This is a genomic window from Nocardioides sp., from assembly GCF_004803405.1.
GTDB lineage: Bacteria > Actinomycetota > Actinomycetes > Propionibacteriales > Nocardioidaceae > Nocardioides > Nocardioides vastitatis.
Window position 1 is genome coordinate 57,672 of the sequence record NZ_SSXI01000089.1, and the last position, 45,927, is coordinate 103,598.

Below are 45,927 nucleotides of genomic sequence, written 5' to 3' on the forward strand. Positions count from 1 at the left end.
GTGCGGATCGGAGAACTCGCCCAGGCAACGGGCACCACCACCAAGACCCTGCGCTTCTACGAGAATCAAGGTCTCCTACCCCCGGCCGAGCGCACCCCGGCCGGCTACCGGGACTACACCGACGACATCGTGGCCCGGCTCGACTTCATCCACCGCGGCCAGGCCGCGGGCCTGTCGCTGGCGCAGATCCGCCAGATCGTCGACATCCGCGGCGCCGGCGAGGCGCCCTGCGAGCACGTCCGAACGCTCCTCGACACCCGGCTCAGCGACCTCGAGCAACAGATCAACCAACTCATCGCGCTCCGCGAGACCATCACCCAGCTCCGCGACCAAGCCGCCCAGGTGGAACCCGACACTTGCAGTGCTGACCAGGTCTGCCGCTACCTCTAGTCCAGGCCGCAGGTTCCTGCTGCGGCCCGGCCATCACCGCCGCCGCCGCGGCGGCAATCGGCGGTGAGCCCGGTTGATGCGCAGGTGTTGCCGACGGAAGGTAGCTCGACGATCGGCGACGAACCACCTGGGTGCGGGGGCGGGGACGGCAACGCGCACCCGACGTGGCTACATATGACGGACGGCCACTGACCAGACAACCCATGGTTGAGGATCTGATTCGGACGGAGGATGGTCAACATGCTGGGAATGGTTTGGGACTCGATAATCACTGGCGCTGGGCTGTTCTGGCGCGCCGCTTGGGCGCTGGCGCTGGGATATGCCATCAGCGCCGCCATCCAGGTCTTCGTATCCCGCCGGGCAGCGGCGGAACGACTAGGCGACGGGAGCCCTGCCCAACTCGGCCTCGCGGCACTGCTGGGCTTCGTCTCCTCGTCGTGCTCGTTCGCCGCGCTCTCGGCTACCCGCAGCCTGTGGACCAAGGGCGCCGCATTGACGTCGGCGCTGGCGTTCATGTTCGCGTCTACCAACCTGGCGATCGAGGTTGCCGCACTGGCCTTCATCTTCCTGGGCTGGCAATATTCGCTCGCCCTCTTCGCCGGAGCACCGATTCTCATCCTGGTGATGGCGGTCTTGGTCAGGCTTACCAGGCCGGACCAGCTGGCGGCGCGCGCGCTGGAGCAGGCGGAGCAGGCCTCCGGAATGGACATGGATGCGGCCGAGGGACTGCCACAGCGGTTCAGCGACCGGGTCCGAGACGAGCGGTCGTACGAGAATCTTGGTCGCGCCTACTTCGGTGAGTGGCGAATGGTCTACAAGGAGCTCATCGCCGGCTTCCTTGTCGCCGGAGCTGTGGCGGCGCTGGTGCCGGCTTCGTTCTTTCAGGCACTCTTTCCCCAGGGTGATGCCTGGTACGTGCTGCCGCTCCAGGTCCTGCTCGCTCCTGTACTGGCTGTGCTCACCGTCATCGGCTCCATGGGCAATGGGCCCCTGGCCGCCATCCTCGCCGAGCACGGAATCATGTTCGGCGCCATCATGGCGTTCCTGTACTCCGACTTCGTCGTGCCGCCCGCGCTCAAGATCAACGCCCGCTACTACGGCTGGAAGTTCGCGGTCTATCTGGGCTTAATCTTTGCGGCGGCGGCGGTCGTGACAGGCATCGTTATCCACGTCCTCTTCGCGCTGCTGGGTCTGATCCCCGGGGGCGCCCGCAGTGTCGAGGAGATGGCCACGTTCTCTATCGACTACACCTTCTGGCTCAATCTGGTCTCCGTCATCGTGGTGGCGGTCATGTTCGTCTTGGGCCGACGTGCCAAATCGCGGGCCCGTGCCGGCGTCGGCGGCTGACCATCGCGGGACCGAGGTTTCTCGGGCTCACAGCTGGTGTCGCGGCTGAACGTTGGGGACTTGGAATCGGGAGAGTCGTCCGGCGTTCGCGACCACCGAGATGGAGCTGGCTGCCATGGCCACCGCCTTTGACCTGCTACTTCTCCTGGTAGCGGGGGCAGGATTTGAACCTGCGACCTCTGGACGTGATCAGGTGCGTCGCGACGACTACGGTCTCGGGCCGAGAAACTACCGATTCACTCGGTGTGGTGAGGGATTCGCACTCGCTTCCGATCCCAGGATGCCCCTCTCGTACCGAGTAGGACGGGCCCAATCTGGACCCTAAGTGGACACAAACTGAATCCTCAGGCCCGTGTCGTTCGAACGCCTGTCATTCAGGCCAAGGAAAGGAAGAGCTTCTCCATCTTCTTCACGTCCACGCTGTCGATGTCGTCGCCATTCGTCAGGCACTGCTGCAGGCCGGTGGCGACGATCGCGAAACCGGCCCGGTCGAGCGCACGGGAGACTGCCGCGAGCTGGGTGACGACGTCTTCGCAGTCGCGTCCGTCCGCGAGCATCCTCAGCACCCCGTCGAGCTGCCCGCGGGCGCGCTTGATGCGGTTGATGACCGGGGTCATCTCCTTCGGGTCCAGTTCCATCAGTTGTCTCCCTTGAGTGAGTCCAGTGACGTCAACGTGGCGGTGATCCGCTGCTTGGCGTCGGCGGCGACGGCGCTCAGTGCGTCGTTGTCGGCTAGTCCCATCATCGCGTCCGGGTCGAACGCCTCCACGATCGTGGTGTCCTCGTCCAGGGCGCGGACCACGACGTTGCAGGGCAGGACCGCGGCGATGGACGGTTCGGCGGTCAGTGCCTCGTAGGCCAGTGCGGGCCTGCAGGCCCCCAGGATCACCTGGGGGGCCACATCGACGTCGAGCTTGGTCTTGAGCGTGGCCTTGAGGTCGATCTCGGTGAGGATCCCGAACCCCTGCTCCCCCAGGGCCTCGCGGACCATCTCGACGGCGACGTCGTACGGGCGGGCCAGCGTGGTGGTGATGGTGTAGCTGTTCATCAGGCGCTCCTCTTCTGCTCGGCAAGGGCGGCCTCGATGTCGAGGTCCCGGACGGCGGTGATGAGCCGTTCCAGCGCGGCGGCCGGCAGGGCGCCGGGCTGGGAGAACACTGGTGTGCCGCCCTTGAAGGCCATCAGGGTGGGGATGGAGGTGATCTGGGCCGCGGAGGCGAGCTCGCGCTCCGCCTCGGTGTCGACCTTGCCGAACACGATGTCGGAATGTGCGGCCGCAGCTTTCTCATACACGGGGGCGAACATGCGGCACGGGCCGCACCAGGATGCCCAGAAGTCGACGAAGACGATGTCGCTGCTGTTCACGGTGCTCTCGAAGTTCGCTGCGTTCAACTCGACGGTGGCCATCGACGAACCCTTCTCTGTTTCGTTTGAGTTCCCCAGTCGGGGCGGCACTCATGTCAACGAGCATACCCCCCACGGTATTCCGGGCGCATCGTTTGCCGTGGACCCGGAAGCCACAGCGGAACTTTTGAAATACCCCCGGGGGTGTGTAAGTTTGAGCCGGGGCGAATACCCCGCCCCGTATCGGGTACGACCTAAGTGAAGGGATGCCAAGGATGAGTCAGACCACTCCGGAGATCGACGTCGAGCGCCTCGCGCGTGCCCGATCGGACGGCGCCACCGTGGTGGACGTCCGCGAACCGGGCGAGTACGTCGCCGGCCACGTGCCGGGCTCGACCCTGGTGCCGATGGGGCAACTGGCCTCCCGGTTGGACGAGCTGGACAAGACCCGGCCGGTGCACGTCGTGTGCGCGTCGGGCAACCGCAGCGCCGCGATGACAGACCTGCTGCGCGCATCCGGGTTCGACGCCTACTCAGTCGCCGGCGGCACGACCGCCTGGGCGCGATCCGGGCGTCCGGTCGAGACCGGCACGTCCCGTCCCAACTGATCCGCACCGTGCGACCCGCAACCCCCGAAACGACAGGAGCCTCCCTGATGAGCACCGACCTGACGATCATTCCGATCGAGACGCCCTCGCTCGGCGACCGCAGCTACGTGGTTCACGACGGCGAGGTGGCCTTCGTGGTCGACCCGCAGCGCGACATCGACCGTGTCCTGGACGTACTGGATGAGCATCGGGTGCGGCTGACCGACGTCTTCGAGACCCACATCCACAACGACTACGTCACCGGCGGCCTGGCCTTGGCCATGCACACCGGCGCGGCGTATTACGTCAACGCCGAGGACGAGGTGTCGTTCGACCGGACTCCCATCCGTGACGGCCAGACCGTGGAGGTGGGCCCCCGGATGCGGATGACCGCACTGTCAACCCCGGGCCACACCTTCACCCACCTCTCCTACGCGCTGGTCGACACGCAGGCCGGCGCTGGCGTCGACGGCTCGGTCGGGGTCTTCTCGGGCGGTTCGCTGCTGTACGGCGCCACCGGCCGGCCCGACCTGCTCGGCGAGGAGCACACCGACGCCCTGGTCCGTCACCAGCACGCCTCGGCCCACAAGTTGGCCGACCTCCTGCCCGACGCGGCGGAGGTCTTCCCCACCCACGGGTTCGGATCGTTCTGCGCCGCGACCCAGTCCGATGCGACCGAGTCCACGATCGGGCAGGAGAAGCAGTCCAACCCGGTGCTGACCCAGGACGAGGAGACCTACGTCCGCGAGCTCCTCGACGGTCTCGGCGCCTTCCCCGCCTACTACGCCCACATGAGTCCCGCCAACGTGGCTGGCCCCTCCGAGCCGGACCTCACACCCCCCGCGGAGGCCGACCCCGGCGAGCTCCGCCGGCGCATCGAGGCCGGTGAGTGGGTCGTCGACCTGCGCAACCGGACCGCGTTCGCCGCCGGCCACGCACCCGGCACACTCAACTTCGGCCTCGACGGCGCGTTCGCCACCTACCTGGGCTGGCTGATCACCTGGGGCACCCCGGTCACCCTGCTCGGCGCGACTCCCGAGGACGTCGCCGAGGCCCAACGCGAGCTCGTCCGGATCGGCATCGACCGCCCGGCGGCGCAGGCCACCGGCGGCCCCGAGGACTGGACCGACCGTGAGCTCGCGTCGTTCCCGACCGGCACCTTCGCCGACCTCGAACAGGTCCGCCGACACCGCCCGGTGGTCGTCCTCGACGTCCGCCGTGCCGACGAGTACGACTCGACCCGGATCAACGGTGCGGTCAACATTCCGATCCACGAGCTGCCCCGGCGCGTCGACGAGGTCCCCGAGGGTGAGCTGTGGGTGCACTGCGCCAGCGGCTACCGCGCCAGCGTCGCGGCCTCGGTCCTCGACGCTGCCGGTCGTCGCCTGGTGGCGATCGACGACAGCTTCGAGAACGCCGAGAAGGTCGGCCTGCACCTGGTCGGCCCCGACGCGTGACCCTGCTGCTCGCCCTCGTCGCCGGCGCGCTCATCGGGCTCAGCCTGGGTGCGCTCGGCGGCGGCGGCTCCATCCTCGCCGTCCCGGTGCTGGTCTACCTGCTGGGCCAGGACGCCGGGCAGGCGACCACCGGCTCCCTGGTCGTCGTCGGGGTCACCTCACTGATCGGCGCGGTGACCGCGCACCGGGCAGGCAACGTGATGCTTGCCAGGGGCGTCACCTTCGGCGTCGTCGCGATCGGCGGAGCGGCGGCCGGGGCGAACGCCTCGGCCCACGTGGCCGATCCGGTACTTCTCGCGGCATTCGCCGCCCTGATGTTGCTCGTCGGCGGCGGGATGGCGTTCCGGCAGGTCCGCCACGCGCGTCAGTTCTCCTGCGGTCACCAAAGCGAGGCGGGCTCACGGCCGCGGCGACCGACCCTGGACGACCCGATCATCGCCTTCCGCGAGGGGTTCATGTGTGACTGTCCCCGTGCGGTCAAGGTGTTGGTCACCGCCACCGTCGTCGGTCTGCTCACCGGGTTCTTCGGTGTCGGCGGCGGCTTTCTCGTCGTGCCGGCCCTCGTCCTCGCGCTGGCGCTTCCGATGACCTACGCAGCGGGCACCTCTCTGGTGGTCATCACCTTGACCAGCGCGGCGGCTCTCGCGGTTCGCGCCGGCGTCGGCACCACCCCTGCCTGGACCCTGGTCGCCACCCTCACCGCCGCCTCAGCGGCCGGTGGCTTCGCGGGTGTCCGGCTTGCCGACCGTATCGACACCACCAAGCTCTCCGCCGCATTCACCGTCCTGGTGCTCGGCGTCGCCGTGTACACCGCCAGCCAAGCTCTCCCCGCACTCGTCTGAACCCAATCTCGCCCCTAGACGAACACCCTCGACACGAAACGGATCACGCCATGACGTCGACGGCCACCCGCCGCCTCGCCCGCAAGCACGACACGGACCCCGGGCTCTCGCCCGGCTTCAAGACCGGCCCACTGGGTCGGCTCGGCATCTGGGTCACCGATCACGCCAAGCTCGTCACCGGAGTGTGGCTGCTGCTCATCATCGGCCTCGGCGCCTTCGCCCCGCAGGTCGAGCACAACCTCTCCGGTGCCGGCTGGCAGGCTGACGGTTCCGAGTCCGTCGCTGCCCGCGAACTGGCCCGGGAGCACTTCGGCGGCAACGCCAGCTCCGCCATCCAGGTCGTCGTCCAGTCCTCGGACGGCCCCGTCACCGAGGGCGAAGGCGCGAAGGTTCTCGCCGAGGTGACCCAGATGCTCCAAGAAGAGCACCGGATCGCTGACGTCGTTGCCCCGATGCCCGGCGCCACCCTCAGCCAGGACGGCAGCACCGCCATCGTTCTCGCCGGTGCCGGCGGCGACACCAACGAGATGGTCAGGGTCGCCACCGACCTCAAGCAGCCGCTCCAGGACCTCTCGGTCGAAGGAGTGCAGGTCAACCCCACGGGCTCCTCGCTGCTCTGGTCGGACTTCAACGAGGCCAACCTCGACGCGATGCTCAAGTCCGAGATGGTCTCCTGGCCGGTCACGATGGCCATCCTCGTGCTCGCCTTCGGCGCCCTGGTCGCCGCCGGCCTGCCGCTGATCCTCACCCTGGCCGGGTTGGTCGCCTCCGCCGGCTCCCTGGTGCTGATCAACGAGCTCGTCCCGGTCTCGATCTGGGCGATGAACTTCGCGATGATGTTCGCCCTCGCTCTCGGCATCGACTACGCGCTCTTCCTCGTCGTCCGCTACCGCGCCGCCCGCATGGGGGCACACGAGTCCAGGAAGCAGGCGATCGCCGAGACCATGGGCACCGCCGGCAAGGCCGTACTCCTCTCCGGCCTCACCGTGCTGGTCTCGCTCTCCGCGGTGATGCTCGTGCCCTCACCATCGTTCCGATCGATGGCCGGCGGCATCATGCTCTCGGTGGTCTTCGTCCTCGGCGCGACCCTGACCCTGCTCCCGCTGGTGCTGTTCAAGCTGGACAACAAAATCAACAAGTTCGCCCTGCCCTGGGTCCACACCGGGGAACACCGCTCGCCGAGGTTCGCCGCCTGGGCCGAGCGACTCTGGAAAGGCCCCATTGCCTGGGGCATGGCCTCCCTGGTCATCCTGCTCGTCCTGGCCGCGCCCATCCTGGGGCTGAAGACCGCGATGCCGTCCATCAAGGTGCTTCCCGAGGACGCCTCCGCCCGGATCGGGTACGACATCGTCCAGGACAAGTTCGGCGAAGGCGGCCCCGGCACCCTGCAGATCGTGATCGACCGGGCCGACGCGGACGCTGCGGCCGAGGTGCTCGCGGGCGACGAGGGCATCACCGCAGCAATGCCACCCATGCCCGCCGGGGACGACTCCGGCTACGCGATGATCCAAGCGGTCCCCACCGTCGACCCCTCCGACCCCGAGCTCGCCCAGACTGTCGACCGGCTTCGCGCAGACCTTCCCGAGTCCGCGCTCGTCGGCGGGGCCGCGGTGGAGAACCTCGATCTCAAGGCCCAGCTCGACGAGTCCACCCCCCTGGTGATCGGCGTGGTGCTGGCACTCGGCTTCCTGCTCCTGCTCCTCGCGCTCCAGGCGCCACTGATCGCCCTGCTCGGCACCCTGGCCAGCCTGCTCTCCACCGCAGCCGCCTTCGGTGTCGCCCGACTGGTCTTCCAGGAGGGGTACGGCGCTGACCTCCTCGGCTTCGAGTCCCAAGGGTTCCTCAACGCGTGGGCGCCGATGTTTTTCTTCGCGATGATCTTCGCCATCGCCATGGACTACACCGTCTTCCTCCTCGCCTCCGCCAAGGAGCACTACGAACGCTCCGGAGACCCGAAGGAGGCGATGGTCGGATCACTGGCCCACTCCGGCCGCGTCATCTTCGCCGCCGGCGCCGTCATGGTCGCCGTCTTCTTCACCTTCGCCCTCTCCGGGCCGCTGCCGCCCAAGGAGATGGGCATCGTGCTCGGCGTCGCCGTCCTGCTCGACGCAGCCCTGGTCCGCCTCGTGCTCTTGCCCGTAATGCTGCGCCTGACCGGCAAGGCCGCCTGGTACACCCCCGCCTGGCTCAAGAAGGTGCTGCCCAACATCACCTTCGCCCACGACTGATTCACCTACCCACTCGAAGGAGAACGACCATGTGCCGAGCAACCCGATGCAAGACCTGCGGCAAGACAACCTGGGCCGGATGCGGCCAACACGTCACCCAGGTCAAGACCGGCGTGCCCGCCGGACACTGGTGCCCCGGCCACCCCAAGGCTGAGCGCACCGGCGGCGGACTCCTCAGCAGACTCTTCGGCCGTCGCTGAGCCGTCACGTCACGAGCGCCCGCAACTCACCGGATCAGAGGTCTCCGAGGTTGAGACGGCGGGCCTCGATGGCAGCGCGTTCGCCGGCGTTGGCTCGGGTGTAGCGGATGAGCATCTCGACGCGGGTCCAGCCGGCCAGGGCCATCAGGCCGGATTCGAATCCGCCGGCGGCCAGCCAGCGGTGGGGGCGGTGTGGCGGAGTCGATGCGGACGGAACCCGTCGATGCCGGCTCGTTCGGCGCGTCGGCGCAAGGAGCGGTAGAGCGCGTCGGCGGCGAGTCCGCGCCCGCGTTCGCCGAGCCAGAGCTCGGGCCGGTCGGCGTGGCGCTGTGCCTTTCGGTCCGCGAGGTAGCTGCAGATCGCGGCGTCCGTGGCGGGGCCGATGGGGATGACACGACCGCGGCCGCCCTTCCCGTGCCGGATGGTGACGAGGCCGGCGTCCAGGTCGAGGTCGCCGGCGGTGAGGGCGATGACCTCGTTGAGCCGGATTCCAATTTGAGACCGCTGATCCAGAGATTCGGCGCTCGGTCACGGCCAGTGTGTGGCCTCTCAGACTCCTTCTAGACGATGTCTGCGTTACAACGGATCTCTAAGAATCTACTCGCCGCGTGCTCAGCGGCCTAGCCGGTCACACTCTCGATGAGCCCGCGCACGGTCGAGGGGTCGGGTCCAAGCACGACAATGACCTGATCGCAGGATGCGCACGTGATGGCGTCGACGACGCGAGAACTCATCTCCATCAACGGCCCCGATGAAAGTCGGCTGAGTTGGTGTCCACCAAACACCCGCCACGGCGTCGTCACCTCGTCCCACTCGGCCCCGAACAGTGCACTGCCCTCATAGGGGGCGACGAGAACTGTCGTCGAGGACCGCGGCGCCTTGGTGATGCAAGTGTCGTCCAAACTTTCGAGTTGAACGACAGAGTCGTCGCCCGTCGGGGCCCATGCCGCGCAGTTGAGAACCGGCAGATGAGGCCAGGATGCCGCTCCCTCAAGTCTCATCGGAACCTCCTCCGTTGTTCCGGATGACGGGTCGTTCGAAGAACTGGCAGGAGCACTTGGCGACGTGGCGCTTGGGACGTCCCTAGAGTCGCCCCGTGACGACAGAATACCGAGGGCGACCGTGATCGCGACAACGCAGGTGCTGGCGAGGAGTGGCGTCAGATACCTGCTCCTCCTCGGGCTCGGCGTGGCTCCAGAGAATCCGCCGTAACGCGGCGCGTGTTGCGCCAACTTGCCGAGGCTGCGAATAATCAGTTGGTCGTCTTTGATGGTCATTGGTCACCTTCTGTGCTGGAAGCCGGCGTGGAGGCGGCCTCCGATTGCTCGAGGGCAGCGCGGAGACGCGGCAGGGCACGGGACACCAGACTGCGCACGGTGGCAGGTGCACTGCCGATGGCCGCGGCGATCGATGCGTCGTCCCAGTCGCCGTAGTAGCGCAGGACAATGCAGGCGCGTTCTCGGGTCTTGAGTACTGCAAACGCCCGCAACAGAGCGTCTCGTTCTGCGATTGGCGTATCGACCGAGCCAATGGTCGCCGGCTCGCTTCGGAGGATGACTAGCGCCCGAGCGCGTCGTTGAAGCCGTCTTCTTCGGTCCAGGAACTCGTTCGTCACTGCGCGCTTTGCGTACGCGAAGGGGTTCGTAGCGCGAGCGATGGATGACGATCCGAGAAGTCGCGCGAGGACCGCTTGGACGATGTCTTCCGCCTCATCGCCGTCGCCGGTGAGCAGGTAGGCGAGCGTGATGAGGTCTTGCCCACGCGTGGACGCAAGTTCGGCGACGATCTCGCTGACCCGCTCCGAGGAAGTCATGATCACGTCTACTTAGACGTCGGGGCATGCGATGTTGTGGCGACGCCGCGCCGAAAGTTCGCGAGGACCCGGAAGTGCACCGACTGTCAGGACGTGGACGCGGGCAGTTCGCTCTGAATGCTTTGTGCCGTTCCGCCCAGCGCAGACGATGCGCCTAGCGTGCCCAGCAGCCATTCCTCGGTCGTCACGTCTGGACTTTGCGCGGCGGTCGCCGTGCCCACCGAGCCGAGTCCGACTGTGAAGGCGCCGAGACCCCCGATGCCGGCGAGCATTGACCTGCGACTGATTTCGGACATCATCCACCTAGATCCTGGCTGGTAGGGCTTCGGTTAGCGGACCGTGCGAGAGCGGACGCCATTGCTGAACACGTGACCACCACCCCAAGTCGTGTAGGGCCCCCTGTCACAGTTCTCCGGGTTCGTGATGTAGTTCCCGGAGTTGTCTCTGTTCCTCGCATTAGTCCGTCCGGGCTTGTGACACCACCGACTGCCGCCGGCATCGTTGAGGTTCTTTCGATAGAAGTGATAGTCGACGCCAGGCCAGATCACCAAGGCAACCCGCAGGTTACCGGTGTCGCAGGAGAGCACCCAGCCGTCGCGCTGCATTGCGGCCTTGATTGCCGAGACAGTCAGCGCAGTGAAGACCTGCCCGCCCTGTTTGCCAGGCTGAGCGAACGTGTTGCTCGCGTAGTTCGCGGCGTAGTTGTAGCAATTGTTGTCAGGCTTTCGGGTTCCGTTCCAAAACGAGAAGTCATCCCAACTGGTGTAGTACAGACTGCACACACCAGCTGCGGCCAGGTCAGCTTGGTCAAGGCTGCCGGTCTGCGCCATGTCCCACTGCACCTGCTCGGACACTGCCGATGCCTCAGCATCCGTCAGGCCGCCGGGTCCCGCCACACCCTGCAGAAGAAACTGCTCGGCGCTCGGGTCGGTACTGGCGCCGGGAACGCCGGACCGCACTCGGAAGGCGATCGCGTGCCCAGTGCCTCCAAGCGACTCAGCCTCGGTCCCTGAGGCGCGTACGATGAACCCGCGATATCCGAGGATGCCCTCGCTCGCGTCGACTGGGACCGTCGGGGTCGAGCCGTCGCGCACCCGCTGGGTGAATTCCGCAGCTTCCTTTGGTGCTAGAACCCATCGGGGGTTGGGCCGCCCGGAAAACACATCTAGTTCGATCTCGTACACGTGCGAACCCCCGAGCTCAGGAATGTGACTGCGAACACCATCGCGGGGCTGTCACATGTTGTCAAGGGCTTGCAATTCTTCGGTCTCGCGCGGCTTCGAGGGCTCGATGCCGAGGGCGTGGCGGACCCCGTCCGGTATTCGCGCAGCGCCCGGCCCGGGACGTCTCGGGCACTTGAACGAGGTGGCGTTCTCGTCCGTCATTCGCCGGGGAAGATGCCTATGGCCGATGTCGACGTCGGTGTCGGCGTCGGATGCGTGGCCCATCACTTCAGCGATAGCGAGCTCGCCATCGCCGAAGTCACCTCGTTCTTCGATCCAGTGGCCCTTCTGGAGTCGGCAGCGGAACGAAGGGCCTTCCGCCGCGTAGGAGCACGTCATGCGCGGCCCACGATGCTTCGCAACCGGTGGCACTCCCCCACGCGGTCATCTCGGCCGGTCGCCTAGAAAGCCGCCCGCAATCTAACTGAATCCAGGCGGCAGGGCCTCGCGCCCGACCGTCCACCGCTGCGCATGCGGAAGCTCCTCACGCCAAGCACCCAGAGGGGTTTCTGGGTCACAGAGCGCGACACAAGCCGGAATGGCTTAAATGGCGAGTGGCCCCTGATCTGCGTTTCCGCAGGTCACGGGCTACTTTCTTGTAGCGGGGGCAGTGTGATGGTTCAGGACATAGGAAAGGCTTGTCTCGCCACATAGGAAAGGGGTCTGCTGCACGGATAGGTGACATCTTGATCTGCGTGACGCGGGCCAGTTTGTCGGCGTCGTTGACCTCGGCGCTCGGGACGCTCATTCCTACCCCTTCCACAGCGGGTCGAGGTCGGGTTCGTGGATGATGTCCAGGCGCTTGTCGGGGGCGTAGGCCGCGGGCTCGGGCGCGACCAGGCGGCGCAGCTGCCGCTCGGTGGCGCTGTGCTGCACCGGGGTGTCTTTGTCGTGGTTCATCGCGGGTCCCTTCTCAGCGGCCCGGGGCCGGGCGGTCGGTCACGGGCTGCGTGCCCGGGATGTCGCGCTGTTGGCCGGGCGACTTAGGAACGAAGGACTCGTCCAGCTCGGCGGCGAGATCCCGCATCTGGGTCTGGTATCGGTCCCACTCGCGGGGGTGGATGCCGTCCTGCAAGGCCGAGGCGACGATGGCGGCCATGGAGTAGGGCCGGTCGGCGGGTACCTGGTCCAGAGCGCACCAGGCCTTGGCGCCGTCGCCGTGCAGCCAGCTGGCGAAGCCAAGCATGGAGGCCGGCGCCGCGCGGACCTCGTCAGGGCCGCGGCGGGTGAGGTCGGTCCAGATGGCCATGTGGGAGGTGGAGTTCTCCCGACTCATGTCCTCCCAGAGCGCGTCCCGGGTGCTGATCGTCTCCAGGGCCACGAGCATCCGCGCGCCGTCGACGTCGGAGAGCCGGTTGCCGTCGGCGTGGAACAGCCTGACCCGGTCCAGTGCCCAGTCCCGCTCCGCAGCGGGTGTGTTGACCGCGGCCGCTGCTCGAGCCGCGGGGAGCAGCTGGGCGATGGGCTCGCGGTCGCCGACCATGGAGGCGGCCAGGGACTCGCGGCTGGCGGACGGCTGGACGGCGCCGGTGAGCACGGTCGCGGCCGCGATCCGCTCAGCGGTCGACGGGGTCTGAAGCCCGGTCTGGCCGGTGTTGAACTCGCGCCAGCGCTCGCCGTCGGACCACAGCCTGATGTGGGTGGTGATGCCGATGTCCTGGAGACGGTTGGACAGGTGCTGGCTGGCGAGCTCGGCGCTGGGGCGGTCCTCGGTGATGCAGATGATGGCCAGGCGGGCACCGGGCCGGGCGTGGCGTCCGTACGGGCCACTGAGGGCGTCCCAGACCTCCTGGCGATCGGCGGCGGTCCGGGGCAGGTCGACGCGGGTGATCGGCAGCCCGGGCCGGAAGGGCACCAGGACGATCGACTCCTCGGGCTTGAAGCCGAGGACGTGCGGCACCGCGGCGAGCAGCTCGTCCGGGGATTGAACGACGAGATCCATCGGAGCGAACCTCCTCAGCTGGCCTGGGCCGCGTGCGGGGCGCGGTCGATGCGCGCGGGCACGTACTTGAGCGGGATGCCGACCTCGCCGAAGCGGTTGTCGACGACCACGACGTCCTTGGTGCGCTTCTCCCCGGTCTCCTTGTCCGGCCAGCTCTCGGTGCGCTCGAGGCTGTGGACGAAGATCGGGTCACCGGATCCGCAGCTGTCATGTACGCGGGTGGCGGCCGAGCCAAAGATCTTGACGTTGCAGGCGGTGGGCTCGTCGCTGACCCACTCCCCCTGGTCGTTCTGGAACCGGCGGTTGACCAGGACGCGGCAGGTGACGAACGGCTTGTTGTTCTCCCGGGTGTGGTGCGCCTCCGGCGCCTCGGCCAGGTTGCCGGCGAAGGTGACGATGGTGGACATGGCTTCCTCGCAGCGATCACATCGGCCGAAGTCGTTTCCACCGCTCGAGCTCGGCGGGCGGCGCAGCGGGAGATCACCCAGGGGACGTAGAAGCGCCCCGACCGGCTCTCGGGTACCGGATCGGGGCGCTGGGAACCACGCTGGTCGAGGCGCTGACACAACTGCCGGCGTCGCTCTCGCGGGCTACCGGGTCCGGCGACGCCGCAGCGGTCGGTTGCTGAGCTTCTGCGGTGGCGGCGGCAGGTCGCGGCCCAGCCGCCGGCGGGCGTCCTCGGCCGCGGCGATCACTGCCTCTTGGGCGAACGCTGAGCGGGCGAGCATCCGGCCGAGCTCTTGACGGTCGGCCACGAGCGCGTCCTCGACCGCCTCGATGGTCGCGGCGGGCAGGTCGTGCTTCTTGTTGAAGCTCTTGCGGGTCACGCTGACCAGGGCGGGACGCTTCTCACCCGCGGCCGCGAGCTCTGCCCGCTGCTGCGGTGAGCGCCGGGCGTGGAGCTCGAGCGCCTGGGCGATCCAGCCGACGAACGAGCCGGGTGAGTCGGCGTCGGTGTCCAGGTCTGCGATGTAGGCCGATCGTGCGAGGTCCCAAACGCGGGGATTCCAGTAGATCCCGACCGGGATCGTGGTCTGGCTCGTCACCTGATCACTCCCCTGGTCTCGTCCGCCCGGGTCGAGCTGCAGCGGCTAACACCCCTTCGCCCGGTACGGCGCGAGCACCGGGCAGATCGGTCATCACTGCCGCGACCGGCGCGAGGCCGGCGTCATCCAGCCGACGAGCAGGCACCCGCTCCCCGACTCCCAGCGGTCGCCAGAGCCGCACCGTCGCCGCCCTGCGCGCCGTCGCGGTCGCCGCACTGCTCGCCGTTGTCGTCTGCCTGCGGCTCACTGGCGAGCCGCCGCAGCCGCGTCGCCTCGCGCACCGTGATCGTCTCGCCGCACCACTCGACGGCCTCACCCAGGGACAGGCCCTCGCGCTCGGTCAACTCCCGCAACGCCTCACCGGCGCGATTCTCGGTCTCGGCCACCGCCGCGTCGCGCTCACCGATCGCGACCATGACCCGCTCGGCCAGGTCGATCACCCGACGCTCCCGCTTCTCGCGTTCGCGCCGCCGCTTGTCTGCCATCTCCCGCGCCGTACGCCGCGCCTGCTGCTTGATCGTCTGCTGACTCATCCGGTCCTCACTCGTGTCGACATGGACGCTGACAGTCACCTACGACATTTGCCCGACCCCGAGCGCTCAGCGAACCGCAGAAACCTTCAAACCCGCTCCTGACCCATCCAGCCCACCCGATCCGAGCCCGATGCCCCAGCCGTCACCGACGCCCCTCAGCGTCCCCCCAGATTTGCGCGAACTCCCAAGTGCCACACACCTCTTGCATCTGCGGCAGAGTTTCGTCCGTCATAAACCCCCTGCGGGGCCGCAGCGCCGCCGGGAAGGCTCTACCTCTTGCTGCCCCTCCCCCGTTCTACGCGGGGGTGGTGGCTCTCAGAATGGTTGCCTCCCGGCGGCGTCCCCCCGGTCGGCGGTGACGCCCGATAGAGGCATGAGAACCACCAGAACCACCGGTTGTTCTGCAGATGCTTGCGCGTCGCCGACCCCGCGGACCTCAGGCATCCGTTAGCGAAAGGCACCGCTTCTTGTACGCCGGCATCGACACTCACAAGGACACGCTCGCGGTCGCGGTCATCGACCACGCCGGCCGCGCGCTCGCTTCCCTCGAACTCCCGAACACCAACACTGGATTCGCCGAGCTCACCGCTCTGCTTGCCGACCATCAGGTGCAGCGAGTCGGCATCGAGGGCTCCGGTGCCTACGGCCGCGCCGTGGCCGTTCACCTCGCATTGGAGCACCCTGACCAGGACCTTGCCGTGGTCGAGGTGCCCACGTTGATGACCTCACGCGAGCGCCGCGGCAAGCCCGGCCAGGGCAAGACCGACCCCGTCGACGCGCTAGCCATCGCCCGGATCACCGCCCGCGAACCCGGACTCCCACCCGTCCGGCTGACGGTCGGGCCGGCCGCGGACATGCGGGCACTGCTGGACTACCGCGACGAGCTGATCGCTGAACGCACCGCCCTGGCCAACCGCGTCCACGCCGAACTCGCCGGCCTGCTCCCGGGCTACCAGCACCAGATCGGCTCGCTGACCACCAAGGTCCGGATCCACCAGGCCATCGACCTGCTGGCCCATATCACCGGCGCCGGCGCAGTTCGTGCCGACCTCTCCCGCCGCCGGCTCGAGCGGATCCTCGCCATCGACACCGAAGCTCAAGAGCTGCGCAAGACCATCGCCGGACTGGTCGAGGACACCGGCACCACGTTGACCGAGGAGTACGGCATCGGCCCGCTGATCGCCGCTCGGTTCATCGCCGAGGTCGTCGACGTACGCCGCTATCCCACCCGCGACACGTTCGCCGCAGCCAACGGCACCGCGCCCATCCCCGCATCGTCAGGGCGCACGGTGCGGCACCGCTTCAACCCCGGCGGGAACCGCCAGCTCAACCGCGCGCTCTACACGATCGCCATCACCCAGATCCGCGCCGACACCGAAGGCCGCCGCTACTACGAAGCCAAACGAGCCCAGGGCAAGACCCGACGGGAAGCACTGCGCTGCCTGAAGCGACGACTCTCCGACGTCGTCTACCGCCGCATGCGTGTCGAGGCCCGCGCCTTCAACGTCACCGACCTACCAGAACTGACGAGCACCAACGAGCATCGTCGGGAGACGCTGGCGGTGGATGCGGGCGCCGCAAACGAGGCACGACTAACGGCCTGAACGGGCCAGCGGCGTGGCAGAACTTCCAGCCCCCGTCCTGCTCTTCACTGAAGCGTTCGCACCGCATCCACCTGCGCTTGAGGCTACTCCCGAACCCGCGTCCGAGGACGCTGGACATAGAGGCCCATTCTCGGTTCGCCGAATAGAAAGAACTGAGTAGAAATCTGGCCGAAAGTGATCGCCTGCCGCGCGCGTGCGCACGTAGGTGACCGTGACGATGAGCCTCCACAAGCTGACGGCGGGGTCGGGGTACGACTACCTGACCCGCCAGGTCGCTGCGATGGACGCCACCGACAAGGGCCACAGAGGCCTGGCGAGCTACTACACCGAGAAGGGCGAGACCCCCGGCGTGTGGGTCGGCTGGGGCATGGAGGGCATCGAGGGACTCGATGCCGGCGACGTCGTCACCGTCGACCACATGCAGAGCCTGTTCGGCTCCGGGCACCACCCGCTGGCCACCCAGCGGACCAAGGAGCTGGACCTGCGGATCGGCCGCGACGAGGCCGAGCGGCCGACCGATGCGGACTACAAGACCGCGGTCCGGCTCGGCACCCCGTACAAGGTCTACGACAACGACATCAGCCCGTTCCGGATCGAGGTCGCCAAGCGATTCTGTGAATGGAATGAGGCCGCTGGGCACCCCGGCGACTACCCCGTCCCCGCCGCAGAGCGCGCCAGAATCCGTACCGAGGTGGGCCGTGAGTTCTTCCGCGCCGAGCACGGCCGCGACCCGGCCGACGCCCGTGAGCTGGCGGCCACGATCGCCAAGCACTCCCGCCCGAAGACCAACGCGGTAGCCGGCTACGACCTGACCTTCTCCCCGGTCAAGAGCGTCTCGGTGCTGTGGGCGATCTCCGACCCGAAGACCGCCGCAGTGATCGAACGCTGCCACCAGGCGGCGATCAAGGACGCGCTGGACTTCATCGAGTCCAAGGCACTGTTCACCCGCCGGGGCACCAACGGCGTCCGCCAGGTCGACGTCCGCGGCCTGGTCGCCACGGCGTTCACCCACCGCGACTCCCGCGCCGGCGACCCTGACCTGCACACCCACGTCGCCGTGGCGAACAAGGTCCAGACCCTCGACGGCAAGTGGCTGGCCATCGACGGCCGACCGCTGCACAAGGCGGTCGTCTCAGCCTCGGAGACCTACAACACCGCGCTCGAGCGGCACCTGGTCGACGCCCTCGGCGTCCGGTTCGAGGAGCGCCCGAACGAGGACGCCCGCAAGCGGCCGGTGCGTGAGATCGTCGGCGTCGACCCCGAGCTGAACCGCCGGTTCTCCAAGCGCCGAATCAACGTCGAGGACCGCCGCAAGGTCCTCGCGGCGGCGTTCCAGGCCACCCACGGCCGTCCCCCGACCCCGGTCGAGACCATCCAGCTGTCCCAGCAGGCGACGCTGGAGACTCGCGAGTCCAAGCACGAGCCCCGCTCGCTGGCCGAGCAGCGCGAGGCCTGGAACCGCGAGGCGGTCGAGGTGCTCGGCACCCCGCAGCGGGTCAAGCAGATGGTGCACGGCGCCCTCAACCCGAAGGGCGCGGCCCGCTCCCTGGCCGACTCGGCCTGGTTCGCCAAGACCACCGACCGCATCGTGGCCACGATGGAAGGCGGCCGGAGCACGTGGCAGTACTGGCACGTCTACGCCGAGGCCCAGCGGCAGGTCCGGGCCGCCAACGTGCCCACCAACCAGGTCTCCCAGGTGGTCGACCTGCTGGTCAGCGAGGTCCTCGACGGCCACTCGGTGAGCATGGCCCGCCCCTGGGACACCATCAGCGAGCCGGTCCAGCTGCGCCGCACAGACGGGTCCTCGGTCTACACCCAGGCCGGGGCCGACCTGTTCACCTCGAGCAAGGTAGTGGCCGCCGAACAGCGCCTGGTCGACGCCGCCGGCCGCCATGACGGGTATGCCGTCGAGGCGTCCTCGGTCGACCTGGCGCTGCTGGAGTCGACCGCCAACGGCATCACCCTCAACGCCGGACAGGCCACGCTGGTGCGGGAGATGGCCACTTCCGGCGCCCGGCTCCAGCTGGCGATCGCCCCCGCCGGATCGGGCAAGACCACCGCGATGCGAGCCCTGGCCAGCGCGTGGAGCGACGGCGGCGGCACCATCATCGGCATCGCTCCCTCGGCGGCAGCCGCGGACGCCCTGCGCTCCCAGATCGACACCCAGACCGACACCCTGGCCAAGCTCACGCACTCCCTCGAGCAGGCCCGGCAGACGGGTGCCGCGATGCCGGACTGGGTGGCCGGCATCGACTCCTCGACGCTCGTCGTCATCGACGAGGCGGGCATGGCCGACACCCTCTCCCTGGACGCCGCGGTCTCCTACATCCTCGAGCGCGGCGGCAGCGTCCGCCTGATCGGTGACGACCAGCAGCTGGCCGCGATCGGCGCCGGCGGCGTGCTGCGCGACATCCGCGCCACCCACGGCGCGCTCCAGCTGACCGAGCTGGTCCGGTTCAAGGACCCCGCCGAGGGCGCCGCGTCGCTGGCCCTGCGCGAGGGCAAGAGCGAGGCGCTCGGCTTCTACCTCGACCGCGACCGGGTCCACGTCGGCGACCTGGCCACCATGACCGAGGAGGTCTTCGCCGCCTGGCAGGCCGACCGGGCCGCCGGCCTGGACTCGATCATGCTCGCCCCGACCCGCGACCTGGTCAGCGAGCTGAACCAGCAGGCCCGCGCCCACCGCCTCGCCCAGCAGCACGAGATCGACCCGGCCGACCCCAACCATCGGGCCAGCAGTGGCCCGGTGCGGCGGCTCGCCGACGGCAACGAGGCGTCGATCGGCGAGCTGATCATCACCCGCGAGAACGACCGCCGGCTGCGTACCTCGGCCACCGACTGGGTCAAGAACGGCGACCGCTGGACCGTCCTGGAGATCCACGACGGCGGCGACCTGACCGTCCAGCACACCCAGCACGGCCGCACCGTGCGACTGCCGAGCGACTATGTCGCCAAGGCCACCGAGCTCGGCTACGCGTGCACCGTGCACACCGCCCAGGGCGTCACCGCCGACACGATGCACGGCCTGGCCACCGGCACCGAGTCGCGCCAGCAGCTCTACACGATGATGACCCGCGGCGCGCACGCCAACCACGTCTACCTCGAGGTCGTCGGCGACGGCGACCCGCACTCGGTAATCCACCCGACCCTGGTCCGGCCGCTCACCCCCACCGACATCCTCGAGTCGATGCTGGCCCGCGACGACGCCCAGCGCTCCGCGACCAGCCTGATCCGCGAGCGGGCCGACCCGGCCACCCGGCTCGGCGAGGCCTCCCAGCGCTACCTCGACAGCCTCTACGTCGCAGCCGAGGACCTGCTGCACCACGAGACCACGACCGGCGTCGACGGCACCACGGTCAACATGGTCGACGCGCTGGACACCACCGTCGAGACACTGACTCCCGGGCTGTCCGATGAGGCCGCCTGGCCCACCCTGCGCGCCCACCTGCTGCTGCTCGGCGCGGCCGGCGAGAACCCCGTCGAAGCGCTCCGGGCCGCCGCCTGTGACCGGGAGCTGGAGAGCGCACGCGACCGGGCCGCGGTCCTGGACTGGCGCCTCGACGCCTCCGGGCTGCGCAACGCGGGCGCCGGCCCGCTCCCGTGGATGCCCGGGATCCCGGCACGTCTGGCCGAGGACCCGCACTGGGGTGCCTACCTCTCCCAGCGGGCGCACCTGGTCGAGCAGCTCGCCGAGCAGGTCCACACCCGCGCCGCCGAGCAGTCCTCGCTGCCGGTGTGGGCGCAGAACGGCATCCGCCCCGAGGCCGCCACGGTGGCCGACGTCGAGGTCTGGCGCGCAGCCATGCAGGTCCCCGCCGACGACCGGCGCCCGACCGGCGCACCGCAGCTCCAGAAGGCGTCGGCGACGTGGCAGCGGCGCCTCAACCGGGCCGTCACCGGTGACCACACGCCGGCGCTCAAGGAATGGCGTCAGCTGCTCTACTCGCTCGCCCCGCAGGTCCGCGACGACGAGTTCACCCCGCTCCTGGCCGAGCGGCTGGCCGCGATGTCTCGCGCCGGCGTCACGGCTCACGAGCTGCTGCGCACCGCCGCCGCACCCGATCACCCGGCGGGCGCGCTGCCCGACGAGCTCGCCGCGGCCGCGCTCTGGTGGCGCATGGCCCGCCTCCTCACACCCGCGGTCGCCGCCCAGATCGGCGACGGCTCCCACGGCGAGAGCGTCACCACCGACTGGGCGCCGCGGCTCGCGGACCTGTTCGGTCCCGAGCGGGCCGCGAGCATCCAGGCCAGCACCTGGTGGCCGGCGCTGGTCTCCAACGTCGACCACGGCCTACAGCGTGGCTGGCAGGTCGAGGCCCTGTTGGGCGCCGGCCGCGCGCTGCCGAGCGATGGCTGGGAGGGCGTCGACGAGTGCCAGGCACTGGTCTGGCGGACCTCGTTCGCACTCGAGACCGCTCCCGACGAGCACGCGCACGAGTACGACCTCGAGGAGCCGCCCGCGGACCTGTGGGAGGGCATCGAGCCCGACCAGGCGATGTTCGTCGACCAGTCCGACGACATCCCGTGGCCGCTTGCTGAGGACCCCGACACGGACCTCGAGCCCCCCGTCGACCTGGGCGACGAGCACCAGGTCGACGCGCTCGAGGAGGACGTGGTCGGTGCGAACGACGTGGTCGACGAGGACCAGTACATCGAGAGTGACCTCACGCTGGCCGCCTACATCCGCGACCTCGGCGGCACCCGGCTGGAGCCCACCGACGCCGATATCCGGCTCATGTACCAGCGCGCCGACGAGTGGCACTCCTCCCCCGTCACGCGTGAGCGCATGGTCGAGATCAACGAGCTCACGCAGACCTTCTTCGAGTCCCGGTTCACCGACTCGTGCGGCCGCGACTACCTCACCGGCCGGTTCGGCGTCGACCTCGCCGGCGACGAGCGGTTCCGCCCCGGTCATGCTCCGGCCGGGTGGACCAACCTGGTCGACCACCTCCGCGGCCGCGGCATCAGCGACGCCGAGATGATCGCCACCGGAGTCGCTGTAGAGACCCGGACCGGCCGCCTCATCGACCGGTTCCGCGACCGCGTGGTGTTCCCGGTGATCCACCAGGGCGAGGTGCTCGGCTTCGTCGGCCGCCGCCGCCCCGACCTCACCGACGACGACAAGGCCGGACCGAAGTACCTCAACACCGCCGACACCCCGCTGTTCCACAAGGGCGCGCTGCTGTTCGGTGTCGTCGACGAGATGCTCGCCGAGGGCGCCGTCCCGGTGATCGTCGAGGGCCCGATGGACGCGGTCGCCGTCACGATCTCCAGCGCCGGCCTCTACCTCGGCGTGGCCCCGCTCGGCACGTCCCTGACCGATGAGCAGGCCGCGCAGCTGGCCGCCGTCGGCCGCGACCCGATCGTGGCCACCGATGCCGACCTGGCCGGCCAGGTCGCGGCCGAGCGCGACTTCTGGATGCTCACCCCGCACGGCCTGGACCCCGGCTACGCCCGGTTCCCCGACGGACTCGACCCCGCCGACCTGCTCGCTCAGCGCGGCCCGGCCGCGCTCACCGCCGCGGTGGCCACCGGCCAGCCCGCATTCCGGTCCCTGGGCGACCACCTCCTCACCGAACGCCTCGACAACCTCGGCGCCGAGCAGGCGCGGGTGGCCGCCATGCGGGTTATCTCGGCCCGTCCCAGCCCGGCCTGGGAGCCAGGCGTCGACCAAGTGCGCGCACGGCTGCAGCTCTCCCAGAGGCAGGCCCACCGGGACCTGCGCGACGCGGTCAAGACATGGGATGCCGACCCGCGGAAGGCTGCACTGGCCGAGCTGCACAAGAGCAGCGAGGTCCGAGCCCGACTCTCGGCCGCAGCCGACAAAGCGCCCGCCGAGCGATGGGCGCCGCTGGCCCGCGAGCTCGACCCGCGCCTGCTCGAGCAGAGCGACTGGCCGGCCACCGCAGCGATGCTGCAGCAGGCCCACGAGCACGGTCACGACGTCGGCGCCGCCACCCGCGCGATCGTCGCCGAGAAGCCCTTGGACGACAGCCCCGCCCGCGACCTGCGCTTCCGGATCGTCTCCCGCCTGGAGATCCCGATCGACACCGACGAGAGCACCCCGGCGCCGACCACGTCGCAGGGAGCAGCGCGCGACCGGCAGGACGTCAACCGCCCGCGGTCGCCATGGCGCGGCACTCCGCGACGCTGACTGGCCGGACTGTCCGGCTTCCGTCAGTAGCCCTGGAGCGGGTCTGCGACCACCTGGTGGTGCTGGTCGACTCGCGGGTGCAGGTCGTCGGCGAGATCGACGAGCTGCTGGCGACGCATCACCGGGCTCACCGGCGCCCGGCGCGACCCGGTGAACCTTCCCCCTGAGCACCACGTGATCTCGGCCAGCCACACCGACCGGCAGACCAGCCTCCCCGTGCGGAGCGACGGCCCGGTGCTCGACCCCTCGTGGAGTGTCGCCGAGCTCAACCTGGAAGACCTCGTCCTCGCCTACATGAGCGGTTCGAAGACCGTCGATCGCAGCCGCCGCGCCGCACTCGAGGTACTGCCGTGATCTGGCTGACCTGGCGGCAGTTCCGGTGCCGGCCCTCGTGGTGTACCCCGCCCTGCTCGCGCTCGCGCTGACACTCGCGCTCACCGGCGGCGGACTCGCCGATGCCTACCGCGACAGCGCGGCAACGTTCCTCGACCAGATCGGCGCCGACCGGTTCGACCGGACCCTCTATGTGGTCGGCGTGCTGACCATCTACGCCGTGCCGGGCGTGATCGGCGCCTTCTGGGGAGCGCGATGGTCGCCCGCGAACTCGAGGCCGGCACCCACCGGCTGATCTGGACGCAGAGCATCACCCGACTGCGCTGGCTGACCACGAAGCTCGGCCTCGGCATGCTCGGAACCATGGCGGCCGGCGCCCTCGTCAGCCTCGCCATGACCTGGTGGGCGCGTCCGATCGACGAGGCGGTCGCCGCCGGTCACGAGACCAACGGCTCGATCTTCGAGCTGGCCCGGATCGTGCCGGAGATGCTCGGCTCCCGTGGGATCGCACCGATCGGCTATGCCGCCTTCGCGTTCGCGCTCGGTGTCGCCGCATGCGCGGTACTGCGGCGTACCGTCCCGGCGATCGCGGTCACGCTGGTCGTCTACGTGCTGATCCAAATCGTGCTGCCCAACTGGGTGCGGCCCGCGCTGGCGGAACCCGAGCGGGAGACGGTCGCCTTCTCGGCCGACAACCTGATCGCGATCGTGGGTGAGGGACCGGACAAACCGATCGACAGGTTGGAGATCTCGATCGCCGGCGCTGGTTCGTGGCTGCTCTCCTCCGAGACGGTGGACGCGAGCGGCGAGATCGCCACCTCGCTGCCGTCGTGGGTCGTCGAATGCCTGCCTGCTCGGCCCGGGACGGAAACGGCCGAGCCGGACACCGCCGTGCAGGCCTGCTTCGACCTGCTCGCCGACGAGGGCTATCGACAGGAGGTCACCAGCCATCCCGCCGGCAACTACTGGCCGCTGCAGTGGCGGGAGACCGGCGTGATGCTGCTGGGCGCGCTGGCCCTGTCCGCACTGGCGTTCTGGCGGGTGAAGCGGCTCTCCTGACCTGGCCCTGGACGATGCCCTTGACCATTGCCGCCGCGCCGAGGCCGTGGGACTCTGAAGGGCGGGGGACCCAGGAGGTCTGGTGATGAGCTCACTGACCAGCGACACCGAGCTGGACGCGGCGGCCGTCGACGAGCTGCGCGCGAGCTTCCGGGGCGAGCTGGTCCGCCCGGCGGACGCGGGCTACGACCAGCACCGCAAGGTGTGGAACGGCTCGATCGATCGCCGTCCCGGGCTGATCGCGCGGTGTGCGGGCGTCGCAGACGTGCGCGCCGCGGTCCGGTTCGCCCGCGAGCGGGAGCTGCTGGTGGCGGTGCGTGGCGGTGGGCACAGCTTTCCGGGCCTCTCGGTGTGCGACGACGGCATGCTGATCGACCTGGGGCCGATGAAGGGGATCCGGGTCGACCCCGACGCGGGCACGGCTCGGGTGCAGGCGGGCACGCTGCTCGGTGAGCTGGACCACGAGACGCAGGAGTTCGGCCTCGCCGTACCGTCCGGCATCGTCACCCACACCGGCGTCGCCGGCCTCACCCTGGGCGGCGGGCTCGGCTGGATCCAGCGCAAGCACGGCCTCACGATCGACCACCTCCAGTCCGTCGACGTCGTCACCGCCGACGGCGAGTTCGTGACCGCCAGCGAGGACCACAACGCCGACCTCTTCTGGGGTGTCCGGGGCGGTGGCGGCAATTTCGGCATCGTCACCGACTTCGAGTTCCGCTTGGTGCCGATCGGTCCGTACGTCGTGGCGGGGCCGGTCTTCTGGCCGATGAAGGACGCGCCGGAGGTGCTCCGCTTCTACCGCGACTGGATCGCCGACTGCCCCGACGAGCTGATGACGATCGTCGTACAGCGACGGGTCCCGAACCTCCCGGTCATCCCACCGGAGCTTGTGGGCCAGCACGTCGTAGCCATCACCGCGTGCTACGCGGGACCGGTCGAAGACGGCGAGCGGGTCGTGCAGCCGCTCAAGAACTTCGGGACGCCGGTGCTCGACCTGTGCCAACCGAAGCCCTACCTCACCCACCAGCAGACGTTCGACGCATCCTTCCCCCATGGCTGGCACTACTACTTCCGGGCCTGCGACGTCGCGGCGCTCGACGACGAGGTGATCGACGTCGTCGCCGAGCACGGCAGCCGGATCGTCTCGCCGATCACCAGCATCGCCCTGTGGCAGATGGGAGGCGCCATCGCCCGGGCCGAAGAGTCGGCGACCGCGTTCAACGGTCGCCAGGCCGGCTTCACCTTCAACATCAACGGCAACAGCATGACGGCGGACGGCTTCGAGGCCGAGCGCCAGTGGGCCCGCGACTACTGGACCGCACTCGAGCCACACCACACGAGTGTGTATGTGAACTTCCTGATGGAGGAGGGGGAGGAGCGGGTCCGGCAGGCCTACGGGGCCGACAAGTACGACCGCCTGAAGACGCTCAAGCGGGCCTATGACCCGACCAACTTCTTCCGGCTGAACCAGAACATCACACCCGCCTGACAGGATGCCGACTCGATCGGCAACCACGAGGAGGAACGATGAGCCAGGCCGAGCAGCGGGTGCTCCAGATGCGACTGGTCGTGGAGGCTGCGGACTACGAGCAGGCGGTCGCGTTCTACCGCGACGTGCTCGGCGCACCGGAGGAGCTCGCCGTCGACGGGCCGGACGGCGAACGCGTGACCATCCTGCAGATGGGTCGGGCCACTCTCGAGCTCTCCAACCCGGCGCAGGTCGCGATGATCGACGAGATCGAGGTGGGCCGGCGGGTGGCGCCCCGGCTCCGGGTCGCCTTCGAGGTGGCGGACGCCGACGGGGTGACCCAGGAGCTGGTGTCCGGGGGTGCCGAGCTGATCGCGCCTCCGACCGTCACGCCCTGGAACTCCCTCAACTCCCGGCTCGAGGCGCCCGCGGCGCTGCAGATCTCCCTCTTCGAGGAGCTGGCGCCGGCCACCACCGACACGCGTCACCCAGCGACGGTGCCGGTCGAATTCTGACTGAATGCGTGGGGGACGGCCGTTTCGTCAAAGTTCCACGCGTCGGCTTCGTCCATGTCTGCTGCCTCTCCACAACATCGTGCGCCGGCGTCTTCGACGCGACAGCACGGTCCTCGGCCGCGCGGCCGCGGGCGGCAGTCGCCGGCTCCTCGAGGTCCTCGCGGTCCTCGCTCGGCTCCACCAGCTGGCGGTGCTCCTCGGCGCTGGGGACGCCGTAACGACGCTCAGCCATCGCCTCGACCTGCGCCACGGCGTTCCATATTCGCCGGAGCCGTGGGAGTAGCAGGCGTTGAGGTGCTCGCGCGCGTGGCCGAGCTCCTTCTTGCTCGAGTGCGGGTGCTCGCCGATGGCCTCCGAACGCTCCCTTCATCTGGCATCGTTGCCTCTGTCACTCCCTCGGTCCCTTCTCAGTTCGGGTGCGCGGCTGCGCACCGAGCGGGTCGTCCTTGATCTCGCCGGTGCCCAGGTCGACCTCGACCAGGCGCGGTCGACCGACCGGTTCGGGCTGCCCATAGGCCCGTCGGTTGGCGGGCAGCGCGTCGATGTCGTGGGCGACGGCGTTGTCACGCCGCTGGGTGCTGGCCTCGCCCAGGTGTTCGTTGTGTCGCGGCTTCGCCGGCCAGCTCTTGTGCTCGTCGTCGCAGTGGGCCCGTAGCCGGTTGCGCATGCGGTCGGTGAAGGCGGGCAGGGAGTAGCGGTGCCACTCCTCGAGCGCGTCGCTGGTCATCGCCAGCCCGGCGCGGCGGCGCTGGTCGGTCAGCACCGCGATCTCGTGGACCAGGTGCGGGTGCAGGGGCCAGCAGCTGGGGATGAGTCCGGAGATGTCCCAGGTGTACTCGCGGTTGAGCCAGATCACGACGTCCTCGAGCCACTCCCACAGCTGGTGCCGCAGCTCGGGGTCCAGGCACGTGGCTGGTTCCCAGGGCCGTGGCAGCAGGGCGTGGTGGCCCAGGGCCTTCTTCTGCTCCTCGGTGCCGTTGATGGCGATGTGGAGCTCGCGGTAGGCCAGCCGGACCTGTTCCCCGGGCACGGGGAACGGGAACACCATCGGGCTGGGCGCGGCCCGTCGGGCCTGTTCGGTCGTCACAGCTCACTCCTGGTCGGTTCGATCTCGTCGTCGGCGAAGCCGAGGCGGCGCGCCTCGACGACGGCGGCGGTCGCCCGGGCCTCGGCGGTGATGACCATGCGGCGGTCGGTGGTGAGCCGAGCACGCAGCGCCCGCTGGTCGGCCAGCAGCCGCTCGCCGGCCTTGCCCTCCACGCATCGGTGCAGCTTGGCGATGATCGGCTTGCCGTTCTCCGCGATCACCAGGGCCCGCCGCTCGGGCAGTTGGCGGACCTCCTCGGGCCGCATGATGGGGATGTCGTCGCCGGAGAAGTTGCGGCTACCGCCGTTGAACCCGCCGGTGGAGTGGGTGACGCGGCCGATGCGGACGGTTCCGAGCAGGTCCGAGATCTCCTGGTTGAACGCGACGTCCTTGGACCCGCCGAACATCACCAGGGTGTTGGTGAGCCCGAGCAGTGCCCGGGCCTCGTGCTCGCCGAAGATGCTGGTCAGCTGAGGACGGGTCTGGGCGGCCCAGATGAACGACAGGCCCAGCGCGCGCTCGTTGGCCATCCGGGTGCGCAGAGTCGGCAGCGGTGCGGTCGAGGGCAGCTCGTCGAGCACCGAGACCAGGGGCGGGCACAGCCGGCCTCCCCACGGCGAGGAGTTGGCCAGCAGCAGCCCGGTGTCCAGCACGTGCTCGGCCACCGCGGTCATCAGCGGGCTGGCCGAGGCGTAGGGGTCTTCGCGGCCCAGGAGGTAGATGCTGCCGCGTCGACGGATCACGTCGGCCAGGTCGGTCGCCGGGTGCCCGTGGCTGGGCACGCAGCGGCGGCGGATGTCGGCCTGAAAGAACAGGGACACCGCCTGCTGCACCGTGGTGATCGTGTTGCCGGCGGTGCGGTCGTCGCCGTTGAGCGCCCCGTGCAACAGGCCGTGCCAGAACGGCTCGGCCTGCGGGTGGCGGCGCAGGATCTCCATCGGCTGGGTGGCCGCGGTCGGGTTCGCGACCCACTGCAAGACGTCCTCGAGGGTCTTGCCGGTCAGGGCCGCGGCGTGGAAGTAGCCCTGCAGCACCTTCGCCGACTCCGCGGCGTAGAACCGGGCAGCATCGTCCCCGGTGCCGCCGGTGATCGCACCCTTGACGGTGCCGGCGGTGAATGCCTTGGCTCGCCGCTCGGCGACCTTGGGGTCCACACAGCCGGCGATCGGGTCCCAGATCAGCTCGTCGACCCCATGACCCCAGATGCCCTCGGCCAGGCCGAACGGGTCGAGCACCACGCACGGCCGGTCGTCGCAGGAGCGTTCGGTGAGGCTGAGCAGCAGGTCCTCGACCTTCGTCAGGGTGACCAGGGCAGCGCCCGGGGCACTGAGCAGCGCCGGGGTGAGCAGGTCGAGGGTCTTGCCGGAGCCCTGGGGGCCGATCACCCCGGCGGTGCGGTCCCACGGCACCCACAGCTCGCCGCCACGCGGCTCGTGCGCGTCCCCGATGCGCCAGCCCACGTCCCACGGGTTGAACCTCAGCTTCATCGCTCCTCCCTCACTGATCCGTGCGTCCGGCGGCCGTTCAGGAGCCACGGGCTGAGCCCGTGGCCGAGCTGCGGACCGGGTTGTTCGGTGAGGTCGCCGGCGGTGCGCTGAACGGGCGCCGCCGTGGCGGCGGCGTGCTTGCCGTAGAGGTCGGGCCGGACGATGCCGGCGACCTTGCGCAGCCGAGTGACGCCCAGGATCTTCTCGGCCTCTGCGGCGGTGGCCATGCCGCGCATGCGTCCCGGGCCCCAGCGCTGGTAGGCCCACACGCCGACCCAGATCGTGGCGGTCAGCAGCGCGACCTCGGTCATCGCGAGGCTGACCCACACCAGGCCACGCCCAGCCAGGCCGTCCGCTGTCGGTGTGGGCAGGCCGGCGTCAGCGTGCCCGCCCACCACGCCGGGAAGACTGGTCCAGAAGGCGGTGCCAATCGGTGAGGGGAACGCGCCGGCGCTGGCCCCGGCATTCGTGGTGGGCCAGGTCCAGCCGGCGCCGGCAAGTAGGTTCGCGACGGAGCGGCCGACCTGGATGCCGATGACGATGACGAACAGGGCCGCCAGGGTCACGGCTACAGGGATCTCCCAGGTCCAGAGGTAGGGGTCGCGTCGTCGCTCTCGCTGCATTGGATTCCACCTCCTGGAGTCGTGGGTGGTCGAAGTTCTGGTTGGTCACCTATGTGTTGGGAGGGCCCGGCAGCGATCACACAGAGCGACTCGGGTTCGAGGCGTTTTCAGCCAGCCAGGTCGAGGGGTCGACGTTGTCGGGTCCGTAGATGGAGCCGTTCTCAAGGTGGACCTCGAAGTGAAGGTGGCACCCGGAGCCGTTTCCCTCCCTGCCGACCTGGCCGATCGGCTCGCCGGCGGCGACGGTCTGGCCGCGGCTGACGGTGACGTTCTGCATGTGCGCGTACCAGGTGGTCAGAGAGCCGGCGCCGGTGGTGACCTTGACCAGCTGCGGGCCCGCCCAGCCCTGGCTGGTGTCGATCTCGATGGTGCCGGGGTGGGCGGCGTAGACGGTCGTGCCGCACGGGACGGAGAAGTCGGTTCCGGTGTGCCAGTTGGTCCAGTAGGGGCCGGTGTCGTGCCAGTTCTTCCGGTCCGTTCCGATGTACTCCGCCGGCACCGGGTAGACCACCTCGTCGCAGGACGCGCCCTCGAGGCCGACCGGGGAGACCTGAGCGTCGGGGAGCACGTTGATGTGCGGGTGGTCGAGGTGGTTCGCGGTGGCCGAGGCTCGGTCCTCCATTCGTCGCCAGCCCTCGTCGGCCCGCGCGACCGACCAGATGCGCTGGTACCAGATGATGTAGTCGATGGCGAGTTCCTTCGCGTGCGCCTGGGCGTACGCCACGAGCGCGTCCCCCTGGGCCTTGCCGGCGGGAGTCAGCGGGACCATGAAGTCGGCCGCCAGGCCGGCGGGGTGGCCGTGGGGGTCGGTGGCGCTCTCGCGGTAGCCGCCGACGGTCTTGATGTCGAACATCGGGCCGAGGATGTTGACCAGCTGCGTCAGTTGCGGCTTGACCGGGCCGAGGTTGTAGTTGGTCTCGGTCGCGACCGCGCAGCCCGCGCTGCTGCCGGCGGTGGTGGCGGTCACGAGTGGGTGGTCAGCGATCTTGTTGGCTTGGGTGCTGTTGTCGACCTCGGCGCTGGCCCAGGTGAGGTTGGCGCCGTAGATGTGGTCGATCGGTGCGTCCTGCTTGGGCTTCTTGCAGGGCTCCGCTGGTCCGCCGAAGGCGTTGCTCAGTTCGGGTGTGAGGACGCAGTGTGAGGAGTTGTTGCCGTCCTTGCCGTCGTTGAAGTCGCCCAGGATCATCGCCGGGGTGCCGGTGCCGGCGAGGTCGGTCATGGTGGCCAGCTGGCGGCGCAGCGCCTCCTTGCGGTGCCCAGCGGCGTTCCCCTGGGTGTTGGCGGGGTTGTGGATGCTCCAGACCCAGATGACCTGCCCGGCGTTGAGGCTGTCGGCCGCACCCGTCAGCTGGACGACCGGCATCCCGATGTCCTTGCCGTTGAAGTACGGGATCTGGACGAGGCGTGAGTCGGTCATCTCCCAGCTGCCGCGGTCCCAGATCACCCTGTTCTGGGTGTTGCCCGTGGCCGGGTACATGCCCCACTTGGCCGAATAGCGGTCAGCCAGGGCCTTGGCCTGGGGGCCGTGGACCTCCTGGAGGCCGGCGATGGTGACGCCGGCGTTCTCGATCGCGCTGAGTGCCCCGGGCAGCCGCTTGTCCCAGGTGGCGTACCCGGCCTTCTCGTTGCCGCCGCCCGCCTGGTTGTCGGTGTGGCCGGCGCCCAGGATGTTCAAGGTCCCGACGGTGATCGGGTTGACGGTGTCCTCGCAGTTGCTCGCGTTCGAGACCGCGCCGTCGACGTCTGGCAGGTCGGGTAGGTCGCCGCCGAGGAGGTCCGTGATGTCGCCGGCCACGTCGTCCCACTGGGCGTAGGCGTCGGGGAAGCCGGAGCGCTGCACGGCCTGGGCCGCCTGCGTGAGCGGCATGTCCTGCCAGCCGGGGATGTCGAGCAGGCCGGGGTTGCTGGTGTGCTGGGCCTTGCCGAAGAAGGCACGCGCGGCGAGCACTGGGTTGGTGACCTCAGCACGGCTCCCCCAGCCGGTCGAGGGACGCTGCTGGAACAGGCCGCCGGAGTCGCGGTCGCCGCCGGTGAGGTTGACCAGCTTGGACTCCTGGATCGCGGTGGCGATCGCGATCTGCAGCCCGTAGCGGGGAACCTGGAGATCGCGGGCGACCTGGGCGATGGTGATCGCGTTGCGGGCCTGCTCGGTGGTCAGGGTCGGGTAGTTGGAGGCGAACCGCAGCTGCATCAGCTGGGCGAGCACGTCGCCGGACGGGGGCTCGGCCGACGTCCTTGTGGTGTGGGCGGCGCTCACCACACCTTCGCTGGTGGCCGCAGCCGTTGGGGTGCTCTCGGGGCCGGCGCCGTTCATGGCGATGCGGGCGGCGATCCAGTGGTGGTCGGAGACCATCGTCCCGTCCCAGCCGCCCTCGAGCCGCACGCCCTGATGCTGGGGGAAGAAGATGAAGTCGACCCCGTGGTGCTGCCACTCGTAGCCGGCGGCCTTCATCTTGGCGGCCGCCGCCCACGGTAGGTCGGTGTAAGCGGCGTGGGTGTTCATGTCGCCGCCGATGAGCACCGGGCCGTGGGTGGCCAAGGAGTTTTGCAGCTGCAGCAGGATGTCCATGCCGGCGCCGTACTGCTGGGACCTGGTCAGCGGCGGGTCGCCGTGCTGACGGGGGTACTTGTGCGGGTTGATCATGTGGTGGGTCGAGATCACCGACACCACAGCGCCGTCAGCACGCTCGAGGATCACCCAGGTGGCGAACCGGTCCCAAGTCACCGGCTTGCCCTTGTAGAAGCCGTGGTCGTCCTCCACGATCGTGACCCGGCCGCCGTTGGCCTTGGACCAGATGTCGCGCTTCCAGAGCACGACGTTGCCCATCGAGTTGTTGTCGCCGGTGTGCTTCTGCACCCGGAACGCTCCGTAACCGGGGGCGGCTGCCTCGATCTGCGCCAAACTCCAGGCCCTGGCCTCGTTGAGGGTGACGAAGTCAGGGTCTTTGGAGAGGACCTTGGGCATCGAGGCGCGGAAGCCGTTGAGGCCGGATCGGCGCGGGATGTTCGCGTGCGCCAGGGTGATCTTGCCCTTGACCGGTTCGCCCACGGGGCCGTCGATGACGCCGAGCTCGGTGGGCGCGGGGCTCTGGCTGCTCGGGGTGCGGCACTCGGCGGCCGCGGTCGTGGTCATGACCACCATCAGGGTCACGACGAACGGCAGGGCCATGAAGACCATCAGGACCGGCAGTCCGGCGAGGAGTAGCTTCTTCACGACAGGTCAGTCCCGAGCGTCTCAGCCGGCAATCTCTAGGAACTCAGGTTCGATCGGACGTCCAAGCGCTCCGACCTGCGTTTGTGCATCTACGACCTCTTCGGACTCAGCGTCGAAGGCGCCACCCGCTACATGAAGACCGTCGAGCACCCCGACCTGAGGAACGAGAACCAGCCTGGCACCCGGCCATGACCGTGTCCTTACGTACCGCGCGGCGCGGGTCGAGAGTTGTCGCAGCATCTTCACGCCACGGATCAGCAACCGCGGCGCGCACGATTCGGACACTCTGGCGCTGCTGACGTTGGTCACGGGCCGCAGCGTGGCAGCTCAGCGACCCCGCATCCGTCCCCCCGAACCGTCGAATGGCGGGGGGACGTGACGCCCCGCGCCGCGTTTACGCAGGTCAGGCAGCGTCCCCCCGAAACTTCAAGGAGATTCCAGAGCCGGTCGCTCGAGTGGTGGAGGAGAAGTTCCGTAAGCGGATCGGCTTGCGGGACGGAATACACCTGAGCGCCCCGCGCAGGGCGGGCCGCGCTGGACAGTCCTAAGCGGCGGTGTGACGCATTCCGCAGCCAGCTGACGGGTTGGCGGAGCGCGGCCAATGGCGGCGCATCTACGTGTCACGTCTCGCGTGTCGGTGGCGCCTGGAGACTGACCCCATATCGACGGGCGGACTCCATGTCACGTCGCTGCGGGAAGTGCGAGAAGCCCGTCCCGGAGTACCCCAAAAAGGCGATTCCCTGCGGCGGACCTGGGTCTAGCGTGATGGGTTGGGTGGGTCACCTCTCAACGAGTGAAGGGGCAGCTAGATGACGGTGACGGTGAGGACGCTGAAGGGTTCAGAGGCGAAGATCAGCGACGGGAGCCTCGACGAGTTCCGTATGACTGTCAGGGGTGATGTGTTTACTCCCCACGATCCCGGATATGAGGACGTCCGTTCGCCGTACAACGCGATGCATCCGGGTACACCTGCACTGGTCGTGCGCCCCACAGGCACCGCCGATGTGATCGGTGCGGTCAACTTCGCGCGCGAGAACGGACTCCTCGTCGCTGTTCGCGGGGGCGGCCATTCGGTAGCAGGACTCTCAAGCGTGGACGGTGGCCTGCTTCTCGACCTTGCCCGGATGAACGGCGTTGACGTCGATCCCGAGGCTCGGACGGTGCGTGTCCAGGGTGGCGCGCTGGTCGGCGACATGGACCACGAGACCCAGGCCTTTGGGCTCGTCGCTCCGTGCGGCGTGGTATCCGACACCGGCGTGGCCGGGCTCACGCTCGGCGGTGGAGAGGGCTGGGTTCGCCGTAAGCACGGGCTGTCGGTCGACAACCTGTTGTCCGCCCAGGTGGTGTGCGCCGACGGTCAGGTGCGGACGGCGTCGGCGGATTCGAACCCCGATCTGTTCTGGGCCATCCGCGGGGGTGGCGGCAATTTCGGCGTAGTGACCTCATTTACGTTCCAGTGTCACCGGGTGGGTCCGATCGTGGCGTTCGCCGGTGTGTTCCATCCTGTGGAGGACGCAGAGAACGTGTATCGACAGTTCCGCGACTGGGCCAGGAAAGCGCCCGACGAGATCTCGGCGCTCATCGGATGCACGACGCTGCCGGCGAGCGAGCACACACCTCCGGAGATCCACAACAAGCCGTTCATCGTCACAGGCGCCGTCTACTCCGGGGATCCTGAGGAGGGTATGAAAGTCATCCAGCCCCTCCGCGACATCGGGAATCCGCTCGCCGACATCTCGGGTCCCCTCCCCTTCGTCGCCGTCCAGGCCGCTTTCGATGAGTTCTTCCAGCGCGGAACGCTTCGCAGCTACTGGAAGTCCACGTTCGTCGACGAGCTCACCGACCCGATCCTCGACATCATCGTGGACAAGGCCCGCAACCGTCCCCATGAACGGGTCTTCGTGGTGACGTTCTTCATGGGCGGTGCGATCAACCGCGTGGCGGTCGACGACACCGCTTACAGTGAGCGATCAGCCAACTGGATGGTGTCCATCGATGGCAACTGGACCGACGCCAGCGACGACGACCAGGTGATCTCCTGGGTGCGAGGTGCCTGGGGTGAGGTGCACGAACACGGAACAGGGTCGCTGTACCTGAACTTCACTGGGGTTGCCGATGAAGCAGTCACCGTGGGCGTCGAGAGCGCCTTCGACAAGGCGAATCTGCAGCGCCTCGAAGATATCAAGGGGCACTATGACCCTGACAACTTCTTCCGCCTGAACAACAACATCCCCCCGGCTTCGTAGATCGGCCGGCATGACGTCGAGGATCGCGTCGTCGATCTGCTGCGTGAGCCGATAGCGCGCGGTTCGGCGAGCAGGCAATCCGTCACGAGTTGCCGCGCCTCCGCGGGTCGCGAGTGTGTCCGGCCCTCGGGGTCAGCCGTCGAGGGCCTACGAAGCAAGACACGGGATCTCGATCATCCTGGGTGAACGACAAACTGCTCATCTACAAGCGCGCGCCCCACGCCGGAGCGTGCCAAGGCACCCTCGCCATGGAAACGGCGTCTCGGCGGTCTTCGTTCGATCGTCTTGGGCCCAGGTCATTCTGGGCTACGACGCGGCTCCGCATGCGACCCGGTGATCAGTGGCTCAGTCGACGTCGGGAGACGCGACCCGTCCCACAGCACGAACCCCTGGCGGGAGGAGGTGCCGCCGACCGCCATCGTCCTCGGGCACATCGCCGTCGTCCCACATGGGATGGGCCTACGGTTCGATCATGTACCCGCCGCCCGACGGGCAGGACCTCACCGAACAGCAGGCTCTGGAACTCGACGACACGTCCTCGCTTCGGACCCCTTCCAGTACTTCAGCTCGCGCATTGCCTCGCTACTGACATGGCACGAGAGCGCTCCCGTGTCGGACGCGCCCTTGCCGGAGCCGGAGCCCGGCAGCATCCGCGCCGACTTCAACCAGTACCTGCAGCGCCCCGCCGCCGACGGTCCGTTCAAGGACCTCGACGTGCATGCGCAAGTCGCCGCTGACGCGTTCGCGGTGCGCCACCACGCCGCCGAAGTCATCTCACGGCTCGCGTGCGCCCGCCTTGCCCCTTCGACGGGCGCCGCCGTGCCGTGTCTGTGCGCGAAGAAGTCGCGGCGGGCCCGACACAATCACCGAGGTCATCCAGCGCCTGAATGCAAGTACCCGGCAGACGGATCCGGGCGAGCGGATGCTCTGCGCGCTGGTTGAACCCGGAAGACTCGAGACTGCCCGCAGCAGCCCTGAGATCGTCGACACCTGCAACGTCTTCGTCGAGTGGCTCGTAGCCGAGGAGCAACAAGGTCGGCCACTTCCAGCTTCTGCGTCAGGGTCACCTCTACCGGTGGGTGACCGGCTGCACGTGGGCGAAGTGGCTCAGCTGGTTCCAGGTGGGGAACGCTCGAGCGAGCGAGCTGGGGCCGTCGACCCTGATCCGGCCGGCTCGTACGGCCTCGCGCCAGTCGACCCGGCCCATGTGCCACTTCACGAACCAGGCCGAGTCGGCCGTGACAACGAGGGCTTCGTCATCACCTGGCGGCTTCAAGCACACCTCGCCGGCGCCGTCCTCAAGCAGCAGCCAGAAGCGATTCTTCCGCTCGAGGTCCGTGAAGTCGAAGCGTACGATCGTGCGCTGCTTGGGTAGCGCCTCGGTGTTCAGGCTGTTGCACATCGACCACAGCGCTACGTACGGGTCGAGGTGCTCCGGTGCCACCTCAAGCCATCGCGCACCCCACACGCCGAGCGCCTCGCAAACGTTCCAGAAGTCCTTGCCCGCCTCGGTCGGCTCGTAGGTCCAGCCGCGTCCGACCGGATTCTCATATCGGTCGATGATGCCGAATCGCTCCAGCTCCTCGAGGCGTCGGGTGAGCAGCGACTTGGGGATACCCGGGGCGCCGCGCTCGATCTGGGTGAAGGTGTGGCAGCCGAGCAAGATGTTGCGCAGGATCACCGGCATCCAGCGTTCGGCGACGATTTCGGACGCGCGCACGATCGGGCAGTACTGGTTGTAGCGCTTCACGCCAGCAGTTTCGCACTCCCCCGTGGTCATCGCGGTCCAAATCTTGGACTAGAAATCACGGTGGCCGAGGGTGGTCAATGGGTGGCATGGAGATCCCCGGATTCCGCGGCCGCGTGCTCACCAGCAGCGACGCGGCCTTCGATGATGCGCGCAGGATCTGGAACGGTGCCATCGATCGCAAGCCAGCGTTGATCGCACAATGCACCGAGGCGGCAGATGTCATCGCCGCCGTTCGACACGCCCGGCAGCACGAGCTGCTGGTGTCCGTCCGCGGTGGGGGGCACGGCGTGGCCGGCCATGCGATGAACGACGGCGGCATCGTGGTCGATCTTTCGCAAATGCGCGGCGTTCGCGTGGATCCTGAGTCGAGGACGGCGGTCGGCGAGCCTGGCTTGCTATGGGGAGACTTCGACCAGGCGACGCAGGCAGTCGGACTGGCGACGACCGGGGGGATCGTCACCCACACCGGCATCGCCGGGCTTACCCTCGGCGGCGGGATCGGCTGGTTGATGCGAGCGTACGGAACCACCGCGGACAACCTGATCGCCGCCGACGTAGTCACCGCGGACGGCACCCTAGTGCACGCGAGCGAGCAGGACGACCCAGAGCTGCTGTGGGGGCTGCGCGGGGGAGGCGGCAACTTCGGGGTCGTGACCCGCTTCTCGTACCGGCTGCACCAGCTCGGCCCGAACGTCCTCGCCGGTCCGGTCGTATGGCCCATGGAGGATGCTCCGGAGGTGATGCGCTTCTACCGCGAGTTCTGCGCGAGCGCGCCCAACCAGCTCACGACCATCACGCAGTACCGCACGTTGCCGGCCTTCCCGATCTTCCCGGCGCGGTTCCACGGCCGGAAGGTGCTGCAGATCGGCTCGGTCTGGGCCGGCGACATCGCCGAGGGACAGCGCATCCTCGCGCCGCTGCGCGGCTTCGGCAAGCCGCTGTTCGACCTGGTCGCGCCTAAGCCGTACGTCGCCAACCAGAGCGCCAACGACAAGGCTGTGCCGCACGGATGGCATTACTACTGGAAGTCCACAGACCTGCCGGACCTCGACGACGAGATGATCGACATCATCACCGAACACTCGTTACGAATGCGGTCCCCCAGGTCGTACTCCATCCTCTTCCAACTCGGCGGCGCCGTCGCCAGTGCCGGGGAGGATGACACCGCATACTCGCATCGTGCGGCGTCGTTCAACCTCAACATCAACGGGGTCTGGCTGCCGGACGAGGACCGTGGGGCTGAGGAGTCGGCCTGGACCAGGGGACTCTTCGACGCACTCCAGCCCTTCCACTACGGCGTGTATGTCAACTTCCTCATGGACGAAGGCCCCGAGCGAGTGCGGCAGGCCTACGGGGAGGCCAAGCATCGCCGGCTGGTTGCCCTCAAGGACCTGCTCGACCCGGACAACGTATTCCGCCTGAACCAGAACATCGCACCGTCGGCTGTTTAGGCGCGCGGACCGGTCGTTGCGAGCGCGTGTACGCCGTTGAAGGACCTCACCAGCCCCGCGAGTTGGCCAATTTGCGGCCCGAAGGTCCGACACTGGTCTCGACACTGTCTGGGGTCGCGTCCTTCACGGCGCGGACTCTGGTCGGCCGGTGCCCCCACAGCCGCCCATCCGCCTGGGCCGGGAACGAGCTTTGAACCAGGTCGTTACGCCGTAAGAACGCGGACTGGACGGCGTCGAGGAACTCCTCGACTGCGTGTCCTGCGTGGTCCGGCAGCGTTCGGGAGAGGGCGCGGGCGGCCCCTGACCTGACTGCTGATTGGTTCGTGGGTGGACACTCCCCTTGCCGGGCGTTCGCCAGGGTGTGGCGCAGTGTCGTGACCTGGGCTTCGAGGACTGCGCACACACACGACTCAACCGACGGGTGCCGTAGAACTCGTCGGGGTGGACGCCGAGAATGGCGGCGGGCAGTCGGTAGTCGTCGACGTCGGCCATGGCTCCACCGTCGCGGTCGGGGCCATGGGCGTGCCGGCAATTCGTTGTTCCCGGCCTCGGCTCAGACGGGGCATCGGTGGGCAGTCATTCCGCGGATGCATCGCACCTCCGTGACGCCGCGACGGTGCCTGCCGAACTTTGATCGGCTGTTTCGTCAAAGTTCCCCGCGTCGGGTTCGTTAATCTCTGCTGCATCTCGACAAGTGTTGTCGAGATGCAGCGAACTTTGAAAATTCCTACGGCTTGTTAGTGGAGTTACGTCAACCGCGGAGGCGCATCCGCGCAGGTCTGCACGGAGCTGCGTCGTTTCGTGGTCTCACGGTGTGACGTTGACGCGGAGTCCGTCTGTGATCGCGAACCGAGCTCGGCCGGGACGCACGTCTGCGTGACACTCCAGGCGCTCGGGCCCCTGGCCGATGCTCGCGGGCAAGATTCCCGCAGGCGGATCCCTCACGGGACGCGCTCAACGTCCGACAGAAGAGTGCGATTTGCGACGAGCGCATGGTAGCCGGGCCCGCGTCACTCGCCGGTATGACCACCGAAACGTGCCCTGCCCGACGTGATTCGCACCGTCAGCGGACGTCAGGCGAATTGGCTGCGGCCGACTACGTCGCATGGCGCCGGCCCCCGGGACAGACCACCGCTTCGACTCGGGGGTCAGCCGGATCCCGGTCGGTGGGACTCGCCGCGAGGGAGGCGTCGAGCACGCCCTCGGCCGCCCGCACCCGGTCAGGGGCCGCAGCGATGACGGTGCGCAGGCCTCGGTCCTCGACAGCTTCGGCGACCGGCCGGCCGGCACACTCGCCGCTCGCCGGCCGATTTCTTCGCCTAGGTCGGGACAGCTGCTTCGAGATCGGCCTGCATGCCGGCGACCATGGCCGTGAACTCTTCATGGCTCGGGGCAGGCGGTGGCGTGGCGTCAGGTGCCGCCTTCAGGACGTCCAGGAACCGGTCGAGCGAGGTGCCACTCGCAGCCGGCAGGTGCGAGGAGAAGATCCGGCTCGGCCTCAGTCGTCGTACGCCGTCGAGGACGTCGGCGAACTTTGCGCGGTCAACCAGCGATGACCACGGCGAATCCATCAACGACCAGGCCAACATGCCGCCGGCGAGTGCGTCCTGCGGCACCTCGGCAGCGTCCTGGGTGGCCTCGGGCAGGAGCGCGCCGAACGAGTCGACTGTGAAAAGGTTGCCGGTCGACTCGTCCAGGAGGCCGATCGACATCGGGTTGTCGAACAGCGGCGGCATCACTGCGCGCAAAGTTCGGTCACCGACGTGCAGGCGGTCGCCGGCCCGGATCGCATGCACCCGGTCCAGTGGTACCGGCCACCACGACGACATCCGGATCGCCGACAGCGCGTGGGTGACGAGCCTGACGTGCGGCGCTGCCTCGAGGATGCGTCGGACACTGCCGGTGTGGTCGGCGTCGTCGTGGGTCAGCCAGAGCCACCGCAGGTTTTTCAGTCCTACGATGGCGTCCACCGCGTCGATGAACTGGTCGCTGTCGTTGCCGATTCCGGTGTCGACCAGCACCGGCTCCTGCGCGTCCAGCAGGAAGGCGTTGATCGTGAGCACACCATCCGGTCCGACCGGTAGTGACACGGGCAGCACGTGGACGTCGGAGTCTGCTTGGTAAACGTCTTCCATCGAAGCCTCCACAGTTTTGTTCTCAACCTTGAGGCGTTCAATCGGGGCCGATCCCGTTCAGTCAGGGTTGAACTACCCAGTGAACGGGATCGGCTTGGTCGGGCTCGTACGCGCAATACAGCCCCGTGCGGATTCTTCGATCCAGCACGTCGCCGGCGTCCGGAACCTCGGCTCTGATGCGGGCGATGGCGGTGCGGAGCGAGCGGGTGACGTTGAGGCGCGCGCGCTCGGCAGCAGAGGATGCGACCCGGCTCCGCCCGGTCAGCCCGAATGCCGCCGCAAGCTGAGCGACGAGCTGGTCGCACTCGTCCTGCAGCAGCACCGCGCGGTCAGAAGCTCCAACGACGAGCGCGTCCTCGATCTCCGAGCGGAGCTGCTCGATGTGGCGCCGATATGAGGCGCGGGCCGTGGAGTCCAGGAACGGGCCGGCATCACCGAGACCGTGGCGGTCGGGCCCGCCCGACGCGACCCCCTCGACCCGGTCGACGAGATCCAAAACATGCCTCTCGACACCAGGCGAGGCGATCAGCTCGGCCAGGTAGCGCAACCCCTTCGTCGCCTGCAGCCGAACCCGCGGGCCGTCACTCGCTGCGACCCACGGGTGCTCGCCGCGCGCCAACGTCGCCGTGACGACGGCCGAACCCCGCGACCTGCGGGCGAACTGCTGGAGCAGCGCCCGGTTTTCGGCCGTGAGGGTGACGTCGAGCCCGGCGAGGAAGCTGGCGGCCTGGCCCGCCTCGACGCGAGCCGCAGCCCGATTGCCCACCTGCTCGTGTAGCCGGACCAGATCGAGGGTCAGCTCCGCCCTCAGGACAGGGAAGCCGGACGGCGGGACCATGTCCACAGCCTGTTCCATCGCGGTGATCGCGGCTGCACTATCGCCCTCACCAGCCAGTAGCCGGGCCCTGACTGCCGACGCGCGCGCCCGCAGGCACGGGACGTCCAGGTCGAGGGCACATTCCTGCATCTCACGGCAGGCGTCCGCCGCCGCGTCACGCAGACCTGCGCGGAGTTCCGCGTCCGCGAGAACGCCCCACAAGGTAGCGGCCCGCAGTCTGTCCGCGCCGACCATCCGCAATCCTCGGCGCGCCGTGGCCGCAGCGAGCTCGAGGTCGCCGCGAGCAAGGTGCAACTGTGCAGCCGGGAGGAGCGCTTGGATGTCGCTGTCCTTGCCCAGCAGGAGCGCCTCGGCCTCCGCGAAGAGTCCCTGTCTGACTCGCAAGTCAGCGAGTGCGATCGCCGGGTGCCAACTCGGCATCGGCATGCAGGACTCGAACTGAGCGACCGATCGACGTAGCAGGGTATCGGCCTCGGTCCAACGACCCAACTCCATCAGCGCAGTGGCCTGCACGCTGTCGCAGTGGCTGCTCAGGAAGACCTGGTTGCCGGGTGCGTCGCCGACCAGGCCGATCCGTCGGAGGTCATCGACCCAGGTCCGTACCCGTTCATAGTCGGCCGCGTAGTAGCAGGCGGTGAAGAACGAGCACACAGCCATGCAGCCTGTGTTGTGGTCGTCGGCCGGCCCGCACCACAGCGCCATCGCCTCATCGAGCGTGTCCATACCGGCCGCGATCTCGCCGGACTGCACACGCGCCAGGCCGAGGTCGGCCAGTGCCTTCGCCTCGAGGTTGACATCCCCGAACTGTCGCGCGCGCCCGAGCGCGAACTCGGCCTTGGCGCGCAGCACGGCGGGGTCGTCCACGTCGCACCCGACACTGGCGACTGCCACCCACCCCTGCTCGACGCAGTCCGGCGCTTCCTCCAGCAGCCGGGAGGCACGTGCGTACCACGTCCTGGCCACGGCCCGGTTCCCGATGAAGCTGTCTACCAGCGACCCCATCCGCGCGCACGCCAGCGCGGCGAGGCGGTGGTGGCCGGCTGCCGTGTACGTGCGGATCGCGGAGGACAGTTCGTCGCGGGCGAGCTGAACCTCGCCGCGGCCGAGGGCCGCGTCGGCACGCTCGATCGCTTCGCCCTCCGCGTTCGGTATCCCGCTGGTGTCAGGCACCACTCTCGGATCATAGGTGCCGACCCTGGTTCTTAGACACGCTGAATCCGGCATCTACGCGGGAGAGAGCGCGATGATCCAGAACCATGAGGTGGCAGCCCAGGTGCTCGACTACGGTTCGTGGGCCCCGACGCTCTCGCGCGCCGATGTCTTCGGCGGCGTCACGCGATGAGTTGAACTGCTCGGCTGCCGTCGGAGTTGATCGGATTCTTGTCGTGACGATGTGCTGACCCCGGCGGTCTGCACCTCTACCGACGAACTGACTACCCGAGCGCGGCCCGTGCACACGCTCGATGCCGACTGACGGCGTGCCGTCGTGGCGGATGAGAACATCTGCACTGTCGGCGGCAACCCGGGTTCTCGACTAGTTGCTGCGTCCGGAAGAGGAACCTCTAACGGGAACACGGCTGATCAGCGGCTGCACCACCGGTCCAGCGTCCCGAAAGACGCGTCCGGAGGTCGTCGCCGGGACTGGGGCGCCTTACGGAACAGGGCCTCACAGATCGGCCCTCCGGCGAGGGCTCGACCATGTTCGTGGCAACCTGAGCGCCCCAACGACACCACGGCCCGGCACATGCTCAGGTTCCCGGCGAAACCGTCAAGATTCACGCGAACTTCTAACTGGCGGCCTCGATGGCCTCGTTGGTGTAGTAGAGCTTCTTCTCCAGCGGGTGGAGCACCGTCTGGACCTTGTAGGTGGCGTCTCCGACGCACCACAGCGCGCGGCCCTTGTCCTGCATCGCCCAGCCCGAGACGAGGTCTTGGGCGATCGGGCCGAAGCCGAGCATTGAGTCGAGCTCGCGCGCGACGCGCGGCTTCTGCCCGCCGAGGATCTTGATGTCGGCCAGCTCGAGGAGGTCCTTGGCGATCATCGCGGCATGTGAGTCGGCATCGCCGACCGAGAGCAGGTCGGAGGGCTTGTGGAGGTTGGCGAACTGGATGTCGCCGCCCTTGCCGGCACCTCCACCGGCGTAGCCGCGCGAGAGCCGCAGGTCGGCGTCGAAGCTCATTACTGCGGAGACGCCGAGGCGCATCTGCTTCCAGACCTCGTCGCGCACGACGATGCGCAGGTCGCCGGGCTCGGCGATCTCGCGCAGCCCGCGGCCCCAGGAGTTCATGCACAGCAGCGCGATGCCAACCGCCTCATCGCCGAGGCCGTCGAGCCGGGAGAGGCTGAACGACTGGATCGGGGCGCGCCAGTCGACCTCGATGTTGGTGAAGTCGTCGAAGAGGCCGGCCAGGGTGCCGGTGACCAGCTCGCCGAGCGCGTTGCGCAGCAGCCGGGTCTCGTCGAGGAACGGGCGGGTGCTCGCGTATTCGCACGCCCGGACGAGCGCTGGCGTGGGGTTGCGCAGCAGGTCCCACAGCCGCGGGATGGTGGTCTCGGTGAGGATCGAGTTGCCGGCGGCGTAGCCGGTGAGGATCGCCAAGGCGTTGCGGACGACGTCGCTCTCGTCGGGCCCGAACGGCACTCGGCGCTGGTCGTCGAGCTTCATGCTGCCGACGAGGCCGCGGATCAGGACCAGCCAGCGCTTGAAGATGATCGTCGTGCGCCGTTGGGCTTCCTCGGCTGAGAGCTTCTCCCAGTCGTGGCCGAGCGGGCCCATGGCCAGCGGGTTGATTCGTGCCCAGAAGCCGGGGGCGATGACGAACGGCTCGACGCCGAGCGCGCGGCACAGCGACTCGTACTCGTCCTTGGGGTCACCCAGGACGAGGGTGCGGTAGCCGAAGGGCATCATCCGGGTGCAGAACGCCTTGGTGGTGCCGGACTTGCCGGTGCCCGGCTTGGCGAACTGGAAGATGTTCGGGTTGGTCGCCGACACGTCGTCGCGCAGCACCCAGCCGAACGGGTCGCAGTAGAACGACCCGCCGGAGAGCTGGTCGACACCCATCTGCGCCCCGGTCGGCGGCAGGGCCGGCGCGGACACGAACGGCCAGAACACCGGTGCCTGGTCACTGGTCATCCGCCAGGCCTGCGCCGGGGCCGTGGCGGGGGCCCAGCCGCGGCCGCGGCGGGCTGCACCGCGGCGCGGGGCGTACTTGAAGATCCGGGGCTCCTTGGCCTCCGGGGCGAGCGGGGGGATCGTGGGCAGGTCGTGGCCGAAGTCGGACAACAGGGCCGCCATGTCCCTGCCTCGATCGGCGCCGCCGCGGTTCCGGCGGGTCGTGGTGGGCATCAGGCGTCTCCGCTCCGGGTCAGGCTCATCCCGACGGGGATGGTCGAGGCGGCGAAACCGACGTCCTGGGCCAGGTCGAGCCGCAGGGGCGCAAACCCGGCGCGGCGGATCGAGGCGTCCAGACGGCGGCCGAACTCGGTGATCCGCAGCGTCTTGGGAACCGTGACCGTGCACACGGCGTAGGGCCGGACCAGCGCGTTGCCGTGGGCCAGCTTGGCGTCCAGGCCGCGGGCCTTGTGGGCCTCGTCGCGCTGCTTGGCACGGGTCTTGCGGCCGAGCTTCTCGTTCATTCCCTCAGCCAGGTCTGCGGCCCACTCGGCGTTGCCGGACTGCCGGTCGGCCTTGGACTGGGACACGATCGGGAAGGCGACGACGAACGAGCGTCGCTCACCGGACTGGCTCGGGGTGAGGATCGGCGCCAGGGCGCCCATCGCCACGCCGCGGGTCGGGAGCTTGATGGTGGCGCTGATCGAGTTCCACGCGTCGTGGCTGTAGTGCCGCACCGTCGCGTCGGCGCCCGAGGGCCCGGCCAGCGCCCAGGGCACGTCGGCGTTCACGCTCGGGTCCTTCTCCCGCATTGCGAGGGCCTCGACGATGCCGGCGCGATCGCCCGGGGCGAACCCGGTCCGGGACGCCAGGGCGAGCTCCGGCGAGGTGAGCCAGCGGACCGACGTCATCCCCATCGGGCCCCGCAGCTGGGCCTCGATCTCGGCCATGAGCAGGTAGAGCTCGCGGCATCGGCCCTCGAAGCCACCGCCGGACTCCTTGGCCGACCGGGCGATCCGGGTCTCCGGGACGACGATTGTCACGAACTGCTCGGTGCGCACCGACGCCTGGGTGAGGCCCACGGCGAGGTCGCTGTTGACGACCTCGGACAGCTGGGGGGCGTTGTCGCGGCGGTGCTTGTTGACCCACAGATCGCGCTCGGCGCCGTCCTCGGGGACGGTGCGGACCATGAACAGGATCTCGTCAATCTTCTCGGTGCGGCCGGCGACGTCGAGCAGCCCGGCCAACGCCTCGCTGTAACGGCTGCGCTCCTCGGTGTCCAACATGGCGATGCCGGGGTGGACGATCGAGGCGGTGACTGCCCAGGTCTTCGTGGCGTCATCGTGGATCACTCCGACCCGTTGCAGCTGGGAGCCGTGCGGCGGGCCGTCGTGGATCTTGATGCCCTGCAGCACCCCGGGAAGGTCGGGGGTGTCGAGGTCCTCGGCGCGTCCCTCGGTGGCCTTGGCACGGAACGAGGTCCAGCCGAGCAGCCCGCCGACGGCGTACATCGTCCAGGCGAACACCGAGCCGGTGGCCGAGCGGCCCCGGACCGGAATGACGGTGATGGCCAGCACGAACAGCCAGACCAGGGCGAACAGGAACGCGGAGGACCACGCTCCGCGGCTGATCGCCCAGAACGCCGGCAGGCTGGCCAGCGCCAGGAACATCAGCTGGCCTCCGGAGAGGCCGAAGAACCAGCCGATGCGGTCGCGCTGGTAGTCGGCGTAGATGGTCATCGTCGGTTTCCTTCCGGGTCACTGCATGTCGATCGGAGCTGCGGGCAGGTCGTGCGGCGCATCGGCTACACCGCCACCGGGGGGATCGCGCCGCCAGCCGCAGCGGCTCCGCCGGCACCTCCGGCCGCTCCCCCACCGCCGCCGCCTGCGGCCGGGGTC

42 protein-coding genes are annotated in these 45,927 nt (G+C 68.8%); 18 read left to right on the plus strand and 24 right to left on the minus strand.

Going from position 1 to position 45,927, the window contains the following annotated elements:
- Together E7Z54_RS06370 and E7Z54_RS06375 are read left to right on the plus strand one after the other, a co-directional pair.
- A complete protein-coding gene (locus E7Z54_RS06370) occupies positions 1 to 390 on the plus strand; it encodes a heavy metal-responsive transcriptional regulator (RefSeq protein ID WP_136432162.1) in 390 nt (129 codons plus the stop codon).
- Between the two features lie 240 nt (positions 391 to 630).
- Entirely contained in the window at positions 631 to 1,737 is a 1,107-nt protein-coding gene (locus E7Z54_RS06375) for a permease (protein WP_206056043.1), read from the plus strand.
- A 374-nt stretch (positions 1,738 to 2,111) separates the two neighbouring features.
- Here the strand turns inward: E7Z54_RS06375 and E7Z54_RS06380 are convergent, their stop codons facing one another.
- The 3 genes from E7Z54_RS06380 to trxA are packed head-to-tail and all read right to left on the minus strand — an operon-like array spanning position 2,112 to position 3,144.
- The gene (locus tag E7Z54_RS06380) at positions 2,112 to 2,375 is read right to left on the minus strand and encodes a metal-sensitive transcriptional regulator (RefSeq protein ID WP_136432164.1); all 264 of its coding nucleotides are present in this window, start codon (positions 2,373 to 2,375) and stop codon (positions 2,112 to 2,114) included.
- Positions 2,375 to 2,785 (minus strand): DUF302 domain-containing protein, encoded by a 411-nt coding sequence (locus tag E7Z54_RS06385; protein ID WP_136432165.1) that lies wholly within the window; start codon positions 2,783 to 2,785, stop codon positions 2,375 to 2,377. The genes E7Z54_RS06380 and E7Z54_RS06385 overlap by 1 nt, the downstream gene beginning before the upstream one ends.
- The gene (gene trxA / locus E7Z54_RS06390; RefSeq protein WP_136432166.1) at positions 2,785 to 3,144 is read right to left on the minus strand and encodes a thioredoxin; all 360 of its coding nucleotides are present in this window, start codon (positions 3,142 to 3,144) and stop codon (positions 2,785 to 2,787) included. The genes E7Z54_RS06385 and trxA overlap by 1 nt, the downstream gene beginning before the upstream one ends.
- A gap of 212 nt (positions 3,145 to 3,356) precedes the next feature.
- On the opposite strand from trxA, the gene E7Z54_RS06395 reads away from it, so the two are divergent.
- The 4 genes from E7Z54_RS06395 to E7Z54_RS06410 are packed head-to-tail and all read left to right on the plus strand — an operon-like array spanning position 3,357 to position 8,195.
- The gene (locus E7Z54_RS06395) at positions 3,357 to 3,689 is read left to right on the plus strand and encodes a rhodanese-like domain-containing protein (RefSeq protein ID WP_136432167.1); all 333 of its coding nucleotides are present in this window, start codon (positions 3,357 to 3,359) and stop codon (positions 3,687 to 3,689) included.
- Positions 3,690 to 3,736: 47 nt separating this feature from the next.
- Positions 3,737 to 5,125, plus strand: coding sequence for an MBL fold metallo-hydrolase (locus E7Z54_RS06400; protein WP_136432168.1), 1,389 nt, complete (start codon positions 3,737 to 3,739; stop codon positions 5,123 to 5,125).
- Positions 5,122 to 5,967, plus strand: a complete 846-nt coding sequence (locus E7Z54_RS06405) for a sulfite exporter TauE/SafE family protein (RefSeq protein WP_136432169.1) — start codon at positions 5,122 to 5,124, stop codon at positions 5,965 to 5,967. Before E7Z54_RS06400 ends, E7Z54_RS06405 begins: the two co-directional genes overlap by 4 nt.
- Before the next feature lie 50 nt (positions 5,968 to 6,017).
- Positions 6,018 to 8,195 (plus strand): MMPL family transporter, encoded by a 2,178-nt coding sequence (locus E7Z54_RS06410; RefSeq protein ID WP_136432170.1) that lies wholly within the window; start codon positions 6,018 to 6,020, stop codon positions 8,193 to 8,195.
- 344 nt (positions 8,196 to 8,539) lie between these two features.
- On the opposite strand, the gene E7Z54_RS24350 is transcribed toward E7Z54_RS06410, so the two are convergent.
- The 11 genes from E7Z54_RS24350 to E7Z54_RS06455 all read right to left on the minus strand — a co-directional run bounded on the left by E7Z54_RS24350 (position 8,540) and on the right by E7Z54_RS06455 (position 14,952).
- Entirely contained in the window at positions 8,540 to 8,908 is a 369-nt protein-coding gene (locus tag E7Z54_RS24350) for a tyrosine-type recombinase/integrase (protein WP_206056046.1), read from the minus strand.
- Between the two features lie 107 nt (positions 8,909 to 9,015).
- Entirely contained in the window at positions 9,016 to 9,396 is a 381-nt protein-coding gene (locus E7Z54_RS06420; protein ID WP_136432171.1) for a hypothetical protein, read from the minus strand.
- A 272-nt stretch (positions 9,397 to 9,668) separates the two neighbouring features.
- Entirely contained in the window at positions 9,669 to 10,208 is a 540-nt protein-coding gene (locus E7Z54_RS06425; RefSeq protein WP_136432172.1) for a sigma-70 family RNA polymerase sigma factor, read from the minus strand.
- A gap of 86 nt (positions 10,209 to 10,294) precedes the next feature.
- Positions 10,295 to 10,507, minus strand: a complete 213-nt coding sequence (locus E7Z54_RS06430) for a hypothetical protein (protein ID WP_136432173.1) — start codon at positions 10,505 to 10,507, stop codon at positions 10,295 to 10,297.
- A gap of 30 nt (positions 10,508 to 10,537) precedes the next feature.
- Positions 10,538 to 11,392 (minus strand): hypothetical protein, encoded by an 855-nt coding sequence (locus tag E7Z54_RS06435; RefSeq protein WP_136432174.1) that lies wholly within the window; start codon positions 11,390 to 11,392, stop codon positions 10,538 to 10,540.
- A gap of 51 nt (positions 11,393 to 11,443) precedes the next feature.
- Entirely contained in the window at positions 11,444 to 11,770 is a 327-nt protein-coding gene (locus E7Z54_RS23000; RefSeq protein ID WP_168798198.1) for a hypothetical protein, read from the minus strand.
- Between the two features lie 411 nt (positions 11,771 to 12,181).
- Positions 12,182 to 12,331 (minus strand): hypothetical protein, encoded by a 150-nt coding sequence (locus E7Z54_RS23005; protein WP_168798199.1) that lies wholly within the window; start codon positions 12,329 to 12,331, stop codon positions 12,182 to 12,184.
- Positions 12,332 to 12,344: 13 nt separating this feature from the next.
- Positions 12,345 to 13,373 carry a DUF4192 domain-containing protein gene (locus E7Z54_RS06440; protein WP_136432175.1) on the minus strand — a complete coding sequence of 343 codons (1,029 nt, stop codon included), beginning with the start codon at positions 13,371 to 13,373 and terminating at the stop codon, positions 12,345 to 12,347.
- Between the two features lie 14 nt (positions 13,374 to 13,387).
- Positions 13,388 to 13,780, minus strand: a complete 393-nt coding sequence (locus E7Z54_RS06445) for a single-stranded DNA-binding protein (protein WP_136432176.1) — start codon at positions 13,778 to 13,780, stop codon at positions 13,388 to 13,390.
- A gap of 183 nt (positions 13,781 to 13,963) precedes the next feature.
- Positions 13,964 to 14,419, minus strand: coding sequence for a hypothetical protein (locus tag E7Z54_RS06450; protein WP_136432177.1), 456 nt, complete (start codon positions 14,417 to 14,419; stop codon positions 13,964 to 13,966).
- 122 nt (positions 14,420 to 14,541) lie between these two features.
- Positions 14,542 to 14,952, minus strand: a complete 411-nt coding sequence (locus E7Z54_RS06455; protein WP_240769547.1) for a hypothetical protein — start codon at positions 14,950 to 14,952, stop codon at positions 14,542 to 14,544.
- 467 nt (positions 14,953 to 15,419) lie between these two features.
- On the opposite strand from E7Z54_RS06455, the gene E7Z54_RS06460 reads away from it, so the two are divergent.
- The 8 genes from E7Z54_RS06460 (at position 15,420) to E7Z54_RS06495 (ending at position 26,368) form a co-directional block, all read left to right on the plus strand.
- The gene (locus tag E7Z54_RS06460; RefSeq protein ID WP_206056044.1) at positions 15,420 to 16,556 is read left to right on the plus strand and encodes an IS110 family transposase; all 1,137 of its coding nucleotides are present in this window, start codon (positions 15,420 to 15,422) and stop codon (positions 16,554 to 16,556) included.
- Between the two features lie 217 nt (positions 16,557 to 16,773).
- Positions 16,774 to 22,710 (plus strand): MobF family relaxase, encoded by a 5,937-nt coding sequence (gene mobF, locus E7Z54_RS06465; RefSeq protein ID WP_136432179.1) that lies wholly within the window; start codon positions 16,774 to 16,776, stop codon positions 22,708 to 22,710.
- Positions 22,711 to 22,860: 150 nt separating this feature from the next.
- Positions 22,861 to 23,064: a hypothetical protein gene (locus tag E7Z54_RS06470; protein WP_136432180.1), complete on the plus strand. Its 204-nt coding sequence runs from the start codon at positions 22,861 to 22,863 to the stop codon at positions 23,062 to 23,064.
- A gap of 25 nt (positions 23,065 to 23,089) precedes the next feature.
- Positions 23,090 to 23,338: a hypothetical protein gene (locus tag E7Z54_RS06475; RefSeq protein WP_136432181.1), complete on the plus strand. Its 249-nt coding sequence runs from the start codon at positions 23,090 to 23,092 to the stop codon at positions 23,336 to 23,338.
- Entirely contained in the window at positions 23,299 to 24,102 is an 804-nt protein-coding gene (locus E7Z54_RS06480; protein WP_136432182.1) for an ABC transporter permease, read from the plus strand. Before E7Z54_RS06475 ends, E7Z54_RS06480 begins: the two co-directional genes overlap by 40 nt.
- Before the next feature lie 85 nt (positions 24,103 to 24,187).
- Positions 24,188 to 25,591, plus strand: coding sequence for an FAD-binding oxidoreductase (locus tag E7Z54_RS06485; protein WP_136432183.1), 1,404 nt, complete (start codon positions 24,188 to 24,190; stop codon positions 25,589 to 25,591).
- Positions 25,592 to 25,629: 38 nt separating this feature from the next.
- Entirely contained in the window at positions 25,630 to 26,085 is a 456-nt protein-coding gene (locus E7Z54_RS06490; protein WP_136432184.1) for a VOC family protein, read from the plus strand.
- Positions 26,086 to 26,164: 79 nt separating this feature from the next.
- Positions 26,165 to 26,368, plus strand: a complete 204-nt coding sequence (locus E7Z54_RS06495) for a hypothetical protein (protein ID WP_136432185.1) — start codon at positions 26,165 to 26,167, stop codon at positions 26,366 to 26,368.
- A gap of 105 nt (positions 26,369 to 26,473) precedes the next feature.
- Here E7Z54_RS06495 and E7Z54_RS06500 read toward each other — a convergent pair whose 3' ends face one another.
- The 5 genes from E7Z54_RS06500 to E7Z54_RS06520 form a co-directional block, all read right to left on the minus strand.
- Positions 26,474 to 27,172, minus strand: a complete 699-nt coding sequence (locus E7Z54_RS06500) for a hypothetical protein (protein ID WP_240769548.1) — start codon at positions 27,170 to 27,172, stop codon at positions 26,474 to 26,476.
- Positions 27,169 to 28,659, minus strand: coding sequence for a type IV secretory system conjugative DNA transfer family protein (locus E7Z54_RS06505; RefSeq protein ID WP_136432186.1), 1,491 nt, complete (start codon positions 28,657 to 28,659; stop codon positions 27,169 to 27,171). The genes E7Z54_RS06500 and E7Z54_RS06505 overlap by 4 nt, the downstream gene beginning before the upstream one ends.
- Positions 28,656 to 29,282 (minus strand): hypothetical protein, encoded by a 627-nt coding sequence (locus E7Z54_RS06510; RefSeq protein WP_136432187.1) that lies wholly within the window; start codon positions 29,280 to 29,282, stop codon positions 28,656 to 28,658. Before E7Z54_RS06510 ends, E7Z54_RS06505 begins: the two co-directional genes overlap by 4 nt.
- 76 nt (positions 29,283 to 29,358) lie before the next feature.
- Positions 29,359 to 32,496 carry a peptidoglycan DD-metalloendopeptidase family protein gene (locus tag E7Z54_RS06515; RefSeq protein ID WP_136432188.1) on the minus strand — a complete coding sequence of 1,046 codons (3,138 nt, stop codon included), beginning with the start codon at positions 32,494 to 32,496 and terminating at the stop codon, positions 29,359 to 29,361.
- Positions 32,497 to 32,517: 21 nt separating this feature from the next.
- Positions 32,518 to 32,805: a hypothetical protein gene (locus E7Z54_RS06520; RefSeq protein ID WP_136432189.1), complete on the minus strand. Its 288-nt coding sequence runs from the start codon at positions 32,803 to 32,805 to the stop codon at positions 32,518 to 32,520.
- A 500-nt stretch (positions 32,806 to 33,305) separates the two neighbouring features.
- Between E7Z54_RS06520 and E7Z54_RS06525 the strand changes: the two genes are divergently transcribed.
- Together E7Z54_RS06525 and E7Z54_RS06530 are read left to right on the plus strand one after the other, a co-directional pair.
- Entirely contained in the window at positions 33,306 to 34,742 is a 1,437-nt protein-coding gene (locus tag E7Z54_RS06525; protein ID WP_136432190.1) for an FAD-binding oxidoreductase, read from the plus strand.
- A 609-nt stretch (positions 34,743 to 35,351) separates the two neighbouring features.
- Positions 35,352 to 35,684 carry a hypothetical protein gene (locus E7Z54_RS06530; RefSeq protein ID WP_136432191.1) on the plus strand — a complete coding sequence of 111 codons (333 nt, stop codon included), beginning with the start codon at positions 35,352 to 35,354 and terminating at the stop codon, positions 35,682 to 35,684.
- Between the two features lie 127 nt (positions 35,685 to 35,811).
- Here E7Z54_RS06530 and E7Z54_RS06535 read toward each other — a convergent pair whose 3' ends face one another.
- Positions 35,812 to 36,492: a winged helix-turn-helix transcriptional regulator gene (locus E7Z54_RS06535; protein ID WP_136432192.1), complete on the minus strand. Its 681-nt coding sequence runs from the start codon at positions 36,490 to 36,492 to the stop codon at positions 35,812 to 35,814.
- A gap of 113 nt (positions 36,493 to 36,605) precedes the next feature.
- On the opposite strand from E7Z54_RS06535, the gene E7Z54_RS06540 reads away from it, so the two are divergent.
- Positions 36,606 to 37,943 (plus strand): FAD-binding oxidoreductase, encoded by a 1,338-nt coding sequence (locus E7Z54_RS06540; protein WP_240769549.1) that lies wholly within the window; start codon positions 36,606 to 36,608, stop codon positions 37,941 to 37,943.
- 1,319 nt (positions 37,944 to 39,262) lie between these two features.
- Here E7Z54_RS06540 and E7Z54_RS06545 read toward each other — a convergent pair.
- Both E7Z54_RS06545 and E7Z54_RS06550 read right to left on the minus strand, forming a co-directional pair.
- Positions 39,263 to 40,078, minus strand: a complete 816-nt coding sequence (locus tag E7Z54_RS06545) for an MBL fold metallo-hydrolase (RefSeq protein WP_136432194.1) — start codon at positions 40,076 to 40,078, stop codon at positions 39,263 to 39,265.
- A 61-nt stretch (positions 40,079 to 40,139) separates the two neighbouring features.
- Complete coding sequence (locus tag E7Z54_RS06550; protein ID WP_136432195.1) at positions 40,140 to 42,086, minus strand: hypothetical protein; 1,947 nt, start codon at positions 42,084 to 42,086, stop codon at positions 40,140 to 40,142.
- Between the two features lie 16 nt (positions 42,087 to 42,102).
- Here E7Z54_RS06550 and E7Z54_RS23010 point away from each other — a divergent pair, with 16 nt between their 5' ends.
- Complete coding sequence (locus E7Z54_RS23010) at positions 42,103 to 42,258, plus strand: hypothetical protein (protein ID WP_168798200.1); 156 nt, start codon at positions 42,103 to 42,105, stop codon at positions 42,256 to 42,258.
- 445 nt (positions 42,259 to 42,703) lie between these two features.
- Here the strand turns inward: E7Z54_RS23010 and E7Z54_RS06555 are convergent, their stop codons facing one another.
- Both E7Z54_RS06555 and E7Z54_RS06560 read right to left on the minus strand, forming a co-directional pair.
- Positions 42,704 to 44,263, minus strand: coding sequence for an ATP-binding protein (locus E7Z54_RS06555; RefSeq protein WP_136432196.1), 1,560 nt, complete (start codon positions 44,261 to 44,263; stop codon positions 42,704 to 42,706).
- A complete protein-coding gene (locus E7Z54_RS06560; RefSeq protein ID WP_136432197.1) occupies positions 44,263 to 45,768 on the minus strand; it encodes an SCO6880 family protein in 1,506 nt (501 codons plus the stop codon). Before E7Z54_RS06560 ends, E7Z54_RS06555 begins: the two co-directional genes overlap by 1 nt.
- Positions 45,769 to 45,927: the final 159 nt, after the last annotated feature.

Excerpts from the sequence above, each read along its gene's own strand:
- E7Z54_RS06375 (WP_206056043.1), top strand. The coding sequence starts at position 631 with ATGCTGGGAATGGTTTGGGACTCGATAATCACTGGCGCTGGGCTGTTC.
- E7Z54_RS06380 (WP_136432164.1), bottom strand. The coding sequence starts at position 2,375 with ATGGAACTGGACCCGAAGGAGATGACCCCGGTCATCAACCGCATCAAG.
- E7Z54_RS06385 (WP_136432165.1), bottom strand. The coding sequence starts at position 2,785 with ATGAACAGCTACACCATCACCACCACGCTGGCCCGCCCGTACGACGTC.
- trxA (WP_136432166.1), bottom strand. The coding sequence starts at position 3,144 with ATGGCCACCGTCGAGTTGAACGCAGCGAACTTCGAGAGCACCGTGAAC.
- E7Z54_RS06395 (WP_136432167.1), top strand. The coding sequence starts at position 3,357 with ATGAGTCAGACCACTCCGGAGATCGACGTCGAGCGCCTCGCGCGTGCC.
- E7Z54_RS06400 (WP_136432168.1), top strand. The coding sequence starts at position 3,737 with ATGAGCACCGACCTGACGATCATTCCGATCGAGACGCCCTCGCTCGGC.
- E7Z54_RS06410 (WP_136432170.1), top strand. The coding sequence starts at position 6,018 with ATGACGTCGACGGCCACCCGCCGCCTCGCCCGCAAGCACGACACGGAC.
- E7Z54_RS06420 (WP_136432171.1), bottom strand. The coding sequence starts at position 9,396 with ATGAGACTTGAGGGAGCGGCATCCTGGCCTCATCTGCCGGTTCTCAAC.
- E7Z54_RS06425 (WP_136432172.1), bottom strand. The coding sequence starts at position 10,208 with ATGACTTCCTCGGAGCGGGTCAGCGAGATCGTCGCCGAACTTGCGTCC.
- E7Z54_RS06430 (WP_136432173.1), bottom strand. The coding sequence starts at position 10,507 with ATGATGTCCGAAATCAGTCGCAGGTCAATGCTCGCCGGCATCGGGGGT.
- E7Z54_RS23000 (WP_168798198.1), bottom strand. The coding sequence starts at position 11,770 with ATGACGTGCTCCTACGCGGCGGAAGGCCCTTCGTTCCGCTGCCGACTC.
- E7Z54_RS23005 (WP_168798199.1), bottom strand. The coding sequence starts at position 12,331 with ATGAACCACGACAAAGACACCCCGGTGCAGCACAGCGCCACCGAGCGG.
- E7Z54_RS06440 (WP_136432175.1), bottom strand. The coding sequence starts at position 13,373 with ATGGATCTCGTCGTTCAATCCCCGGACGAGCTGCTCGCCGCGGTGCCG.
- E7Z54_RS06445 (WP_136432176.1), bottom strand. The coding sequence starts at position 13,780 with ATGTCCACCATCGTCACCTTCGCCGGCAACCTGGCCGAGGCGCCGGAG.
- E7Z54_RS06455 (WP_240769547.1), bottom strand. The coding sequence starts at position 14,952 with ATGAGTCAGCAGACGATCAAGCAGCAGGCGCGGCGTACGGCGCGGGAG.
- mobF (WP_136432179.1), top strand. The coding sequence starts at position 16,774 with ATGAGCCTCCACAAGCTGACGGCGGGGTCGGGGTACGACTACCTGACC.
- E7Z54_RS06480 (WP_136432182.1), top strand. The coding sequence starts at position 23,299 with ATGGTCGCCCGCGAACTCGAGGCCGGCACCCACCGGCTGATCTGGACG.
- E7Z54_RS06485 (WP_136432183.1), top strand. The coding sequence starts at position 24,188 with ATGAGCTCACTGACCAGCGACACCGAGCTGGACGCGGCGGCCGTCGAC.
- E7Z54_RS06490 (WP_136432184.1), top strand. The coding sequence starts at position 25,630 with ATGAGCCAGGCCGAGCAGCGGGTGCTCCAGATGCGACTGGTCGTGGAG.
- E7Z54_RS06505 (WP_136432186.1), bottom strand. The coding sequence starts at position 28,659 with ATGAAGCTGAGGTTCAACCCGTGGGACGTGGGCTGGCGCATCGGGGAC.
- E7Z54_RS06510 (WP_136432187.1), bottom strand. The coding sequence starts at position 29,282 with ATGCAGCGAGAGCGACGACGCGACCCCTACCTCTGGACCTGGGAGATC.
- E7Z54_RS06525 (WP_136432190.1), top strand. The coding sequence starts at position 33,306 with ATGACGGTGACGGTGAGGACGCTGAAGGGTTCAGAGGCGAAGATCAGC.
- E7Z54_RS06545 (WP_136432194.1), bottom strand. The coding sequence starts at position 40,078 with ATGGAAGACGTTTACCAAGCAGACTCCGACGTCCACGTGCTGCCCGTG.
- E7Z54_RS06555 (WP_136432196.1), bottom strand. The coding sequence starts at position 44,263 with ATGCCCACCACGACCCGCCGGAACCGCGGCGGCGCCGATCGAGGCAGG.
- E7Z54_RS06560 (WP_136432197.1), bottom strand. The coding sequence starts at position 45,768 with ATGACCATCTACGCCGACTACCAGCGCGACCGCATCGGCTGGTTCTTC.